61 protein-coding genes and 4 tRNA genes (1 of these 65 running past the window's edge) are annotated in these 54,041 nt (G+C 61.0%); 44 read left to right on the top strand and 21 right to left on the bottom strand.

The annotated features are described in order from the left end of the window. From fliI to P7A97_RS04720, 28 genes are all read left to right on the top strand, one after another. A protein-coding gene (fliI, locus tag P7A97_RS04855) for a flagellar protein export ATPase FliI (protein WP_277688819.1) crosses the window boundary here: on the top strand, window positions 1-1,158 show its 3' portion. 201 nt of this gene lie to the left of the window's left edge; 1,158 of the gene's 1,359 nt are visible here — the last part of the coding sequence; the start codon falls outside the window, past its left edge; its stop codon occupies window positions 1,156-1,158. A gap of 3 nt (window positions 1,159-1,161) precedes the next feature. After that, a complete protein-coding gene (gene fliJ / locus P7A97_RS04850) occupies window positions 1,162-1,611 on the top strand; it encodes a flagellar export protein FliJ (protein ID WP_277688818.1) in 450 nt (149 codons plus the stop codon). A 111-nt stretch (window positions 1,612-1,722) separates the two neighbouring features. Next, window positions 1,723-2,028: an STAS domain-containing protein gene (locus tag P7A97_RS04845; protein WP_277688817.1), complete on the top strand. Its 306-nt coding sequence runs from the start codon at window positions 1,723-1,725 to the stop codon at window positions 2,026-2,028. A gap of 5 nt (window positions 2,029-2,033) precedes the next feature. Then, a complete protein-coding gene (locus tag P7A97_RS04840) occupies window positions 2,034-3,728 on the top strand; it encodes a fused response regulator/phosphatase (RefSeq protein ID WP_277688816.1) in 1,695 nt (564 codons plus the stop codon). Window positions 3,729-3,757: 29 nt separating this feature from the next. Continuing rightward, window positions 3,758-4,108 (top strand): Hpt domain-containing protein, encoded by a 351-nt coding sequence (locus tag P7A97_RS04835; protein WP_277688815.1) that lies wholly within the window; start codon window positions 3,758-3,760, stop codon window positions 4,106-4,108. A 90-nt stretch (window positions 4,109-4,198) separates the two neighbouring features. Further along, window positions 4,199-5,479 carry a flagellar hook-length control protein FliK gene (locus P7A97_RS04830; protein ID WP_277688814.1) on the top strand — a complete coding sequence of 427 codons (1,281 nt, stop codon included), beginning with the start codon at window positions 4,199-4,201 and terminating at the stop codon, window positions 5,477-5,479. A gap of 204 nt (window positions 5,480-5,683) precedes the next feature. Then, a complete protein-coding gene (gene fliL, locus P7A97_RS04825; RefSeq protein WP_277688813.1) occupies window positions 5,684-6,220 on the top strand; it encodes a flagellar basal body-associated protein FliL in 537 nt (178 codons plus the stop codon). A 12-nt stretch (window positions 6,221-6,232) separates the two neighbouring features. After that, entirely contained in the window at window positions 6,233-7,204 is a 972-nt protein-coding gene (gene fliM, locus P7A97_RS04820) for a flagellar motor switch protein FliM (protein WP_277688812.1), read from the top strand. Between the two features lie 72 nt (window positions 7,205-7,276). Beyond that, on the top strand, window positions 7,277-7,753 hold the full coding sequence (fliN, locus tag P7A97_RS04815) for a flagellar motor switch protein FliN (protein WP_277688811.1): 477 nt from the start codon (window positions 7,277-7,279) through the stop codon (window positions 7,751-7,753). 4 nt (window positions 7,754-7,757) lie between these two features. After that, entirely contained in the window at window positions 7,758-8,192 is a 435-nt protein-coding gene (fliO, locus tag P7A97_RS04810) for a flagellar biosynthetic protein FliO (RefSeq protein ID WP_277688810.1), read from the top strand. Continuing rightward, window positions 8,192-8,977 (top strand): flagellar type III secretion system pore protein FliP, encoded by a 786-nt coding sequence (gene fliP, locus P7A97_RS04805; RefSeq protein WP_277688809.1) that lies wholly within the window; start codon window positions 8,192-8,194, stop codon window positions 8,975-8,977. The genes fliO and fliP overlap by 1 nt, the downstream gene beginning before the upstream one ends. An 11-nt stretch (window positions 8,978-8,988) precedes the next feature. After that, the gene (gene fliQ / locus P7A97_RS04800) at window positions 8,989-9,258 is read left to right on the top strand and encodes a flagellar biosynthesis protein FliQ (protein ID WP_277688808.1); all 270 of its coding nucleotides are present in this window, start codon (window positions 8,989-8,991) and stop codon (window positions 9,256-9,258) included. After that, on the top strand, window positions 9,258-10,034 hold the full coding sequence (fliR, locus tag P7A97_RS04795; protein WP_277688807.1) for a flagellar biosynthetic protein FliR: 777 nt from the start codon (window positions 9,258-9,260) through the stop codon (window positions 10,032-10,034). The genes fliQ and fliR overlap by 1 nt, the downstream gene beginning before the upstream one ends. Before the next feature lie 12 nt (window positions 10,035-10,046). After that, the gene (gene flhB, locus P7A97_RS04790) at window positions 10,047-11,183 is read left to right on the top strand and encodes a flagellar biosynthesis protein FlhB (RefSeq protein WP_277688806.1); all 1,137 of its coding nucleotides are present in this window, start codon (window positions 10,047-10,049) and stop codon (window positions 11,181-11,183) included. Window positions 11,184-11,371: 188 nt separating this feature from the next. Then, window positions 11,372-13,501, top strand: coding sequence for a flagellar biosynthesis protein FlhA (flhA, locus tag P7A97_RS04785; RefSeq protein ID WP_277688805.1), 2,130 nt, complete (start codon window positions 11,372-11,374; stop codon window positions 13,499-13,501). A gap of 12 nt (window positions 13,502-13,513) precedes the next feature. After that, window positions 13,514-14,836: a flagellar biosynthesis protein FlhF gene (gene flhF, locus P7A97_RS04780; protein ID WP_277688804.1), complete on the top strand. Its 1,323-nt coding sequence runs from the start codon at window positions 13,514-13,516 to the stop codon at window positions 14,834-14,836. 96 nt (window positions 14,837-14,932) lie between these two features. Then, window positions 14,933-15,766: a flagellar synthesis regulator FleN gene (fleN, locus tag P7A97_RS04775; protein WP_277688803.1), complete on the top strand. Its 834-nt coding sequence runs from the start codon at window positions 14,933-14,935 to the stop codon at window positions 15,764-15,766. Beyond that, the gene (gene fliA / locus P7A97_RS04770) at window positions 15,763-16,506 is read left to right on the top strand and encodes an RNA polymerase sigma factor FliA (RefSeq protein WP_277688802.1); all 744 of its coding nucleotides are present in this window, start codon (window positions 15,763-15,765) and stop codon (window positions 16,504-16,506) included. The genes fleN and fliA overlap by 4 nt, the downstream gene beginning before the upstream one ends. Window positions 16,507-16,586: 80 nt before the next feature. Next, complete coding sequence (locus P7A97_RS04765) at window positions 16,587-16,961, top strand: chemotaxis response regulator CheY (protein WP_178091816.1); 375 nt, start codon at window positions 16,587-16,589, stop codon at window positions 16,959-16,961. Window positions 16,962-16,980: 19 nt separating this feature from the next. Further along, complete coding sequence (locus P7A97_RS04760; RefSeq protein ID WP_277688801.1) at window positions 16,981-17,769, top strand: protein phosphatase CheZ; 789 nt, start codon at window positions 16,981-16,983, stop codon at window positions 17,767-17,769. A gap of 29 nt (window positions 17,770-17,798) precedes the next feature. Then, window positions 17,799-20,003 (top strand): chemotaxis protein CheA, encoded by a 2,205-nt coding sequence (locus P7A97_RS04755; protein WP_277688800.1) that lies wholly within the window; start codon window positions 17,799-17,801, stop codon window positions 20,001-20,003. A 40-nt stretch (window positions 20,004-20,043) separates the two neighbouring features. Then, complete coding sequence (locus P7A97_RS04750; RefSeq protein ID WP_277688799.1) at window positions 20,044-21,153, top strand: chemotaxis response regulator protein-glutamate methylesterase; 1,110 nt, start codon at window positions 20,044-20,046, stop codon at window positions 21,151-21,153. Continuing rightward, complete coding sequence (locus P7A97_RS04745; protein ID WP_277688798.1) at window positions 21,153-21,893, top strand: flagellar motor protein; 741 nt, start codon at window positions 21,153-21,155, stop codon at window positions 21,891-21,893. The genes P7A97_RS04750 and P7A97_RS04745 overlap by 1 nt, the downstream gene beginning before the upstream one ends. Window positions 21,894-21,897: 4 nt before the next feature. Then, the gene (gene motD, locus P7A97_RS04740; RefSeq protein ID WP_277688797.1) at window positions 21,898-22,779 is read left to right on the top strand and encodes a flagellar motor protein MotD; all 882 of its coding nucleotides are present in this window, start codon (window positions 21,898-21,900) and stop codon (window positions 22,777-22,779) included. A 52-nt stretch (window positions 22,780-22,831) separates the two neighbouring features. Beyond that, a complete protein-coding gene (locus P7A97_RS04735) occupies window positions 22,832-23,620 on the top strand; it encodes a ParA family protein (protein WP_277688796.1) in 789 nt (262 codons plus the stop codon). A gap of 86 nt (window positions 23,621-23,706) precedes the next feature. Beyond that, window positions 23,707-24,528 carry a CheW domain-containing protein gene (locus tag P7A97_RS04730; protein ID WP_277688795.1) on the top strand — a complete coding sequence of 274 codons (822 nt, stop codon included), beginning with the start codon at window positions 23,707-23,709 and terminating at the stop codon, window positions 24,526-24,528. 84 nt (window positions 24,529-24,612) lie between these two features. Beyond that, window positions 24,613-25,092 (top strand): chemotaxis protein CheW, encoded by a 480-nt coding sequence (locus tag P7A97_RS04725; protein ID WP_068830747.1) that lies wholly within the window; start codon window positions 24,613-24,615, stop codon window positions 25,090-25,092. A 3-nt stretch (window positions 25,093-25,095) separates the two neighbouring features. Next, complete coding sequence (locus tag P7A97_RS04720; protein WP_277688794.1) at window positions 25,096-25,500, top strand: DUF2802 domain-containing protein; 405 nt, start codon at window positions 25,096-25,098, stop codon at window positions 25,498-25,500. A 1-nt stretch (window position 25,501) separates the two neighbouring features. On the opposite strand, the gene P7A97_RS04715 is transcribed toward P7A97_RS04720, so the two are convergent. The 6 genes from P7A97_RS04715 to P7A97_RS04690 all read right to left on the bottom strand — a co-directional run bounded on the left by P7A97_RS04715 (window position 25,502) and on the right by P7A97_RS04690 (window position 28,637). Then, window positions 25,502-26,479, bottom strand: coding sequence for a glycosyl transferase family protein (locus tag P7A97_RS04715; RefSeq protein ID WP_277688793.1), 978 nt, complete (start codon window positions 26,477-26,479; stop codon window positions 25,502-25,504). A 7-nt stretch (window positions 26,480-26,486) separates the two neighbouring features. Continuing rightward, window positions 26,487-26,822 (bottom strand): TusE/DsrC/DsvC family sulfur relay protein, encoded by a 336-nt coding sequence (locus P7A97_RS04710; protein WP_277688792.1) that lies wholly within the window; start codon window positions 26,820-26,822, stop codon window positions 26,487-26,489. Beyond that, window positions 26,819-27,118 carry a sulfurtransferase complex subunit TusB gene (tusB, locus tag P7A97_RS04705; RefSeq protein ID WP_277688791.1) on the bottom strand — a complete coding sequence of 100 codons (300 nt, stop codon included), beginning with the start codon at window positions 27,116-27,118 and terminating at the stop codon, window positions 26,819-26,821. Before tusB ends, P7A97_RS04710 begins: the two co-directional genes overlap by 4 nt. Then, complete coding sequence (gene tusC / locus P7A97_RS04700; RefSeq protein WP_277688790.1) at window positions 27,118-27,477, bottom strand: sulfurtransferase complex subunit TusC; 360 nt, start codon at window positions 27,475-27,477, stop codon at window positions 27,118-27,120. Before tusC ends, tusB begins: the two co-directional genes overlap by 1 nt. Further along, window positions 27,477-27,869, bottom strand: a complete 393-nt coding sequence (gene tusD / locus P7A97_RS04695; RefSeq protein ID WP_277688789.1) for a sulfurtransferase complex subunit TusD — start codon at window positions 27,867-27,869, stop codon at window positions 27,477-27,479. The genes tusC and tusD overlap by 1 nt, the downstream gene beginning before the upstream one ends. A gap of 99 nt (window positions 27,870-27,968) precedes the next feature. Further along, on the bottom strand, window positions 27,969-28,637 hold the full coding sequence (locus P7A97_RS04690) for a Bax inhibitor-1/YccA family protein (protein ID WP_277688788.1): 669 nt from the start codon (window positions 28,635-28,637) through the stop codon (window positions 27,969-27,971). Between the two features lie 129 nt (window positions 28,638-28,766). Between P7A97_RS04690 and P7A97_RS04685 the strand changes: the two genes are divergently transcribed. From P7A97_RS04685 to P7A97_RS04645, 9 genes are all read left to right on the top strand, one after another. Further along, window positions 28,767-28,854, top strand: a tRNA-Ser gene (locus P7A97_RS04685). Window positions 28,855-28,973: 119 nt separating this feature from the next. Then, window positions 28,974-29,618, top strand: coding sequence for a UvrY/SirA/GacA family response regulator transcription factor (gene uvrY, locus P7A97_RS04680; protein ID WP_277688787.1), 645 nt, complete (start codon window positions 28,974-28,976; stop codon window positions 29,616-29,618). A gap of 51 nt (window positions 29,619-29,669) precedes the next feature. Beyond that, window positions 29,670-31,508 carry an excinuclease ABC subunit UvrC gene (gene uvrC, locus P7A97_RS04675; protein WP_277688786.1) on the top strand — a complete coding sequence of 613 codons (1,839 nt, stop codon included), beginning with the start codon at window positions 29,670-29,672 and terminating at the stop codon, window positions 31,506-31,508. A 33-nt stretch (window positions 31,509-31,541) separates the two neighbouring features. After that, complete coding sequence (pgsA, locus tag P7A97_RS04670; protein WP_277688785.1) at window positions 31,542-32,102, top strand: CDP-diacylglycerol--glycerol-3-phosphate 3-phosphatidyltransferase; 561 nt, start codon at window positions 31,542-31,544, stop codon at window positions 32,100-32,102. Between the two features lie 69 nt (window positions 32,103-32,171). Next, window positions 32,172-32,247: transfer RNA gene (locus P7A97_RS04665), tRNA-Gly, on the top strand. Window positions 32,248-32,285: 38 nt separating this feature from the next. Beyond that, window positions 32,286-32,359 (top strand) — tRNA-Cys (locus P7A97_RS04660). A gap of 120 nt (window positions 32,360-32,479) precedes the next feature. Further along, a tRNA-Leu gene (locus P7A97_RS04655) sits at window positions 32,480-32,566 on the top strand. Between the two features lie 174 nt (window positions 32,567-32,740). Beyond that, window positions 32,741-33,472: a DUF599 family protein gene (locus P7A97_RS04650; RefSeq protein ID WP_277688784.1), complete on the top strand. Its 732-nt coding sequence runs from the start codon at window positions 32,741-32,743 to the stop codon at window positions 33,470-33,472. Beyond that, window positions 33,469-33,864: an MAPEG family protein gene (locus P7A97_RS04645; protein ID WP_277688783.1), complete on the top strand. Its 396-nt coding sequence runs from the start codon at window positions 33,469-33,471 to the stop codon at window positions 33,862-33,864. The genes P7A97_RS04650 and P7A97_RS04645 overlap by 4 nt, the downstream gene beginning before the upstream one ends. 36 nt (window positions 33,865-33,900) lie before the next feature. Here the strand turns inward: P7A97_RS04645 and P7A97_RS04640 are convergent, their stop codons facing one another. Then, window positions 33,901-34,191, bottom strand: coding sequence for a hypothetical protein (locus P7A97_RS04640; RefSeq protein WP_277688782.1), 291 nt, complete (start codon window positions 34,189-34,191; stop codon window positions 33,901-33,903). A 185-nt stretch (window positions 34,192-34,376) separates the two neighbouring features. On the opposite strand from P7A97_RS04640, the gene P7A97_RS04635 reads away from it, so the two are divergent. The 4 genes from P7A97_RS04635 to htpG all read left to right on the top strand — a co-directional run bounded on the left by P7A97_RS04635 (window position 34,377) and on the right by htpG (window position 38,625). After that, on the top strand, window positions 34,377-34,850 hold the full coding sequence (locus P7A97_RS04635; protein ID WP_277688781.1) for a PaaI family thioesterase: 474 nt from the start codon (window positions 34,377-34,379) through the stop codon (window positions 34,848-34,850). Next, window positions 34,850-35,296, top strand: coding sequence for a PaaI family thioesterase (locus P7A97_RS04630; RefSeq protein WP_277688780.1), 447 nt, complete (start codon window positions 34,850-34,852; stop codon window positions 35,294-35,296). Before P7A97_RS04635 ends, P7A97_RS04630 begins: the two co-directional genes overlap by 1 nt. 36 nt (window positions 35,297-35,332) lie before the next feature. Continuing rightward, window positions 35,333-36,592: an MFS transporter gene (locus P7A97_RS04625; protein ID WP_277688779.1), complete on the top strand. Its 1,260-nt coding sequence runs from the start codon at window positions 35,333-35,335 to the stop codon at window positions 36,590-36,592. Window positions 36,593-36,720: 128 nt separating this feature from the next. Continuing rightward, window positions 36,721-38,625 (top strand): molecular chaperone HtpG, encoded by a 1,905-nt coding sequence (htpG, locus tag P7A97_RS04620; RefSeq protein ID WP_277688778.1) that lies wholly within the window; start codon window positions 36,721-36,723, stop codon window positions 38,623-38,625. A 100-nt stretch (window positions 38,626-38,725) separates the two neighbouring features. On the opposite strand, the gene P7A97_RS04615 is transcribed toward htpG, so the two are convergent. Next, window positions 38,726-40,312 (bottom strand): ABC-F family ATPase, encoded by a 1,587-nt coding sequence (locus P7A97_RS04615; RefSeq protein ID WP_277688777.1) that lies wholly within the window; start codon window positions 40,310-40,312, stop codon window positions 38,726-38,728. Window positions 40,313-40,592: 280 nt separating this feature from the next. Here P7A97_RS04615 and P7A97_RS04610 point away from each other — a divergent pair, with 280 nt between their 5' ends. Together P7A97_RS04610 and P7A97_RS04605 are read left to right on the top strand one after the other, a co-directional pair. Beyond that, complete coding sequence (locus P7A97_RS04610; protein ID WP_277688776.1) at window positions 40,593-40,751, top strand: hypothetical protein; 159 nt, start codon at window positions 40,593-40,595, stop codon at window positions 40,749-40,751. A 302-nt stretch (window positions 40,752-41,053) separates the two neighbouring features. Beyond that, window positions 41,054-41,491 carry a YqaA family protein gene (locus P7A97_RS04605; protein WP_277688775.1) on the top strand — a complete coding sequence of 146 codons (438 nt, stop codon included), beginning with the start codon at window positions 41,054-41,056 and terminating at the stop codon, window positions 41,489-41,491. Between the two features lie 5 nt (window positions 41,492-41,496). On the opposite strand, the gene P7A97_RS04600 is transcribed toward P7A97_RS04605, so the two are convergent. Further along, window positions 41,497-41,775 carry a peptidylprolyl isomerase gene (locus tag P7A97_RS04600; protein ID WP_277688774.1) on the bottom strand — a complete coding sequence of 93 codons (279 nt, stop codon included), beginning with the start codon at window positions 41,773-41,775 and terminating at the stop codon, window positions 41,497-41,499. Window positions 41,776-41,909: 134 nt separating this feature from the next. Between P7A97_RS04600 and P7A97_RS04595 the strand changes: the two genes are divergently transcribed. Next, window positions 41,910-43,115, top strand: coding sequence for a PilT/PilU family type 4a pilus ATPase (locus tag P7A97_RS04595; protein ID WP_277688773.1), 1,206 nt, complete (start codon window positions 41,910-41,912; stop codon window positions 43,113-43,115). A 26-nt stretch (window positions 43,116-43,141) separates the two neighbouring features. On the opposite strand, the gene P7A97_RS04590 is transcribed toward P7A97_RS04595, so the two are convergent. The 12 genes from P7A97_RS04590 to P7A97_RS04535 form a co-directional block, all read right to left on the bottom strand. Further along, window positions 43,142-43,690 carry an adenine phosphoribosyltransferase gene (locus P7A97_RS04590; protein WP_277688772.1) on the bottom strand — a complete coding sequence of 183 codons (549 nt, stop codon included), beginning with the start codon at window positions 43,688-43,690 and terminating at the stop codon, window positions 43,142-43,144. A gap of 37 nt (window positions 43,691-43,727) precedes the next feature. Further along, on the bottom strand, window positions 43,728-44,462 hold the full coding sequence (gene fnr, locus P7A97_RS04585) for a fumarate/nitrate reduction transcriptional regulator Fnr (RefSeq protein WP_277688771.1): 735 nt from the start codon (window positions 44,460-44,462) through the stop codon (window positions 43,728-43,730). A gap of 406 nt (window positions 44,463-44,868) precedes the next feature. Then, on the bottom strand, window positions 44,869-46,251 hold the full coding sequence (hemN, locus tag P7A97_RS04580; RefSeq protein ID WP_277688770.1) for an oxygen-independent coproporphyrinogen III oxidase: 1,383 nt from the start codon (window positions 46,249-46,251) through the stop codon (window positions 44,869-44,871). A 144-nt stretch (window positions 46,252-46,395) separates the two neighbouring features. Continuing rightward, window positions 46,396-47,079, bottom strand: coding sequence for a sulfite exporter TauE/SafE family protein (locus P7A97_RS04575; RefSeq protein WP_277688769.1), 684 nt, complete (start codon window positions 47,077-47,079; stop codon window positions 46,396-46,398). Further along, window positions 47,072-47,281: a cbb3-type cytochrome oxidase assembly protein CcoS gene (ccoS, locus tag P7A97_RS04570; protein ID WP_277688768.1), complete on the bottom strand. Its 210-nt coding sequence runs from the start codon at window positions 47,279-47,281 to the stop codon at window positions 47,072-47,074. The genes P7A97_RS04575 and ccoS overlap by 8 nt, the downstream gene beginning before the upstream one ends. A 49-nt stretch (window positions 47,282-47,330) precedes the next feature. Continuing rightward, a complete protein-coding gene (locus P7A97_RS04565; protein WP_277688767.1) occupies window positions 47,331-49,736 on the bottom strand; it encodes a heavy metal translocating P-type ATPase in 2,406 nt (801 codons plus the stop codon). Window positions 49,737-49,748: 12 nt separating this feature from the next. Further along, the gene (locus P7A97_RS04560) at window positions 49,749-50,252 is read right to left on the bottom strand and encodes a FixH family protein (protein WP_277688766.1); all 504 of its coding nucleotides are present in this window, start codon (window positions 50,250-50,252) and stop codon (window positions 49,749-49,751) included. Window positions 50,253-50,265: 13 nt separating this feature from the next. Further along, entirely contained in the window at window positions 50,266-51,681 is a 1,416-nt protein-coding gene (gene ccoG, locus P7A97_RS04555; protein ID WP_277688765.1) for a cytochrome c oxidase accessory protein CcoG, read from the bottom strand. Between the two features lie 134 nt (window positions 51,682-51,815). Continuing rightward, entirely contained in the window at window positions 51,816-52,793 is a 978-nt protein-coding gene (gene ccoP, locus P7A97_RS04550) for a cytochrome-c oxidase, cbb3-type subunit III (RefSeq protein WP_277688764.1), read from the bottom strand. After that, window positions 52,790-52,975, bottom strand: coding sequence for a cbb3-type cytochrome c oxidase subunit 3 (locus tag P7A97_RS04545; protein ID WP_277688763.1), 186 nt, complete (start codon window positions 52,973-52,975; stop codon window positions 52,790-52,792). Before P7A97_RS04545 ends, ccoP begins: the two co-directional genes overlap by 4 nt. A 6-nt stretch (window positions 52,976-52,981) precedes the next feature. Continuing rightward, the gene (gene ccoO / locus P7A97_RS04540) at window positions 52,982-53,599 is read right to left on the bottom strand and encodes a cytochrome-c oxidase, cbb3-type subunit II (protein ID WP_277688762.1); all 618 of its coding nucleotides are present in this window, start codon (window positions 53,597-53,599) and stop codon (window positions 52,982-52,984) included. Beyond that, the coding region (locus P7A97_RS04535; protein ID WP_277688761.1) for a cbb3-type cytochrome c oxidase subunit I at window positions 53,599-54,041 on the bottom strand (443 nt) is incomplete at its 5' end. The genes P7A97_RS04535 and ccoO, both read right to left, overlap by 1 nt.

Raw genomic sequence — 54,041 nt, 5'->3', positions numbered from 1 at the left:
GAGGTAATGGGTTTCTCGGCTGGCAAGATCTATCTGATGCCGGCCGGCAGCCTGGCCGGCATCGCGCCGGGTGCCCGAGTGGTACCGTTACCGGATACCGGACGTCTACCCATGGGCATGTCCATGCTCGGCCGCGTGCTGGATGGTGCCGGCCGCGCGCTGGATGGCAAGGGCGGGATGAAGGCCGAGGACTGGGTGCCCATGGATGGCCCTACCATCAACCCGCTCAACCGTGACCCGATCAGCGTCCCCTTGGATGTAGGCATTCGCTCCATCAACGGCCTGCTTACCGTTGGCCGAGGCCAGCGCCTGGGCCTGTTTGCTGGTACGGGGGTGGGCAAGTCGGTACTGCTGGGCATGATGACGCGATTCACCGAGGCCGACATTATCGTGGTCGGGCTGATCGGCGAGCGGGGCCGAGAGGTGAAGGAGTTCATCGACGAGATCCTCGGTGAGGAAGGCATCAAGCGCTCGGTGGTCGTCGCCTCGCCTGCGGATGATGCGCCGCTGATGCGTTTGCGTGCCGCTCAGTACTGCACGCGTATCGCCGAATATTTCCGTGACAAGGGCAAGAACGTCCTGCTGCTGATGGACTCGCTGACCCGATTCGCCCAGGCACAGCGTGAAATTGCCCTGGCAATCGGTGAGCCGCCTGCGACCAAGGGCTATCCGCCTTCCGTATTCGCCAAACTGCCCAGGCTGGTGGAGCGTGCCGGCAATGCGGAGGCTGGCGGCGGTTCGATTACTGCGTTCTACACCGTGCTGTCGGAAGGTGATGATCAGCAAGATCCGATTGCTGATGCCGCCCGGGGTGTGCTGGACGGCCACTTCGTGCTGTCGCGCCGGCTGGCCGAGGAAGGGCATTATCCGGCCATCGATATCGAGGCTTCGATCAGCCGGGTCATGCCGCAAGTGGTCAGCCCCGAGCATCTCAAGCAGGCGCAGCGCTTCAAGCAGCTGTGGTCGCGTTACCAGCAAAGCCGCGACCTGATCAGCGTCGGCGCCTATGTGCCGGGTGGCGATGCCGATACCGACCTGGCCATCGCCCGGCAGCCGAACATGATGCGCTATCTGCGTCAGGGACTGAGCGATAGTGAGCATCTGGCCGATAGCGTCAACCTGCTGGCGCAAGTGTTCAACCCACAGACGCAGGCCTGATAGATGGCCGATAGCCGTGCACAGCGCTTGGCTCCCGTCATCGAGATGGCCGAGCGTGCCGAGCGTGAGGCCGCGCGCCAAATGGCTCACATGCAAGGGCTGCTGGCCAAGGCCGAGGCTCAGCTGGGGGATTTGGAGCGTTATCGCGGCGACTACCAGCAGCAGTGGATCACTGAGGGTAGCAAGGGGGTTTCTGGTCAGTGGCTGATGAACTACCAGCGCTTCCTCAGTCAATTGGAAACCGCCATCGGCCAGCAACTGCAGACTGTCACCTGGCATCGGCTGAATCTGGAAAAGTCCAAGGCCACCTGGCAGCAGCGCTACGCCCGTGTCGAGGGGCTGCGCAAGCTGGTGCAGCGCTACCGCGACGAGGCCCGTGCCGCAGAGGACAGGCGTGAGCAGAAGTTACTGGACGAACTGGCACAACGCCCCGTCATGCGTGACCCGTACTAGGTTGTGCGGGCATTTTGCTGCGCGCATCGGCACTGCATCTGCAGGCGATGGTTGCTGCTACCACCCGTCGGTGCTACATCTTTCCCTGCACAAAAATACAAGGAGTGCCACATGGCTATCACCGCGCTGCCATCGAGCGACGGGCAGGAGCTGACCATCCATATTCAGGGACGCTTCGATTTTTCGGTGCATCAGGAGTTTCGCGATGCCTACGAACGGGTGACTGCCACACCCAAGCGCTATGTAGTAGACCTCAAGGGCGCTACTTATCTGGACAGCTCTGCACTGGGCATGCTCCTGCTGTTGCGTGACCATGCCGGTGGCGATCATGCGCGCATCAGCCTGATCAACTGCAACCCGGATGTGCGCAAGATCCTCGCCATTTCCAACTTCGAACAACTGTTCCAGATCGGCTGACTACCATGGCGGGCCGCCTGTCCATCCTGATCGCTGAGGACAGCGCGGCAGACCGCCTGCTGTTATCTACCATCGTCACGCGTCAGGGGCATCGCGTGCTCACGGCGGAGAATGGCCTGGAGGCCTTGCAGCAGTTCGAGCGGGAGCGCCCGCAGCTGGTGCTGATGGACGCCATGATGCCGGTGATGGACGGCTTCGAGGCGGCCCGTCGGATCAAGGCGGCGGCTGGCGAAACGCTCGTGCCGATCATCTTCCTCACCTCCCTGACCGAGAGTGAAGCGTTGGTACGCTGCCTGGAAGTGGGTGATGACTTTCTGGCCAAGCCTTACAACCAGGTCATCCTCGACGCCAAGATCCGCGCCATGGATCGGCTGCGGCGTCTGCAGGATACGGTGCGCCGCCAGCGCGATCTGATCGCCAAGCACAACGAGCATCTGGTCAACGAGCAGCGCGTAGCCAAGGCAGTGTTCGACAAGGTGGCTCACTCGGGCTGCCTGAGCGCGGCCAATATTCGCTACCTGCAGTCGCCCTTTGCCCTGTTCAACGGTGATTTATTGCTAGCCGCGTTCAAGCCAAACGGCGATATGCATGTGCTGCTCGGGGATTTCACCGGTCATGGCCTGCCTGCGGCGATAGGTGCGATGCCGCTGGCCGAGGTGTTCTATGGCATGAGCGCGAAAGGCTTCTCGCTGCCAGAGATCCTGCGCGAGATGAATGCCAAGCTCAAACGCATTCTGCCAGTAGGGGTGTTCTGTTGCGCGACCATGCTCAACCTGAGCTTCCAGCGCCGGATCGTGGAGGTGTGGAACGGTGGCCTGCCGGATGGCCACTTGTTGAGGATAGCCAGCGGCGAGCGCGTGCCTCTGGTGTCGCGCCATTTGCCGCTGGGTGTGCTGGATGCAGGGAGTTTCAACGAGTCATATGAAGTGCATGCTCTGGAACCAGGGGATCGTATCTTCCTGCTCTCCGATGGCGTGTTGGAAACCCGTGACGCAGCCGGCCAGTTGTTTGGCGAGGACCGTCTGCTGCAGGTGCTGGATGGCGGTGCGCCAGCCGAGATGCTGTTCGATGAAGTCAAACGCTCCCTGGCAACGTTTCGCGGTGAGGCCCAGGACGATGTCAGCATGATCGAACTGAGTCTGGTGGAGGATGGTGCCCTGCAGCGTCCGCCGCTGATCTTCACCGACAGCGGGCAGAGCAGTCCGCTGGACTGGTCGGCCAGCTTCGAGTTTCGTGCCGAAACGCTCAAGCGCTTCAACCCGCTGCCGTTTCTGCTGCAGCTGCTGATGGAAGTGCAGGGCCTGCGGCCCCAGGCTGGCGCGCTCTATACCGTGCTGACCGAGCTCTTTTCCAATGCCCTGGAGCATGGCGTGTTGGGCCTGGATTCGCGGCTAAAGGCCGATGCCGAGGGGTTTGCGCGTTATTACCAGGAACGTAGTCAGCGTCTGCAGGCGTTGCAGGACGGTTTTGTGCGCTTCGGGCTGGAACTGTTGCCGACGGTCGAGGGAGGCAGCCTGCGTATCGATATCCAGGACAGCGGCACTGGCTTCGATGTGGGGAGCATGCTGGCGTTGCAGCCGACGGCAGGTTGCCTGAGTGGTCGAGGCCTGCGCCTGATCCACCGGCTGGCCCACGAGTGCCACTGGGCGTCGGATGGTCGTGGCGTCAGCGTGGAGTTTCGCTGGACGGCTCAGGCATAATCGCCGCTCCCCGATCACGGAGTGAGCCGGTGTCTGAATCCCATCTCGATCAGCATGTATTAGCCTCCCTGCAGGATGTCATGGGTGAGGAATACCCCGTACTGCTGGATACCTTTATGCTCGATTCCGACGAGCGCCTGCGCAACATCAACGAGGCCCTGGTCGCCGCAGATGCCCAGGCTTTGCGTCTGGCGGCCCATAGTTTCAAGGGCAGTAGCAGCAATATGGGGGCGCCCCTGTTGGCCGGCTTGTGCAAGGAGTTGGAGGATGAGGCCCGTCGCGAGCGTCTGGAGGTGGCGCCTGAACTGGTCGAGCAGATCGAGCGTGAGTTTGCCATCGTACGCATCCTCCTCAAGTCCGAGCGTCAGCGCTATCGCTAGGGGCTGACTTCATTCCTTTCATGGATGCCGGCCAAGTTGGCCCGGCCCTTGCTCTAGCTTCGGTACGATCCCCCCTGACGGAGAGTACCCATGTCCGTTGCACCCGATTTCCTGCTTCAGTCCGCACCCGAAGTGCGGCCCAAGGCAGCCCCCACTAAGCCCGCCGCCAATGAGCCGGAGCCCAGTAAGAGCAGGGACTCCAGCTTTGCCGAGGTCTATGCCAAGGAGCGCCAGGTCAAGGCTGCCGAGCGCAGGGAGGCCAGTGCCAAGGCCAGCCAGGAGAAAACCGAAGACGCTCGCCCGGGCGACGCTGCGGTTGCCGATACTGCAGCCGAGGAGCCTGCTGTTGCCGATAGCGGCAATTCTTTGCCGGACGATGAGCCAGGTATGCCGGATGAGGCGATTGATCCACTGCTGCTGATGGGCTTGGGCAGCCAGCAGGCTGCAGACGATAGTGCGGCGCCGCTGGAGGCTGAGTCGGCCGTTGCGTCAGATGCCCTGGCCGAGTCTTTGGCGACGGCCCCGGCGGCGAGTGCTGCCCCTGCGATCCTGACCGAAGCCAGTCATGACCCCGAGTTGGACCTGCTCAACAGCCTGGCGGGGGTCAAGCTGGCGTTGGAGGTAGGTGAGCAGGCTCAGAAGGCGGCAGAGAAACTGAGCCCCGGCGCTGTGGCAGCGGAGCGTTCGAATACGCCGGGCTTTGCCAATGCCCTGGCAGCGCTCAGTGGTGAGGCCATGCCCAGTGATGAGCCGCAGACCGAGGGGCTAGAGCTTGAGCTGCTGGGCGACGGCATGGAAAGCCTGCCGGAAGTGCGTGAGAGCAAGTCCGAGGCGCGGGCGGAGGTGTTTGCCAGCAAGCTGAGTGCCCTCAGTCAGGCCATCGGACAGCAGAATTTGGCAGCCCAGCGCCTGCCTCTGGTGCCTGGTCAGCCGCTGCAGGTAGCCCATGCCGGCATGAGTGAGGGAGTGGTCGACCGGGTGATGTGGCTTTCCAGCCAGAACCTCAAATCGGCCGAGATCCAGCTCGATCCGGCCGAGCTGGGGCGTCTGGAGGTGCGTATTGAGCTGAACAAGGACCAGGCTGCCCAGGTCACCTTCGTCAGCCCCAACGCCCATGTGCGTGATCAGCTGGAAGGGCAGGCCCACCGCTTGCGTGAGATGCTCGCCCAGCAGGGCATGAATCAGGTCGACGTCAATGTGTCCGACCAATCCATGGCGCACAACTCTCGGGGAGAAGCCGAGGAGGGGCGGCGGCAGTCCGGCGGACGTGGATTGGCGGAGGCTGGCATTGACGAGGTGAGTGTGGGCACAAGCGAGATACGCAGTCCCTCAGCCTCGGCTCCGCGAGGGCTGGTTGACTACTACGCCTGATTTTCTTCGCTCAAACTGCACAACGCCCGGTGGCGACAATCACCGGGCGTTGTCGTTTTCGGGTGACAGGCGGTCATTGCCTTGGTATACGGGCTGCCTGTGTCGGGTGGCTCGGAAGCGACTACCTTGTTTACAAGGTGGCATAACACTTGCTCCTAAGCCCTTGACGGAAGAAAAAATACTGTTTGGTGACGGATTTTTGGCATGGCAAAGAAACAAGCTCCCAACCCAGCTGCTGCGGACGGGGCCGGCGATAAGCCTGGCAAGGGCAAGCTCAAACTCATCATCCTGATTGTGGTGGGCTTGTTGCTGGCGGTCGGTATTTCGATCGGTGCGACGCTGTTCTTTCTGGGCAAGGACAAGGGTTCGGAAGAAAAGCCTGAGGCTGAGGAACACGCCGAGGAGGCTGCGCCGGTCAAGCAGCCAGCCATCTACGAGAGCATTGCTCCGGCGTTCGTCGTCAACTTCAAGCAGCAGGGGCGTCAGCGCTACATGCAGGTCAGCGTCGCCCTGATGGCGCGTAGCGAGGCAGATCTCGAGGCGCTAAAAGTGCATATGCCGCTGCTGCGCAACCGCCTGGTCATGCTGTTTTCCGGTCAGGACTTCGAGGCCTTGATGACGCCGGTCGGCAAGGAACTGCTGCGCCAGCAGGCTACTACGGCCGTGCAAGAACTGGCGCAGAAGGAAACTGGTAAAACCGTGGTCGAACAGGTGCTGTTCACCAATATCGTGCTGCAGTAGGCAGGAGACACCATGGCCGTACAAGACCTGCTGTCACAGGATGAGATCGATGCGCTGCTGCATGGCGTCGACGATGGTCTGGTCGAAACCGACGACGATGCCGATCCCGGTAGTGTCAAAAGCTATGACCTGACCAGCCAGGACCGTATCGTCCGGGGGCGCATGCCGACCCTGGAGATGATCAACGAGCGTTTCGCCCGTTACACCCGTATCAGCATGTTCAACCTGTTGCGCCGCTCGGCTGATGTGGCGGTCGGTGGCGTGCAGGTGATGAAGTTCGGTGAGTACGTGCACTCGCTGTACGTACCGACCAGTCTCAATCTGGTGAAGATGAAGCCGCTGCGTGGCACGGCGCTGTTCATTCTCGATGCCAAGCTGGTGTTCAAGCTGGTCGACAACTTCTTCGGCGGTGACGGTCGCCACGCCAAGATCGAGGGGCGCGAGTTCACCCCGACCGAACTGCGCGTGGTGCGCATGGTCATCGACCAGGCTTTCGTTGACCTCAAGGAGGCCTGGCACGCCGTCATGGATGTCAACTTCGAGTACATCAACTCGGAAGTGAACCCGGCCCTGGCCAATATCGTCAGCCCTAGCGAGGTGGTGGTGGTGTCCACCTTCCATATCGAGCTGGATGGTGGTGGCGGCGACCTGCACGTGACCATGCCCTATTCGATGATCGAGCCGATCCGCGAAATGCTCGATGCCGGCTTCCAGTCCGATGTGGACGATCAGGACGAGCGCTGGATCAAGGCTCTGCGCGAAGACATCCTTGACGTCAATGTGCCGCTGGGCGCCACGCTGGCACGCCGTGAGCTCAAGTTGCGCGACATCCTGCACATGCAGCCCGGCGATGTGATTCCCGTCGAATTGCCTGAACAGATGATCATGCGTGCCAATGGCGTGCCGGCCTTCAAGGTCAAACTGGGGGCGCACAAGGGCAACCTGGCCCTGCAGATTCTCGAACCCGTGGAGCGCATGCGCTAACCGTGGGAATACATACGATCAGGCGGGCCAGACTGTCTGATCTGCATGCTGACAGCCAGCCGAGGTAGAGTGATGGCAGACGAAAACGAAGGCACCAGCCCAGAAGAACAGGCCCTGGCAGACGAGTGGGCGGCTGCCCTGGCCGAAGCTGGTGACGATGCGGCCGGGCAGGATGATATCGATGCGTTGATGAATCAGGGAGCACCGGCTGCCCCGGCCGCGCCGCGCATGGAAATGGAAGAGTTTGGCGCCGCACCCAAGCCCGGTAATGGCCCAGTGAGTCTGGACGGCCCGAACCTGGATGTGATCCTCGACATTCCGGTATCCATCTCCATGGAAGTGGGCAGCACCGAGATCAGCATTCGCAACCTGTTGCAGCTCAACCAGGGCTCGGTCGTGGAGCTTGATCGTCTGGCGGGCGAGCCGCTCGACGTGCTGGTCAACGGCACGTTGATTGCCCATGGCGAGGTAGTGGTGGTCAACGAGAAGTTCGGCATCCGCCTGACCGACGTGATCAGTCCCAGCGAACGTATCAAGAAGCTGCGCTGAAGCCATGAAGCGACTTTTGCCGGTGCTGTTTCTGGCGCCTTTGAGTCTGCTGGCCGCAGAGCAGTCGGTGCCACAGGCGACTACGCCCTTGGCGAGCACGGATGTCGGCAGTCAGCTGGTGCAGTTGATGCTCGGCCTGCTGGTGGTGGTGGCGCTGATTTTTGCGTTGGCTTGGTTACTGCGCCGGGTTCAGCAGATCGGCCCGCGTGGCAACCAGGCGATCAAGCTGGTGGCCAGCCAGGCACTAGGGCCGCGTGACCGTCTGTTGCTGGTACAGGTTGGCGGCGAGCAGATTCTGCTGGGTATCAGCGCCGGGCGCATCACGCCGCTGCATGTGCTCAGGGAGCCTGTGAGCCTGGGGGATGCTGAGCCGGCCACGCCTGAATTTGCCCAGCGCCTGATGGAGTTGCTCGGCAAGGACCAGAAGGACAAATCCTGATGCTGCGTTTGTTGTTGGTGCTGGTTCTTGGCCTGGGTGCTTCGCTGGCTTTCGCCGCTGACCCGCCGACGGGCAATTCTCTGATTCAGCAGGGCAGCAATCCTCTGTCGATTCCTGCCATCACCCTGAGCACCAACGCGCAAGGGCAGCAGGAGTACTCGGTCAGCCTGCAGATTCTGCTGATCATGACGGCGCTGAGCTTCATCCCGGCGTTCGTCATGCTGATGACCAGCTTCACCCGGATCATCATCGTGTTCTCCATTCTGCGTCAGGCCCTGGGGCTGCAGCAGACGCCTTCGAACCAGATCCTGATCGGCCTGGCGCTGTTCCTGACGCTGTTCATCATGGCGCCGGTGTTCGACAAGATTAACCAGGATGCTCTGCAGCCTTATCTGAACGAGCAGCTACCGGCGCAAGAGGCGATCAGCCGCGCCGAGGGGCCGATCAAGACGTTCATGCTGGCGCAGACCCGCGCCTCCGATCTGGAGCTGTTCGTGCGCCTGTCCAAGCGTACCGACATCCAGAGTCCTGAGGCGGCGCCGCTGACCATCCTGATTCCGGCGTTCGTCACTTCCGAGCTGAAGACCGCGTTCCAGATAGGCTTCATGATCTTCATCCCATTCCTGATCATCGACATGGTGGTGGCCAGCATCCTTATGGCCATGGGTATGATGATGCTGTCGCCGCTGATCATTTCCCTGCCGTTCAAGATCATGCTGTTCGTTCTGGTCGATGGCTGGGCCCTGATCATGGGCACGCTGGCTGGCAGTTTCGGGACGATATAGGAGCCGCCAAGATGACTCCGGAAGTCGCTGTTGACCTGTTTCGCGAAGCGCTCTGGCTGACGGCACTGATCGTCGGCCTCACGGTGTTGCCGAGCCTTCTGGTTGGCCTGTTGGTCGCCATGTTTCAGGCCGCCACGCAGATCAACGAACAGACGTTGAGTTTTATTCCGCGCCTGTTGGTCATGCTGCTCACCCTGATCTGGGCCGGCCCATGGCTGGTGCGCGAGCTGATGGAGTACACCCAAACGCTTGTGCAGAACATTCCGTTGTTGATCGGCTGATGCTGGAGCTGACCAACGCACAGATCGGCGGCTGGGTAGGCCAGTTCCTCCTGCCGCTGTTCCGTATCGCCGCCATGCTCATGGTCATGCCGGTGATTGGCACCCAGTTGGTGCCTGCGCGGGTGCGACTGTATCTGGCGCTGGCCATTTGTGTGGTGCTGGTGCCCACGCTGCCGCCCATGCCGCAGGTGGACTCGGTCAGCCTGCAGTCCATGCTGCTGATTGCCGAGCAGGTGCTGATCGGGGTGATGTTCGGCTTTCTACTGCAACTCTACTTTCATCTGTTCGCAGTGGCGGGGCAAATCATCGCCATGCAGATGGGGCTGGGTTTTGCGTCCATGGTCGACCCCAGCAACGGCGTGTCGGTGCCGGTGCTCGGGCAGTTTCTGCTGATGCTGGTGACCTTGCTGTTTCTGGCCATGAACGGTCATCTGGTCGTGTTCGAGGTGCTGGCTGAAAGCTTTGTGACTCTGCCGGTCGGAGGTGGGCTGCTGGTGGAGCACTATTGGGAGTTGGCCGGCAAGCTGGCTTGGGTGATTGCCGCGGGTCTGCTGCTGGCATTGCCGGTGATCACGGCGCTGCTGATCATCAACCTGGCCTTCGGCGTGATGACCCGTGCGGCGCCGCAGCTGAACATCTTCTCCATCGGTTTTCCGCTGACGCTGGTATTGGGGTTGGTGATCTTCTGGCTGGGCCTTTCCGATTTCCTCGCGCACTTTCAGGTGTTCACCAGCGAGGCCCTGCAACAACTGCGCGAACTCGCGCGCGTCCGCTGAGGAGGCCAAACGATGGCTGAGAGTGAAAGCGGCGCCGACAAGAGTGAGGAACCCACTAGTAAGCGCCTGGAAGAGGCGCGCAAGAAAGGGCAGATCGCCCGTTCCAAGGAGCTCAACACCCTGGCGGTGACCTTCGCCGGGGCCGCTGCGCTGCTGATCTTCGGGGCATATATGGGCGACGCCATGCTGGGCTTGATGCGCGGCAATTTCTCTCTGCCGCGCGAGGTGCTGCAGGACGAGGGCGCCATGGCGCGGCAGCTATTGGGCAGTGGCATGCATGCATTACTGGCGCTGCAGCCCTTCCTCATCGTCTTGCTGATTGCTTCCATCATCGGTCCGATTGCCTTGGGCGGCTGGCTGTTCTCGGGTGAGGCGTTGCTGCCCAAGTTCAGTCGCATGAACCCGTTGCAGGGGCTCAAGCGCATGTTTTCGGCTCATGCCCTGGTGGAGTTGCTCAAGGCGCTGGCCAAGTTTGTGATCATCCTCATGGTCGCGCTGCTGGTCCTCAAGTCAGATCAGGACGATCTGATGGCTATCGCCAACGAGCCGGTCGAATCTGCCATTCTGCACGCCATGTGGGTCACGGGATGGAGCCTGTTGTGGCTGGCTTGTGGCTTGATCCTGATCGCTGCGGTGGATGTGCCGTTTCAGCTCTGGGATACCAAGCAGAAGCTGATGATGACCAAGCAGGAAGTGCGCGACGAGTACAAGGACAGTGAGGGCAAGCCCGAGGTCAAGTCGAAGATTCGCCAGTTGCAGCGGCAGATGGCCGAGCGGCGAATGATGCAGCAGGTGCCTGAAGCCGATGTGGTGATCACCAACCCGACGCACTTTGCGGTGGCGCTCAAGTACGACCCGGCCAAGGGCAATGCCCCCGTACTGCTAGCCAAGGGTGGCGACTTCCTGGCACTGAAGATTCGCGAAATCGCCCAGGAGCATCAAGTGACATTGCTGGAGTCGCCGGGGCTGGCGCGGGCGGTGTACTACTCCACAGAGGTGGACCAGGAGATTCCTGCCGGCCTCTACCTGGCCGTGGCCCAGGTGCTGGCCTACGTCTATCAACTCAAGCAGTTCCGTGCCGGCAAGGGCAAACGTCCGGGGCCGCTGCCGGACCTGCCGATTCCCGCAGATCTGCGCCGCGACGAATAGAACGGCTACAACCGCATAGCGGACTCCAGGCGGCAGCAGAGTTGGCTCGCTTGAAGCGCTGGGCATCGGCGTAGCGCACCCTGATCTGGAGGTTGTCTGTCTGTTCTGGGCGTTCTGGAACGCTTCTTGCCATTACCCCGTTAGGGCGCAGCTTCGCGTCAAAAGATTGAATCGGCTGGGGTAGGGACGTGGCAGTAGATCGGGCGCAAATCATCGGAGATGTACGCAGCAATCTGGCGGGGCTGCGCCAGGGCAATCTGGGTATTCCGTTGCTGCTGCTGGTCATGCTGGCCATGGTCATGCTGCCGATCCCGCCGTTCCTGCTCGACGTGTTGTTCACCTTCAGCATTGCCTTGTCCATCGTCGTTCTGCTGGTGGCGATCTACGCCCTGCGCCCGCTGGACTTCGCCGTTTTCCCAACGGTTCTGCTGGCCGCCACCTTGCTGCGTCTGGCGCTTAACGTTGCCTCCACGCGCGTGGTGCTGCTCAATGGCCAGGATGGCCACGATGCTGCGGGCAAGGTGATCCAGGCGTTCGGCGAGGTGGTGATCGGCGGCAACTACGTGGTCGGTATCGTGGTGTTCGCCATCCTGATGATCATCAACTTCGTGGTGGTCACCAAGGGTGCCGGGCGGATTTCCGAGGTGAGCGCGCGTTTCACCCTGGATGCGATGCCGGGCAAGCAGATGGCCATCGACGCTGATCTAAACGCTGGCCTGATCGATCAGGCAGAGGCCAAGAAGCGGCGTAGCGAAGTGGCGCAGGAGGCCGATTTCTACGGCTCCATGGACGGTGCTTCGAAGTTCGTTCGTGGCGATGCAATCGCCGGCCTGCTGATTCTGTTCATCAACCTGATCGGCGGTATCGCCATCGGCGTTGCACAGCACGATCTGGCGTTTTCCGAGGCCGGGCGGATTTACACCCTGCTGACCATCGGTGACGGCCTGGTGGCGCAAATTCCCTCGCTGCTGCTGTCGACTGCTGCCGCCATCATGGTGACTCGCGTCTCGACCTCCGAGGACATGGGCCAGCAGGTAGGTCGGCAGATGTTTGCCTCGCCGCGAGCCTTGGCCGTGGCTGCGGCCATCATGATCGCCATGGGTCTGGTGCCGGGCATGCCGCATTTCTCCTTCATCAGCCTGGGCCTGGCGGCAGCCGGTGCGGCCTACTGGATTGCGCACAAGCAGCGCAAGACCAAGGAAGCCGAGGTGCGTGAAGTACAGCGCCAGCAGGAACTGCTGCCGGCGCAGAAGGCCCAGGAGGTCAAGGAGCTGGGCTGGGATGACGTGACGCCGGTGGATATGGTCGGTCTGGAGGTGGGCTATCGCCTGATCCCGCTGGTCGACCGCAATCAGGGTGGCCAGTTACTGGCGAGGATCAAGGGGGTGCGCAAGAAGCTGTCCCAGGAGATGGGCTTTCTGATGCCCTCGGTGCATATCCGCGACAACCTGGATCTGCTGCCCAATGCCTATCGCCTGACCCTGATGGGCGTCAGCGTGGCTGAGGCCGAGGTGTATCCGGAGCGTGAGCTGGCGATCAATCCTGGCCAGGTGTTCGGCACGCTCAACGGCATTGCCGCCAAGGATCCGGCGTTCGGCCTGGAGGCGGTGTGGATCGATCCAAGCCAGCGTGATCAGGCCCAGTCCCTCGGTTATACCGTGGTGGACGCCAGTACCGTGGTCGCCACGCACCTCAACCAGGTCTTGCACAAGCACGCGCATGAGCTGCTCGGTCACGAGGAAGTCCAACAGCTCCTGCAATTGCTGGCCAAGAGCTCGCCCAAGCTGGCCGAGGAGCTGGTGCCGGGCATGATCTCGCTGTCCACGCTGCTCAAGGTGTTGCAGACCCTGCTGCAGGAACAGGTGCCGGTACGTGATATCCGCAGCATTGCCGAGGCGATCTCCAACGTGGCCGGAAAGAGTCAAGATCCCGCCGCCATGGTGGCAGCGGTGCGCGTCGCACTGTCGCGCGCCATCGTGCAAAGCATTGTGGGACTAGAGGCGGAGCTGCCTGTGATCACCTTGGAGCCCAGGTTGGAACAGTTATTGCTGAATAGCTTGCAGAAGGCCGGTCAGGGCTCCGAGGACGGCATCCTCCTCGAACCCGGCATGGCCGAGAAGCTGCAGCGCTCCCTGGTGGATGCGGCGCAGCGCCAGGAAATGCTCGGCAAACCGGTGATTCTGCTGGTAGCCGGCCCGGTTCGAGCGATGATGTCGCGTTTTGCGCGCCTCGCGGTACCGAGCATGCATGTACTGGCTTACCAGGAAATACCGGACAACAAGCAGGTCACGATCGTCGCTACGGTCGGCCAGAACTGAGGGCGCTAAGCCATGCAAGTCAAACGCTTCTTCGCAGCCGATATGCGTACCGCCATGAAACTGGTGCGCGATGAACTGGGCGCCGATGCCTCGATCATCGGCAACCGCCGTGTGGCGGGTGGTGTGGAGCTGACCGCTGCACTGGACTACCAGCCGGTTGTACCTGCCCGCCAGCCCAACCCGGAGCTCGAAGCCGAGCTGCGCAAGACCCAGGCGAAGATCGCCCATGCCCAGGCCGAACTGGCCACCCGTGCAGTGGCTGATGAGCGAAAGGACCGCCAGCTGTTCGCCAACGAATCGTTGATTGCCCCTGAGCTGCCGGCTACTGCAGTCAAGGCGCAACGTCCGGTAACGGCGCAGTCGCCGGTCATGCCCGGCAGCGCTGCAGTCGACCAGCGCGCGCTGGATGCCATGCGCTTCGAGTTGCATGGCTTGCGTGAACTGATCGAGGTGCAGCTGGGCTCCATCGCCTGGGGGCAGATGCAGAATCGCAAGCCGCAGCAGGCCAACCTGTGGCGTCGCCTGCAGCGTATGGGGCTGCCGGCGGATCTGTCGAAGAGCCTGCTGGAGCGGGTGGCCAATGTTGCCGAGCCGCGCCAGGCCTGGCGCATGCTGCTGGCACACCTGGCCCATGCGGTCAAAACCCCGAAAGTGGAGCCGCTGGAGGAGGGTGGGGTGATTGCGCTGGTCGGCCCGGCCGGCATGGGCAAGACCACGACCCTGGCCAAGCTGGCTGCACGTTATGTGCTGAAATACGGCCCGCAGAGCATTGCCCTGGTCAGCATGGACAGCTTCCGCATTGGCGCCCAGGAGCAGATCAAGACTCTTGGCCGCATCCTCAATGTGCCGGTGACTCAGGTTGAGCCTGGTCAGTCGCTGTCTCAGGCCCTGGCTCCTCTGTCCCGCAAGCGCGTGGTACTGGTTGATACCGCAGGCCTGCCCGGCAATGACCCGGCCCTGCGCCTGCAGCTGGAAAGCCTGGCGGCCCGTGGCGTGCAGGCGAAGAACTATCTGGTGCTGGCTGCCACCAGCCAGGCACAGGTGCTCAAGGCGGCTTACCACAGCTACAAGCGCTGTGGTCTGGCCGGCTGCATCCTGAGCAAGGTGGACGAGACGGCCAGCCTCGGCGAAGCATTGGGGCTGGCTATCAGCCAGCATCTACCGGTAGCCTATCTGGCTGATGGGCCGAAAATTCCGGATGATCTTCAGGTGCCGCGTAGTCACCAGCTGGTGAGTCGTGCCGTTAGCCTGCAAACTGCGGAAGATCCGAGCGAGGAAGCCATGGCGGATATGTTCGCCGGCCTTTACCACCACCCAGAGCGGCGCGTGGGATAGGGCAGGCGATAGCGCTCAAGGCGTTCTAGTGTGTAGGAAAGGGTCGGTGTAGTTGCCCGACCAGCCCAGACCGGCAAGACAAGGTAAGAGAAGAACATGGGTAGTATGCATCCCGTACAGGTGATCGCGGTAACTGGCGGCAAGGGCGGCGTCGGCAAGACCAACGTGTCGGTGAATCTGTCGCTGGCCCTGGCTGACCTCGGGCGCCGGGTCATGCTGATGGACGCCGACCTGGGCCTGGCCAACGTCGATGTGCTGCTCGGCCTGACCCCGAAGCGCACCCTGGCCGACGTGATCAACGGTGAGTGCGATCTCAAGGACGTGCTGCTCCAAGGGCCCGGCGGCATCCGTATCGTGCCCGCCGCTTCCGGTACCCAGAGCATGGTGCAGTTGTCGCCTGTGCAGCATGCCGGTTTGATTCAGGCCTTCAGCGACATCAGCGACAACCTTGATGTGCTGGTGATTGATACCGCGGCCGGTATTGGCGATGGTGTGGTCAGTTTCGTGCGCGCCGCTCAGGAAGTGTTGGTGGTGGTGTGCGACGAACCGACGTCGATTACCGACGCCTATGCCCTGATCAAGCTGCTCAACCGCGACTTCGGCATGAACCGTTTCCGCGTGCTGGCCAATATGGCTCATAGCCCGCAGGAAGGTCGCAATCTCTTTGCTAAGCTGACCAAGGTAACCGACCGTTTCCTCGATGTGGCTTTGCAGTACGTAGGCGCCGTTCCCTACGACGAGTCCGTCCGCAAAGCCGTGCAGAAACAGCGCGCGGTATATGAAGCCTTCCCGCGCTCGAAATGCGCACTGGCGTTCAAGGCGATCGCCCAGAAAGTCGACACCTGGCCACTACCGGCCAATCCGCGCGGCCATCTGGAGTTTTTCGTTGAGCGTCTGGTGCAGCAGCCGATCGCGGGGACGACTGTATGACAGCAGCCAGTGGACTTCGCATGTACAACAAGGCGCAGGCCCAGGACTCTCAACATCAGCTGATCGAGCGCTATGCGCCTCTGGTCAAGCGAATCGCATATCACCTCTTGGCACGCTTGCCAGCTAGTGTGCAGGTGGATGACCTGATCCAGGCCGGCATGATCGGTCTGCTGGAAGCGTCAAAAAAATACGATGGCGGCAAAGGTGCCAGCTTCGAAACCTATGCCGGCATTCGCATCCGCGGCGCCATGCTTGACGAGGTGCGCAAGGGCGACTGGGCACCTCGTTCCGTACACCGCAATACCCGTATGGTCAGCGACGCCATCCGGGTAATTGAGGCTCGAACGGGAAGAGACGCTAAAGATCAAGAAGTTGCGGCCGAACTCCAATTGAGTCTCGAGGATTACTACGGCATTCTTGGCGACACTTTGGGCAGCCGCCTGTTCAGCTTCGACGACCTTGTTCAGGACGGCGAGCACGGTGGTCTGCACGAAGATGCCAGCAGCCACGGTGGGCCTCTGCACGGTCTGGAAGACGAGCGCTTTCAGGCAGCTTTGGCCGATGCCATTGCCAACCTGCCGGAGCGAGAGCGTCTGGTCCTGGCGCTTTATTACGATGAAGAACTGAACTTGAAGGAAATCGGTGAAGTACTGGGGGTCAGCGAATCCCGGGTCAGCCAGTTGCATAGCCAGTGCGCCGCGCGTCTGCGGGCTCGGCTTGGCGAGTGGCGTGCCAACTGAATCCACCGATTCCATGATTTGCGGCGCCTGTGTATACGCAGGCGTTTAGGACTGTACGGAGGTCTGACTTGGACAAGAACATGAAAATCCTCATCGTTGATGATTTTTCGACGATGCGACGGATCATCAAGAACCTCCTGCGCGATCTGGGGTTCACCAACACCGCCGAGGCTGATGATGGCGTAACGGCTCTGCCGATGCTGCAAAGCGGCAGCTTCGACTTCCTGGTGACCGACTGGAACATGCCCGGTATGACTGGGATCGATCTGCTGCGCGCGGTGCGTGCTGATGAGCGCCTGAAAACCCTGCCGGTGCTGATGGTGACCGCCGAAGCCAAGCGCGACCAGATCATCGAGGCGGCCCAGGCCGGTGTAAACGGCTATGTGGTCAAGCCGTTCACGGCCCAGGTACTGAAGGAGAAGATCGAGAAGATCTTCGAACGAGTTAACGGCTGATGTTCGCCGCGAGGGCGCTATGGCAAACGATGATTCCTCTCTGGGCGAACTCGAGTCGACCCTGAAAGTCCATGCCACTCAGCTCGTCGAAAGCCTGGAAAAGGGCCGGTTCGGCGAGGCGGTGCAGCTGATCCATGAGCTCAACAAAGCGCGCGATCATGGTCTGTACCAAGAGGTCGGCAAGCTCACCCGCGAGTTGCACAACGCAATAGTCAACTTCCAGATCGACCCGCGCATGCCAGAGGCCAAGGAGATCTCGCAGATCACCGATGCCACTGAGCGGTTGTCCTATGTCGTGCAGATGACGGAGAAAGCAGCCAATCGCACGATGGATCTGGTCGAACAGAGTGCACCGCTGGTCAACGATCTCGGCGACGAGGCCAGAGGCCTTTCTGCCGACTGGGGCAAGTTCATGCGCCGGGAAATGGGCGCCGATGCCTTCCGTGATCTAGCCAAGCGCATCGAGCTGTTCCTCGCTCGTAGCGAGCGCGACAGCCAGAAGCTGTCGGGCCAGCTCAACGATATTCTGCTGGCGCAGGACTATCAGGATCTGACCGGGCAGGTGATTAAGCGCGTGACGCAGCTGGTGACCGAGGTCGAGAGTAACCTGCTCAAACTGGTTCTGATGGCCAGCCACGTTGATCGTTTCGCCGGCATCCAGCATGACCATCAGCAGCTGCGTGCCGAGCAAGAACAACAAAAAGAGCCTTCCAAGGGTGAAGGTCCGCAGATTCATGCCGATAAGCGTGAAGACGTCGCCTCCAGCCAGGACGATGTTGACGATCTGCTATCCAGCCTTGGTTTTTAGGGCTCTAACAGAGCCTTTGGAGCGCACCGATGAGCTTCGACGCCGATGAAGAAATCCTCCAGGACTTCCTGGTAGAGGCCGGCGAAATTCTTGAGCAACTGTCCGAACAACTGGTCGAGCTGGAGAGCCGCCCGGATGACATGGATCTGCTCAATGCGATCTTCCGCGGCTTTCACACCGTCAAAGGTGGCGCCGGATTTCTCCAGCTCAACGAGCTGGTCGAGTGCTGTCATATCGCGGAGAACGTCTTCGACATCCTGCGCAAGGGCGAGCGCCGCGTAAATGCGGAGCTGATGGATGTAGTGCTCCAGGCCCTGGATGCGGTGAACGAGATGTTCAGTCAGGTACGTGAGCGCTCTGAACCCACGCCTGCATCTCCAGAGCTGCTTGCCGCTCTGTCGCGGCTGGCCGAGCCGGAGGGCGCCGAGGAACAGAGTGTCGAGCCTGTAGCGGAGCTCGAGGTAGAAGCGGAGCCACTGGCAGAGGGCGGTGATATTACCGACAGCGAATTCGAGCACTTGCTCGATGCCATCGGTGAGCAACCTGCAGCTGAGAGCGCCTCGGCTGCTACCGGCGATGAAATCACTGACGACGAGTTCGAGGCACTGCTCGACCAGTTGCATGGTAAGGGCAAGTTTGCTGAGCCGGTCGCCGTGGCTGCTGTAGCGGCACCAGCAGCCCCTGCAACAACTGCAGGTGGTGACGAGATCACTGATGACGAGTTTGAAGCGCTACTCGATCAGCTGCATGGCAAAGGCAAATTTTCCGAACCGGCAGCCGATGTGCCGGCTGCCAGCGTTCCCGCCGCACCTGTCCCGGGTGGTGGCGACAACATCACCGATGATGAATTCGAATCGCTGCTTGATGAGTTGCACGGTAAGGGCAAATTCTCTGCGCCGGCACAGGAACCGGTAGCCCCCTCGGCTCCGGTAGCCAAGCCTGCTGCCGCTGCCACTCCGGCTAAGAAGGTTGAGCCAGCTAAACCTGCTGCCAAGCCTGTTGCCAAGGCGGAGCCTGCCAAGTCGACTGCACCGGCTCCTGCTGCTGCCGCGCCTGCAGCCAGCGAAGCGGAAACCACAGTACGGGTCGATACCGCGCGCCTGGACGAGATCATGAATATGGTCGGCGAACTGGTGCTGGTGCGTAACCGCCTGGTGCGCCTTGGCCTGAACAGTGGTGACGAGGCCATGGCCAAGGCCGTGTCCAACCTCGATGTGGTTACCGCGGATCTGCAGACTTCAGTGATGAAGACCCGCATGCAGCCAATCAAGAAGGTATTCGGTCGCTTCCCGCGCCTGGTTCGCGACCTGGCACGCAACCTGAAGAAAGAGATCAACCTGGAGCTGATCGGCGAAGAGACCGACCTCGACAAGAACCTGGTTGAGGCCCTGGCCGATCCGCTGGTGCACTTGGTTCGTAACGCCGTCGACCACGGTATTGAAGGGCCGGACGAGCGCGAAGCGGCAGGCAAGGCCCGTGGTGGTAAGGTGGTTTTGTCTGCGGAGCAGGAGGGCGACCACATCCTGCTGTCGATTTCCGATGACGGTAAAGGCATGGACCCGGAAATCCTCCGTGCCAAAGCGGTGGAGAAGGGACTGCTGGACAAGGACGCCGCGGATCGCCTGAGCGAGAGCGAGTGCTACAACCTGATCTTCGCTCCCGGCTTCTCGACCAAGACCGAAATTTCCGATGTGTCCGGCCGTGGCGTCGGCATGGACGTGGTAAAAACCAAGATCTCCCAGCTCAACGGCATCATCAACGTGCATTCGGCCAAGGGCCAGGGCTCGAAGATCATCATCAAGGTGCCGCTGACCTTGGCGATCATGCCGACGCTGATGGTGATGCTGGGTACTCAGGCCTTTGCCTTCCCGCTGGTCAACGTCAACGAGATCTTCCATTTGGATCTGTCGCGCACCAATGTGGTCGATGGCCAGGAAGTGGTCATCGTGCGCGACAAGGCGTTGCCGCTGTTCTACCTCAAGCGTTGGCTGGTCAATGGTGCCTCCAACGAGGAGCAGCGTGAGGGGCATGTGGTGATCCTCACGGTTGGCAGCCAGCGCATCGGCTTTGTCGTCGATCAACTGGTTGGGCAGGAAGAGGTGGTAATTAAGCCACTCGGCAAGATGCTGCAGGGTACGCCCGGAATGTCCGGCGCTACCATCACCGGTGACGGTCGCATCGCCCTCATTCTCGACGTGCCCAGTATGCTCAAGCGCTACGCGCGTCGCCTCTGACCGAATTCCGACCGGCTGGGCCGGTCGCTCTGGAGTGTTTATGGCAGTCAAAGTCCTGGTGGTGGATGACTCCGGCTTCTTCCGCCGCCGGGTCTCGGAAATTCTTTCCGCCGACCCTGAAATCAAGGTGGTCGGTACCGCCACCAACGGCCGCGAAGCCATCGATCAGGCGCTGGCGCTCAAGCCGGACGTGATCACCATGGATTACGAGATGCCGATGATGGACGGCATCACTGCGGTGCGGAACATCATGCAGCGTTGTCCGACGCCGGTACTGATGTTCTCCTCGCTGACCCACGAGGGCGCTCGCGTCACCCTCGATGCGCTGGATGCCGGCGCGGTGGACTACCTGCCGAAGAATTTCGAAGACATCTCGCGCAATCCGGAGAAGGTCAAAGCCATGCTGTGCGAGAAGGTGCATACCATCGCACGTAGCAATCGCCGCTTCAGTACCTTCAGTCCGCCGCCTGCGGCCGCGCCAGCCTCGGCAACAGCTCGCCCGGCAAGCCCGGCGTCGCCGATGCCCACTACCCGTACCAGCACTGCCCCTGCCGCTCCGACTGGCAGCAGTGCTGCCCCAAAACGTAAAGCCTACCGGCTGGTCGCTATCGGTACCTCTACCGGTGGCCCGGTAGCGCTGCAGCGGGTGCTGACTCAGCTGCCGGCCAATTTTCCAGCGCCCATCCTGCTGATCCAGCACATGCCAGCCGCCTTTACCAAAGCCTTCGCCGAGCGGCTGGATAAGCTGTGCCGCATTTCCGTCAAGGAAGCTGAAGATGGTGATGTGCTGCGTCCTGGTTTGGCTCTGCTGGCACCGGGGGGCAAACAGATGATGGTCGACCCCCGCGGTGCGGTGCGCATTCTGCCGGGAGATGAGCGCCTGAATTACAAACCCTGTGTCGATATCACCTTCGGCTCGGCTGCCAAGTCGTTCGGCGACAAGGTATTGGCGGTTGTGCTGACCGGCATGGGTGCCGATGGTCGCGAGGGCGCGCGCCTGCTCAAGCAGGGGGGGGCTCAGGTCTGGGCACAGGATGAGGCCAGCTGTGTGATCTATGGCATGCCGATGGCGGTCGTGAAAGCCAATCTGGCCGATGCGGTGTATAGCCTGGACGACATTGGCCGGCATCTGGCCGAGGTCTGCGTCTGATGGATGTACTCAGCCTCATTGGCGTGATCCTGGCATTTGTCGCCATCATCGGTGGCAACTACCTGGAGGGCGGCCATGCGGGCGCCTTGCTCAATGGGCCTGCGGCGCTGATTGTGATTGGGGGCACCCTAGGGGCTGCTTTTCTCCAGGCGCCGATGAATGTGTTCAAGCGCTCGCTGGCGATTTTGCGCTGGATCCTTTTCCCCCCGCATATCGATCTGGCCGGCGGTATCAACCGCGTGGTCGGCTGGAGCATGAGTGCGCGCAAGGAGGGGCTGCTCGGGCTGGAGCCTGTGGCCGATGCAGAGCCCGACCCCTATGCGCGCAAGGGTTTGCAGCTGCTGGTCGACGGCACCGAGCCGGAGGCTATTCGCAGCATCCTCGAGGTCGATCTTTACACTCAGGAGGCGCGGGATATCCAGGCAGCCAAGGTCTACGAGAGCATGGGCGGTTATGCGCCGACCATCGGTATCATCGGCGCGGTGATGGGGCTGATTCACGTAATGGGCAACCTGGCCGACCCGAGCAAGTTGGGCAGCGGCATTGCTGTGGCCTTTGTCGCGACCATTTACGGCGTGGCTTTTGCCAACCTTTTGTTGCTGCCGGTGGGCAACAAGCTCAAGGCTATCGCCATGCGCCAGTCGCGTTATCGAGAAATGCTGCTGGAGGGCATTCTCTCCATCGCCGAGGGCGAGAACCCGCGCTCCATTGAGCTGAAGCTGCAAGGCTTCATGGATTGACCCCATGCCTCGGCGCCGTCATCACGAAGAGCATGAAAATCACGAGCGTTGGTTGGTTTCCTACGCGGACTTCATCACCCTGCTTTTCGCTTTCTTCGTGGTGATGTACTCGATCTCCTCGATTAACGAGGGCAAGTACAAAGTGCTCTCGGAAAGCCTGGTAGGCGTGTTCAGTGAGCCTGAGCGAGCGATAAAGCCCATACCTATTGGCGATGAGCGGCCTCGCACCACCGAGCCGGATCGCTTGATGATCGAGGACAACCCCAACAGCAGTAGTAGTGCGGAGCCGAGTGACCCGCTGCAAGAGATCGCTTCGAGCATGCGCGATGCCTTTGGCGATCTCATAGCCGCCGAGCAACTGACCGTGCGCGGCAATGAGTTGTGGGTGGAGATCGAGCTGAATTCGAGCCTGCTGTTTCCCAGCGGCGACGCTATTCCCAACGAGATGGCCTTTATCCTGATCGAGAAGGTGGCCAAGATCCTCGCGCCTTACGAAAACCCTGTGCATGTAGAGGGTTTTACCGACAATCTGCCGATCAACACGACGCAGTTCCCTAGCAACTGGGAGCTGTCGGCGGCGCGGGCCGCAAGCATTGTGCGCATGTTGGCAATGGATGGCGTCAAAGAAGGACGTCTGGCGGCTGTAGGGTATGGCGAATTTCAGCCGGTGGCGGACAATGCGACTGCCGAGGGTAGGGCACGCAATCGGCGGGTCGTGCTGGTGATCTCGCGCAACCTGGATGTGCGACGTAGCATCAGTGGTGTGGGGGCTGGCAATGCTCGGCCGGATGCCGCGCTGCAGCGCGCTGGCACGCAACCTGCACCGACTCCCTCTGTAGTGACACCTCCGACTGGTGGTGCCAATAATTCGACGCCTTCACCATGAGGCACCATCCCATTCTCGGTTGGGCGACGGCCATGCCGGGAGGACGAGAACGATGAAAGTCTGGGCAGTAGCCAATCAGAAAGGCGGGGTCGGCAAGACCACCACATCCATTGCTCTGGCGGGCCTGCTGGCGGATGCCGGCAAGCGAGTCGTAGTGGTCGATCTGGACCCCCATGGCTCGATGACCAGCTATTTCGGTCACGATCCGGATACGCTGGAGCACAGCACTTTCGACCTGTTTCTGCATCAGGGCAGTGTGCCGAGCGGGTTGCCGGCCACCCTGCTGCGCTCCACTAGCCATGAGAATATTTCCTTGCTGCCGTCCAGCACGGCTTTGGCTACGCTGGAGCGCCAATCGCCTGGGCAAAGTGGCCTGGGGTTGGTGATCGCCAAGACCTTGGCGCAGCTGTGGGACAAGTTTGACCACGCTATCATCGACAGCCCGCCGTTACTTGGCGTGCTGATGGTCAATGCGCTGGCCGCCAGCCAGCAGCTGGTTATCCCTGTGCAGACCGAGTTTCTGGCGGTCAAAGGCTTGGAGCGCATGGTCAGTACCCTGGCCATGATTAACCGCTCGCGCAAGCAGGCCTTGCCCTATGTGATAGTGCCCACGCTGTTTGACCGGCGTACCCAGGCTTCTTTGAGTACGCTGCGGGTGCTGCGTAACAGCTATCCGGATCATCTCTGGCAGGCCTATGTACCGGTGGACACGCGCCTGCGTGACGCCAGTCGTGCCGGGTTGACGCCATCCCAGTTCGATGCCAACAGTCGCGGTGTGATTGCTTACCGCGCGTTGCTCAAACACCTGCTGGCAGCACAGCCTGCCTCTCAGGTAGCCTGACGTGGCGACTATGCTGAACAAGGTGGGTTCAAGTCCGCGCGCCTAGCTGCCGATAGTCTGTACATGCCTTTATTCTGGATCACTCTATGAGTCGCATAGCTACTCCCTCAAACCGCTCCCAGCAGGCCCTGCAGTCCTATCTGGATGCCCTGTTGCAGGAGGCGGCTGTCGAGCTGGAGCAAAGCGAAGGCCTCGACGATTTCGAGGCTGCGGTGCTGGAGGAACAGATCCGCGATGCTCGCCGCGAGGAGCCCGGGCCCGTGCTGGCCAAGCCGTTTGCTGTGGCTGAGCCGCCGCCGCAGATACTGCCGACCATCGGGCTCAAGCTGGCCGAGTTGCGCATGCCGGAAGTACCGGTTGAGCCTATTGTCGAGCCGGTTCAGGAAGTCGCTCTGCAGGAAACTATCCGGCCTGCGGTTGCGGATCTGGACGGTCGACCAAGCTGGGCCGATGAGCCATTCGAGTGCTTGCTGTTCGATGTGGCGGGGTTGACCCTGGCAGTGCCGCTGGTTTGCCTGGGTTCGATCTATCCGCTGGATGGCGCCGAATTAACGCCTTTGTTTGGCCAGCCCGATTGGTTTCTGGGCATCCTGCCGTGCCAGGCTGGCAACCTCAAGGTGCTCGACACGGCGCGCTGGGTCATGCCTGAGCGCTACCGCGACGATTTCCGCGAAGGGCTGCAGTACGTGATCTCAGTTGAGGGTTTCGAGTGGGGCCTGGCCGTGCATCAGGTAAGCCGCTCCATTCGCCTGGATCCCAACGAAATCAAGTGGCGCAGCCAGCGCTCGCAGCGCCCTTGGCTTGCCGGTACGGTAATCGAACACATGTGCGCGTTGCTGGATGTTTCGGCCTTGGCCGGGATGATCGCCAGTGGCGCCACGCGCAACGGGAGCGCTGGCCCGCACTGATTGCTGGCAAGGGCTCTATAGTTAACGACAAGCGGGCCAACCCGCAAACGCCGCCAGAGCGGCCATCAGACCGAGGCTAGGGACATGAAGAAATCGTCAGCGCAAGGTTCCGAAGATCCAATTCTGCAGTGGGTGACCTTCCGCCTGGATAACGAAACCTATGGCATCAACGTGATGCAGGTGCAGGAAGTCCTGCGCTACACCGAGATCGCGCCGGTTCCCGGTGCGCCAGCCTATGTGCTCGGCATCATCAACCTGCGTGGCAATGTGGTGACGGTCATCGACACTCGCCAACGTTTCGGTTTGTCGCCGGCACCGGTGACCGACAATACCCGCATCGTCATCATCGAGGCGGACAAGCAGGTAGTTGGCATCCTGGTCGACAGCGTTGCCGAAGTGGTTTATCTGCGCCAGTCCGAAGTGGAAACCGCGCCGAACGTTGGTAATGACGAGTCTGCCAAGTTCATTCAAGGTGTCTGCAACAAGAATGGCGAGCTGCTGATTCTGGTCGAGCTGGACAAGATGATGACCGAGGAAGAGTGGTCTGAGCTGGAGAGCATCTGACTCATGCTGGAGATCGCGCTGGCCGTGCTGGCTCTGTTCTGCGTGCTGCTCGCAGTCGCCTGCTATCAGTTGTCACTGAAGCTACGACAGCAGGCTGAGATGCAGAAGGAGCGCGATGCCATGCGCGATCAGCGGCTGAAGGAGCTAAGCAAGCGCCTGGATGCCTACCTGACGGGTAGCATTCGCATGGGTGAGGAGCTGCATGAGTTGCGCAGGGTAGTGGCTCCGCTACCGGACAAGCTGACCCAGATCGAGCAGCGTGACCCTACCAGTCTGTCCTTCACACAGGCAGCGCGGCTAGTCGGAATGGGCGCCAGTGCCGACGATCTAACCCAGTCGTGTGGTCTCAGTCAGGCCGAGGCGGAGTTGGTCAGCCGCCTGCACAAGGCGCAGAAGCAGCGCTCCTGAATCAGCCAAGCCGCTGGCTCCAGGTTTCTTGCGCACGGCTGAAGGCGTTCTCACGGGGCTCGCCCAGTGCGCGAAAGGCCAGGGCCAGGGTGCTGATTACGGCCAGGCGGCCGTAGCTGTCTTCCACCTCTCCATTCCAGAAGGCCAGCAAGAATGCTGGCTCCAGGCTTTCCGGCTTGACGTGGCGCTGGCTGGAGAGTGCCGGCCATTCTTCATCCCAGTTGCTTCCATTCTCGCTGCCAAAGAGATGGCAGGCGCCGTCAGGGTTTACCTCGATCTCTCCGCCTTCCCCTTTGATCACCACGACGTGGTCACCCAGCAGCTGACTGGCTTCGCGATGCACTGCCTGATAGCCAGGGTGGAAGATGCTCTGCAGGCCGACAGCCGCGTTCAGCGGGTTGAGAATGCGCGCCAGCGAGTGGATGGGCGAGCGCAGGCCGAGGGTATTGCGCAGGTCGATCATGCGCTGCAGCTGCGGCGCCCAGGCGCCTAGCGGAGTAAAGGCCAGGTTGTGGGTGTCGAGCGCCTTGGCCACTGCCGGCCAGTTATGGCAGAGCGGAATTTCCAGGCTATCGAGCAGCTGTTCGCTATACAGGCGGCCAGCGGTATGGGCTCCACCGCCGTGAATCAGGATGCGCAGGCCGCTGCGTGCCAGCGCCTTGATGGCCAGCAGGAACCAGGGTAGATGTCGCTTCTTACCGGCGTAGGTCGGCCAATCGATGTCCACGGCGATGGCTGGGGCCTGCAGGCGCGCACGAATGGCTTCGGTGAAGCCGGCGAGTTCTTCGGCACTTTCTTCCTTGTGACGCAGCAGCATCAGGAAAGCCCCCAGCTGGGTGTCTTCGACCTTGCCGTCCAGCAGCATGCCCATGGCCTCGCGAGCTTCCTCTCGGGTCATGTTGCGGGCGCCGCGCTTGCCTTTACCGAGAATGCGCACGAACTGAGCGAAGGGGTGTTCCGGTGGGGCAACAAGGTTCATGGCGTGCTCAGAGGCAATTCGTGGGTTTGGGCAGGCCGGCGAGCTTGGCGGCCAGCTTGGCGGGCGTGCCGTTGAAGAGGCGATTCAGATGCAGGCTATTACCCGTCTCCGGGCCAAGCTTCAAGGCCGCGTACTTGATCAGCGGGCGGGTGGCGGGCGATAGCTGGAATTCGGCATAGAACTCGCGCAGCAACTCGATAATGGCCCAGTGCTCAGGGGTCAGCAGAAGCTCTTCGCGAGCAGCCAAGGCATTGGCCACGCTGGGCGACCAGTCTCTCAGCTCGACCAGATAGCCGTCCTTGTCCAGGGTAATGTCTTTTCCTTCGACTTGAAGCGTGTTCATAGCCAGCTGTTGACCTTGGCGTATTGGCCACAAAGCTCGACGAACCCGGGGTAGTCGATAGCCTGTGCACGCTCGGGCAGGAGGAGGGCGCGTGCTTCGAGGTCCTCCGCCAATGCATACAGGGTGATAGCGGTTGGCGCCGACTCAAGAGCTTGCAGTTGTGCAGTGCCGGGCTGCAGGGCATATACCGCGTCGCCGCACAGCAGTACGCCGTCTTCCGGGCCAAGTAGGCGTAGGCAGCTGCTCAGGCGGCTGTCGCTGAACGGGGAGTGGGAAAGCACGTGCAGAGTGGCCATCAGATGGTTACCAGCATGTCATAGCGTTCGAGAAGCAGGCTCACGGCGTTATCGTCCAGGCGTTCTACGGGGAGAGCGAGTTGCATATTGGCAAGGCCGCGCTCGCTCAGGCTACGTTCGGCGGCGTAGAGCGACTCGACGCCAAACAGGGGCAGCGCTTGCAGGTTGGCGCTCAGATCTTTCTGCTCTAGCGTCAGTGGCTGTTGATTGGGTGCCAGTTGGAATACGCCGTCGTCGAGAAACAGCAGGCCGAGGGGCAGATCGTAGGCCCCGCCTGCTAGAGCGATATCCAGGGCCTCGCGTGCCGCCGGTCCCGACCAAGGAGCCTGACGGGAGATGATTAGCATTGATTTGCTCATCATTGGCCTCCGAAGCTGATCAGGCGGTCGGCCATTTGTGCGGCTTCATGTAGCTGTCCCAAACCGGAGAGCTCCCACGGGGCCTCCAGATTGGCTGCCGATTTGCGATGGCGTTCAGCCTCGTCACGGTTAAGCACCCCCCGGCGCAGGGCGGCAGCGATGCACACTACGGCGTCGAGTTGATGGGTTTGCACAAACTCTCGCCATTCGCGCGGCAGATCGAGTTCGTCCTGGGGGCTGACCGGGTTGCTGGCCGCGCTATGCACGCCGTCCTGATAGAAAAACAACCGCGTGATCTGATGTCCTCCAGCCAGGGCGGCTTGTGCAAAGCGCAGGGCACGACGTGAGGAGGGGGAGTGGCCTGGGGCGAACAGAGCGATGGCGAATCTCATGGATCTTCCGGGTGTCGATACTCACGCCATGATAAACGCTGACAGTTGCGTAGACACGAAAAAGCCCGCCGAAGCGGGCTCTATCGTAGCGATTGGCAATTAGTCGTCGCTGCCCATGATGCCGAAGATCTGCAGCAGGCTGATGAACAGGTTGTAGATCGACACATACAGGCTGATGGTGGCCATTACGTAGTTGCGCTCGCCGCCATGGATGATGGCGCTGGTCTGGAACAGGATGCAGGCCGAGGAGAACAGTACGAAACCTGCGCTGATGGCCAGCTGCAGGCCACTGATTTCGAAGAACAGGCCAGCGATCATGGCACCCAGCAGTACGAAGAAGCCTGCGGTAATGAAGCCTGCAAGGAAGCTCATGTCCTTGCGGGTGGTCAATACGTAAGCGGACAGGCCGAAGAATACGAGGGCGGTCATGGCGAACGCGGAACTGATGATGTCGCCGCCGTTGGCCATGCCCAGGTAGCTATTGAGAATCGGGCCAAGGGTGTAGCCCATGAAGCCCGTCAGGGCGAACGTGGTCAGCAGGCCCCAGCCGGAGTTACGTAGCTTCATGGTTGCGAAGAAAAGGCCGTAGAAGCCGACCAGAGTGATGATGATGCCTGGGTGCGGCAGATTCAGTTGGGCGCTGAAAAAGGCGCAGATGGCACTGAATACCAAAGTCATTGCCAGCAGGCTGTAGGTGTTGCGCAGCACCTTGCTGATTTCCAGCTGATCCGCTTGCGCGTGGGCGAGGGCGTAGTCTTGCTCGTGCATGGTGGCGCTCCTGATTGACGAGATGAAATCCGTAATGCGTTGCCCGGATCATAACAGAGCCTTTTCACCTGCCAACGCCGAGAGTTTGACAGTGTGTTGCGTTCCGGTAGTATGGCGACCCGCGAATGCGGAGGTGTGGCCGAGTGGTTTAAGGCAACGGTCTTGAAAACCGTCGATGGGAAACTATCCGTGAGTTCGAATCTCACCGCCTCCGCCATATTTTGCGCCTGAGGGTCGCCGCCAAGTACGGTTTTCTGGCGTTTGCTTTCTGACGAATATGCGCCAAGCTTGGTTCGTTGAGGCAAGTTGCGGCAGTTTGGTTCAGCGAGGTGTCGCTTGATTAAGGTGCTGGTGGTCGACGACCACGATCTGGTTCGTACAGGCATTACCCGCATGCTGGCCGATATCGACGGTCTGCAGGTGATCGGGCAGGCTGACTCCGGCGAGGAGGCACTGCTGAAAGTCCGCGAGCTCAAGCCTGATGTCGTGCTGATGGATGTCAAAATGCCTGGCATCGGTGGCCTTGAAGCGACTCGCAAGCTGCTGCGTAGCCACCCGGATCTTAAAGTCGTCGCGGTCACCGCCTGTGATGATGACCTTTTCCCCACGCGATTGTTGCAGGCCGGTGCCGCTGGCTATTTGACCAAAGGCGCTGCGCTCGAGGAAATGGTGCAGGCCGTACGCATGGCTTTTGCCGGTCAGCGCTATCTCAGCCCGCAGATTGCCCAGCAATTGGCGCTCAAGTCCTTCCAGCCAAACGGTGGTGGCTCACCATTCGATCAGCTCTCGGAGCGGGAAATTCAGATCGCTTTGATGATTGCCAACTGCCAGAAGGTACAGGTCATCTCCGACAAGCTTTGCTTGTCTCCAAAAACGGTGAACACCTACCGTTATCGCATTTACGAGAAGCTCGCGATTACCAGTGATGTCGAGTTGGCTCTGCTGGCTGTGCGTCATGGCATGGTCGACGCTGCAGGCTAAACGCTGTCTTGGCAGTAGACTGTAGCCCTACCTCGTAACGATGCATTTCTGATGAGTTTCAGCGAAGAGTCTTCTTTATTCGATTCCAGCGCTTTCCTGGCTACCTGTAGTGGTAGGCCGGGCGTGTATCGGATGTTCGACGAGGTCGGCAAGCTGCTGTATGTGGGTAAGGCGTCCAATCTGAAAAAACGCCTTGCCAGCTATTTCCGTAAGACCGGCCTGGCGCCGAAGACGGCGGCTCTGGTAGCGCGGATTGCCCAGGTCGAGACCACCATCGTTGCCAACGAGACTGAGGCTTTGCTGCTTGAGCAGACCCTTATCAAGGAGTGGCGACCGCCTTACAACATCCTGCTGCGCGACGATAAGTCCTATCCCTATGTGCTGCTGTCCAGTGGCGAATATCCACGGTTAGGTATTCATCGTGGTGCGAAGAAGGAGAAGGGCCGCTATTTCGGGCCTTACCCCAGCGCCGGCGCCATCCGCGAGAGCTTGGCGCTGCTGCAGAAGACCTTTCTGGTGCGTCAGTGTGAGGACAGCTACTTCAAGAACCGTACGCGGCCTTGTCTGCAGTATCAGATCAAGCGCTGCAAGGCGCCCTGCGTCGGCCTGGTCGAGCCTGCCGAGTATGCCGAGGATGTGCGTCACTCAGTGATGTTCCTCGAGGGGCGCAGTAATGCACTTGCCGATGAGCTCTCAGCCGCAATGGAGAAGGCCTCCATGGCCTTGGAATTCGAGCGTGCCGCCGAGCTGCGCGACCAGGTTGCGTTGCTGCGGCGTGTGCAGGACCAGCAGAGCATGGAGGGCGGCAATGGCAACGTCGATGTCGTGGCAGCTATGGTCAACCCGGGGGGGGCCTGTGTGCATCTGATCAGCGTGCGCGGAGGACGTGTGCTGGGCAGCAAGAACTTCTTTCCGCAAGTCGGTATCGAGGAGGATGGCGGGAGTGTTCTGGCGGCCTTCCTGGCGCAGTACTACCTGGCCAATCAGGAGCGCGAGCTGCCGGGCGAGCTGATTGTCAATCACGCCCATGCAGATTTCTCGACGGTCGCGGCAGCCATTGCTGAGTTGCGTGGTTGCGATGTGACCATTACCCACCGGGTGCGAGGTACACGGGCGCGCTGGCAGCAACTGGCTGTCACCAATGCCGAGCAGGCGCTTGGCGCACGATTAGCCAATCGACAGCACGTGGCTGCTCGCTTTGAAGCGCTGGCCGAAGCACTGGATCTGGCTGAAGTGCCTCAGCGCCTGGAGTGCTATGACATCAGTCATTCCAGTGGTGAGGCTACTGTGGCCTCTTGTGTGGTCTTCGGTCCGGAGGGGCCGCTGAAGAGCGATTACCGCCGCTTCAATATCGAAGGCGTCACGGCGGGTGATGATTACGCGGCCATGCATCAGGCCTTGCTGCGGCGTTTCGGTCGGCTCAAGGAGGGCGAGGGCAAATTACCCGATATTCTCCTGGTAGACGGTGGCAAGGGGCAGATGGCTATGGCGCGTGATGTTTTGCAGGAGCTGGCGGTGCCTGATCTGATCCTTCTGGGAGTGGCCAAGGGCGTGACGCGTAAACCGGGCCTGGAAACTCTCTACCTGAACGACGCCGAGCACGAGTTCACACTGCCGGCTGACTCGCCAGCCCTACACCTTATCCAGCAGATTCGTGATGAAGCCCACCGTTTTGCCATCACCGGGCATCGCGCACGCCGCGGTAAGGCTCGGCGCACCTCCAGCCTGGAGGAGGTGGCAGGCGTGGGGCCGAAACGCCGACGCGATTTGCTCAAGCACTTCGGCGGGCTTCAGGAGCTCAATCGCGCCAGCGTCGATGAAATTGCCAAAGCACCGGGCATCAGTAAAAAGCTCGCGGAGTCGATTTATGCAGCACTGCACAGCGAGTAGAATGCGCGCTTATCTCGCTGGTCAGTGGTTCCGATGAACATCCCAAACCTGCTCACCGTTCTGCGCGTCGCTCTGATACCTGTTTTCATCCTCTTCTTCTATCTGCCGCTTTCCTGGAGTTATTGGGCGGCCAGCGGTGTGTTTGCTCTGGCTGCAGTCACGGACTGGTTCGATGGCTATCTGGCCCGCCGCTGGGAACAGAGCACCCCATTTGGCGCTTTCCTGGACCCGGTAGCGGATAAACTGATGGTCGCCGTGGCCCTGGTGCTGCTGGTGGAGGAACACGCCAATCTCTGGCTGACCTTGCCTGCGGTGATCATCATTGGTCGTGAAATCGTGGTTTCGGCGCTGCGGGAGTGGATGGCGGAGTTGGGGGCTCGAGCACAGGTGGCGGTTTCGAACCTGGGCAAATGGAAAACCGCTGCGCAAATGCTGGCGCTGATCATCCTGTTGGCCAACCCACCACAACTGACGCTGTGGGTCGGCATCGGTTATGCCCTTCTTCTGGTGTCGGCTGCGCTCACCCTGTGGTCGATGGTGCAGTACCTCCTGGCTGCCTGGCCGCACCTCAGCATCGATGCCCAAAAGAAATAAAGTATTTTCGAATCAAGGGGTTGACGCGGCGTTTTCAATCTATAGAATGGCGCCCGTCACCAAGACAACGCGGGAATAGCTCAGTTGGTAGAGCACGACCTTGCCAAGGTCGGGGTCGCGAGTTCGAGTCTCGTTTCCCGCTCCAGTTTTACGCAAGTCGCCAAGGCGGCTCGTTTGATTTAAGGCTGAGTTGCAGAGTGGTTATGCACCGGATTGCAAATCCGTGAACGCCGGTTCGATTCCGACCTCAGCCTCCAATAAAAAAGCCCTGTAAATTAATGATTTACAGGGCTTTTTTATTGCTACAGAAAAAGCGCCAATGACTTGCCGGGGCTTAGAGCGGCGTATATAGTCCAGCCCCTCAGCACAGCGCTACCGCCCGAATGGCGAAATCGGTAGACGCAGGAGACTTAAAATCTCTCGCTAGCAATAGCGTGCCGGTTCGAGTCCGGCTTCGGGCACCATCTACTCTATCTCGCAGGCCCCGCAACGACGGGGCGTGCCATGAAACCCAAACCTAACCGGCCTTTGTGCCGGTTTTTTTATGGGTTTTTTGGGGGGGATGGTTTGGGGTTGGTGCCTCCTCTCGGGCGGATTTTCCTCTGGCTATAATCGGCCCTCCGTGACAAGGAGTGTGTATGCCCATCGACAAGGCTTATTGGTCGCATATGACTGCGGTGGCGTGGTTCGTTATCTGTTGGTTGGGATATACCCGCTATGCCACCTGGAAAGCTCGTGATACGGCGTGCCTGGCTAGTGTGATGCATCTTTATCGTGAAGACTGGATGCGTCGTTTGCTGCTGCGTGATAACCGTATCGCTGATGCCAGTGTGATCGGCAATCTCGAGCGAAACGCTTCGTTTTTTGCTTCCAGTACCCTGATTATCCTCGCGGGTGTGTTGACCGTGCTGGGCTCATCGGATCGCGCCTTTTCTCTACTGCAGGATTTGCCCCTGGTGCAGGCGGCCAGTCGTGAGTTGTCCGAGCTGAAATTGATTTGTCTGGCGATGGTGTTCGTTTACGCCTTCTTCACGTTCAGTTGGTGCATGCGGCAATACAACTTTGCTGCGGTATTGGTGGGGTCTGCGCCATTGATTGGTGAGCGTGATGTGTCCGAGCTGGAGCGCAAAGCCTTCGCTACTCGTGCGGCGCGTGTGGTGTCGATGGCGGCCAATCAATTCAACCTGGGGCTGCGAGCTTATTACTTCGGGCTGGCGACTCTGGGCTGGTTCATCAATCCCTGGTTCTTCATGTTGTTGACGGCAGGAGTGGTGCTTGTGCTGTATCACCGCGAGTTCCATTCCGATGTGCTCAAGGTGATGGTGTATTCACAAACTGCCGCTGAGCCGGCTAAGGAGAAAAGTGAATGACTTTGCCGCTGTGGTGTTTGTTTTTCAGTGCGGTGCTGATTTTTCTAGCCAAGGCGCCGGTGGCCAAGGCAATGGCCGAGGAGGGCGGTGGGCGTTACGACAATCACCATCCGCGTGCTCAGCAGGCACGGCTGACGGGATTCGGTGCGCGTGCCTTAGCAGCGCACCAGAACAGTTTCGAGGCGTTTCCGCTATTCGCGGCCGGAGTATTGGTGGCACATGTGACACAGACTCAGGGCAGTTTGATCGATACCTTGGCTGTGCTGTTCGTGGTGGCGCGCGTGCTCTACTTGCTGTTGTATTGGGCGGACATGGCCTGGCAGCGCAGTGTCGTCTGGGTGATTGGGTTGGCGTGTAGTCTGTTACTGCTGCTTAGCCCTGCGCTGGGCTGAACGAAGAAGGCCCGCATTTGCGGGCCTTCTTTGTGGTTACTGACCGTCGATGGCGTCTTTGGCTTCGTCGCCAGCTTCTTCCATGGCATTGGCGGCGTCTTCTGCGGCGTCTTCGATTTTCTCACCGGTGGTCGGCTCACGACCCAGGACTTCATCGGTTTTCTGTTTGAGTGCTTCACCGGTGTCTCGGGCGGCATCACCCATCGACTCTACTGCCTCGGCAGCGCTTTCCTTGGCTGACTCCATCTTATCTTCCGGGGTTTCCTCGCACGCGGCCAGTGTCAGCATGGCAGCTAGCAGCGCGGCATAGGTAATGGGCTTGCGCATAGTCGAATCTCCTTTCGGTGGCTTTCGAGGGCTATCCTCAAACAGAAGATGAGAGGGTGCTGTTCCGGTCAAAGTTCCGTTGATTTTGGTCGTGATGCTGGTGTGCTGCAACCAGCCCTGTCTGGCAGGTCTTGTGGGCGGTTATGATGCGCGCCTTTTGTCCGATCGTTTTGGGGATGGCATCTATGAGTGATAACCCTGTTCTAGAGCGTGCGCAGCGCTTTCTGGCAGCGCTGCGCCATTGCCAAGTGCTGGGGCTTGGAGTGCATGAGGCGACGCCGCGGGGCCTAACTCTACGCCTGCCCTACAGTGCGCAGATTATCGGCAACCCGGAGACCGGAGTGATTCACGGCGGTGCCATTACCACGCTGATGGACACGACTTGCGGTATTTCCACGGTTTGCGTGCTGCCGGAGTTCGAGATCTGTCCGACCTTGGATTTGCGCATTGACTACATGCGGCCCGCCGAACCGCACAGGGATGTGTATGGCTTTGCTGAGTGCTTCCGGGTGACCGAGAACGTGATCTTCACCCGCGGCTACGCCTATCAGGATGACCCCGCAGAGCCTATTGCCCACGTGGTGGGTGCTTTCATGCGGATGGGCAAGGGTGCTCAGGGTGGCAGTGAGCTGAAAAGCAATATCCAGGGAGGTGTGTGATGACAGCGCTCAATCTGAACGCCCTGGTGCGGGAAGCCCATGAAAAGGACGATTACGACGCGCTGATCAGCCTGATCCCCTATGCCAAGCTGATTGGTATCGAGTGTCTGCGTCTGGGTGACGACATGGTGTTCCGTCTGCCGGCGAGCCAGGAGAACATCGGCAACCCGATTCTGCCGGCACTGCATGGTGGGGTGATTGCCGGCTTCATGGAGCATGCAGCCATGCTGCATCTGTTGATGTTTATGGGTATTCCACATTTGCCGAAAATCATCGACTTCTCGATAGATTACCTGCGTGCCGGTCATTATCGTGACACCTATGCCCAGTGCCAGGTTTGGCGTCAGGGGCGGCGCGTGGCCAATGTCGCCATTACGGCCTGGCAAACCAGCCAGACCGAACCCATTGCCACCGCGCGTGCCCATTTCAAGGTCGACGAACCCTGAGCGCAGGCGACTCGAATAATAATCAAGGAACCTTGAATGGATGCGTTGTTGATCCTCGGCGGCCTGTTGTTGATTTTGGCCGGGCTGGTCTGGCTGGTGATGCTGGCCTTTTCCACCAGTCTGCTGTGGGGCTGGGGTAGTCTGATTCCTCCCATTACCCTGGTTTATGTGCTGCGCCACTGGCGTACGGCGCGCAAGGCTCTGGTGGTGTCGGCGCTGGGTTGTATTCCTCTGGTGGTGGGGCTGGTGATGCTGGCCAGCCAGGATGCGGCTCGTCTGGAGGCCATTCTCAGCCTGCGCTGGCTTAAAGAGGCGCCTAAGCCGCCTGCCGAGCTGAATATTCGCCTTCATGGTGAATTGAATGGTCAGCCGTTTTCGCCGCAGTACGCCGAATTGATTGATAACGTGCTGATCCTGCGTGAAGGGGAAGACTTCTTTGCTCGTCGCGAGGTGAAGATTCGTCTGCCGCAAGGCAGCAGCAGTGCGGTGCAGCTGGATGTATTGCCGGCTGATAGTGGGACGTTGCCAGAGGTGGAGATCAACTGGCTGCTGCCTGAGCAGGATCTGCCCGAGGCGCGGCGGTTGGACAAAGGTTATACCCTGCATCTGTCCCTGCAGCCTCTGTTGCCTAACAAGCTGCAGGGGGACTTCCACCTGGTGCTGCCTCCCTCGTTCAAAACCAGCCTGAGCGGCAGCCTGGAGCTGTTCTCTGACCGCCTGCGCTATCGCGATGGACGGGTCGATACGCGCTTCGACTCACGCGAAACGCTTGCACATGTTGTCGACGACTACCTGCAGCGGCGCTTCTCCACGCGTCTGGTGCAGTTGACTGAGTTGCCGGAGATAGCCTTTCCAGCCAAGCGCGTTCCGCTCGAGGTCGAGGCGCGGATCAATGGCGAGCAGCAGCAGTTCGCGCTGGTGCTGGAGAAGGAAGAGCTCGGCTGGCGCGTGAGCGGTGATCGTTACCCGGCGCTGTCGCCGGCTGCGCAGAATGCCACGCCCCTTGCGACCACTCAGCCCAGGGACGTGGTACCGGCGGCGGTGGAAGTTGCCCGCCCTAGCCTTGATCGGCGAGTGCGTTTCTCCCTGCCACGCCTGCAGCGCAATCCTGGCCAGTATCGCAACTTGCTGATGCGCGTAACGCGGAGCAGCGGCAGTTCTGTCGAGGGGCGGTTTGTGGGTATCGACAATGATGACAGCATTCGCCTGGCGCAGCAGATGGGCGCTGGCGATGGTCAAGCGAGTTTCAGCTTCAAGCCTGAAGAAATCGGCAGTATCGAGCTGTTGGAACCCTGATCCAGCAACTTTCCTGGGGCGGAAGTGATCGGGCTGATCGCCCAAGCTCTTGAAATATTTCTGGAAGTCCCCACATGCAGAACATCCGCCGCTGATGCGGCCTGTCCTGCATGTGGAGTTTGATGACCATGAGTGTGGAAACTCAAAAAGAGACCCTGGGCTTCCAGACCGAAGTGAAGCAGCTGCTTCACCTCATGATTCATTCGCTGTATTCGAACAAGGAAATCTTCCTGCGTGAGCTGATTTCCAACGCCTCGGATGCCGCCGACAAACTGCGTTTCGAAGCGCTGGCCAAGCCGGAGCTGCTCGAAGGCGGCGCGGAGCTGAAGATCCGCCTGAGCTTCGACAAGGACGCCAAGACCGTTACCCTCGAAGACAACGGCATCGGCATGAGCCGCGAGGAAGTGATCGCGCACCTTGGCACCATCGCCAAGTCCGGTACCGCCGACTTCCTGAAGAACCTGTCCGGTGATCAGAAGAAGGACTCGCATCTGATCGGTCAGTTCGGCGTGGGCTTCTACTCGGCCTTCATCGTCGCCGACAAGGTCGACGTGTTCACCCGTCGTGCCGGCGCGGCTGCCAGCGAGGGTGTGCACTGGTCGAGCAAAGGCGAGGGTGACTTCGAGGTTGCCACCATTGAGAAGGCCGAGCGCGGCACCCGCATCGTTCTGCACCTGAAGAGCGGCGAAGACGAGTTCGCGGACGGTTGGCGCCTGCGCAACATCGTCAAGAAGTACTCGGACCACATTGCCCTGCCGATCGAACTGCCGAAAGAACACTATGGCGAGGAGAAAGACAAGCCGGCTGAGGTCGAGTGGGAAACCGTCAACCGCGCCAGCGCGCTCTGGACTCGCCCGCGCACCGAGGTGAAGGACGAGGAATATCAGGAGTTCTACAAGCACGTCGGCCATGACTTCGAAAACCCGTTGAGCTGGAGCCACAACAAGGTCGAGGGCAAGCTGGAGTACACCTCGCTGCTCTACGTGCCGGGCCGCGCGCCATTTGATCTGTACCACCGCGAAGCGCCCAAGGGCCTCAAGCTCTACGTGCAGCGCGTGTTCATCATGGATCAGGCCGACCAGTTCCTGCCGCTGTACCTGCGCTTCATCAAGGGCGTGGTCGACTCCAACGACCTGTCGCTGAACGTCTCTCGCGAGATCCTGCAGTCCGGTCCCGTGATCGATTCGATGAAGTCGGCGCTGACCAAGCGCGTACTGGACATGCTGGAGAAGCTGGCCAAAGACAAGCCGGATGACTACAAGACCTTCTGGAAGGCCTTCGGCCAGGTGCTCAAGGAAGGCCCGGCGGAAGACTTCGCCAACAAGGAGAAAATCGCCAGCCTGCTGCGCTTCGCCTCTACCCATGACGAGTCCGGCGAGCAGAGCGTTGCCCTGGCCGACTATCTCGGTCGCGTCAAAGAAGGTCAGGACAAGATCTACTTCCTCACCGGCGAAACCTACGCGCAGATCAAGAACAGCCCGCACCTGGAAGTCTTCCGCAAGAAGGGCATCGAGGTGCTGCTGTTGACCGACCGTATCGACGAGTGGCTGATGAGCTACCTGACCGAGTTCGACGGCAAGCAGTTTGTCGATGTGGCCCGTGGCGATCTGGACCTGGGCAAGCTGGACTCGGAAGAGGACAAGAAGGCCCAGGAGGAAGTGGCCAAGGCCAAGGAAGGACTGGTCGAGCGCCTCAAGGGTGCGCTGGGCGAGCAGGTCGCTGAAGTACGTGTGTCGCATCGTCTGACCGATTCGCCGGCGATTCTGGCCATCGGCGAGCAGGACCTGGGCCTGCAGATGCGCCAGATCCTCGAAGCCAGCGGGCAGAAGGTGCCGGAGTCCAAGCCGATCTTCGAGATCAACCCGGGTCATCCACTGATCGAGAAGCTGGATGCCGAGCCGGACGAGGATCGCTTCGCCGATCTGTCGCACATCCTCTTCGATCAGGCGGCCCTGGCGGCCGGCGACAGCCTGAAAGATCCAGCTGCCTACGTTCAGCGCCTGAACAAGCTGCTGGTCGAGCTTTCGGCCTGATCTGCAGTGGTGTGCAAGAAGCCCGCTTCGGCGGGCTTTTTCATGTATGTAGCAATAAAAAGGGCGTCCCCTGGGACGCCCTTTTTCGTACTGCGCGGCTTTAGACGATGACGCCCTGGCTGCGCAGGTAGTCGTCATAGCTGCCGCTGAAGTCGGTCACGCCGCTGTCGGACAGCTCGATGATGCGGGTAGCCAGCGAGGAGACGAACTCGCGATCGTGGCTGACGAAGATCAGCGTGCCTGGGTAGTTTTCCAGTGCCAGGTTGAGTGCTTCGATGGACTCCATGTCCAGGTGGTTGGTCGGCTCGTCCATCACCAGCACATTGGGTTTCTGGCAGGCCAGCTTGCCGAACAGCATGCGGCCTTGTTCACCACCGGAAAGTACCTTGACCGACTTCTGGATCTCATCGGAAGAGAACAGCATGCGGCCCAGAGCGGCGCGGATGTTCTGCTCACCGGTGGTCCACTGGCCCATCCATTCGAACAGGGTTTCGTCGGCCTCGAAGTCGTGGGCATGGTCCTGGGCGTAGTAGCCGACCTCGGCGCTGTCGGTCCATTTAACGGCGCCGCTGTCTGGCGTCATTTCGCCGACCAGGGTGCGCAGCAGGGTGGTCTTGCCGATACCGTTGGGACCGATAATGGCCACGCGCTCGCCGGCCTCGATCTGTACGCTGAAGTTCTTGAACAACACCTTGTCGTCGAAGGCCTTGGAGATTTTCTCCAGGGTCACGGCCTGGCGATGCAGCTTCTTGTTCTGGTCGAAGCGGATGAACGGGCTGACGCGGCTGGACGGCTTGACCTCTTCCAGCTGGATCTTGTCGATCTGCTTGGCGCGGCTGGTGGCCTGCTTGGCCTTTGAGGCGTTGGCCGAGAATCGGCTGACGAAGGTCTGCAGCTCGGCGATCTGTGCCTTCTTCTTGGCGTTATCGGCCAGCAGGCGCTCGCGGGCCTGGGTCGAGGCGGTCATGTACTCGTCGTAGTTGCCCGGGAACAGGCGCAGCTCGCCGTAGTCCAGGTCGGCCATGTGTGTGCAGACCGAGTTGAGGAAGTGACGGTCGTGGGAAATGATGATCATGGTGCTGTTGCGCTGCACCAGGATGTTTTCCAGCCAGCGGATGGTGTTGATATCCAGGTGGTTGGTCGGTTCGTCCAGCAGCAGCACTTCCGGGTCGGAGAACAGCGCCTGGGCCAGCAGGACGCGCAGCTTCCAGCCCGGGGCCACTTCGCTCATCGGGCCGAAGTGCTGTTCCAGCGGAATGCCCAAGCCGAGCAACAGCTCGCCAGCGCGGGATTCGGCGGTGTAGCCGTCCATTTCAGCGAACTCGCCCTCCAGTTCACCGACCTTCATGCCGTCCTCTTCGCTCATCTCCGGCAGCGAATAGATGCGGTCGCGTTCGGCCTTGACCTTCCACAATTCGACGTGGCCCATGATCACGGTGTCGATCACGCTGAACTCTTCGTAGGCGAACTGGTCCTGGCGCAGCTTGCCCAGGCGCACGTTGGGCTCGAGCATCACCTGACCCGCGGAGGGTTCCAGATCGCCACCGAGGATCTTCATGAACGTCGACTTGCCGCAGCCATTGGCGCCGATCAGACCGTAGCGATTGCCGTTGTTGAATTTGACGGAGACGTTCTCGAACAGCGGCTTGGCGCCGAACTGCATGGTGATGTTGGCGGTGGAGATCACGGCACGGTCCTGCAAGTAGAGAGGGTGAGGGCGGAGGGCACCCGAAAGGGGGCGCATTGTAGAGGGATTGGCATGGATTCGACAGGGCTGGCGGACGGTTTGCCTGTACTGCGGCGCGCTCTGGCGGTGAGATGGGGCGGTGAGAGGGGTTAATCTCTTTAAAATTACGATAATAATTCAATGATGATGGGCACTATTGATGGTGATGATTTTTTAATCAGAAGGCGGGTGGCGATAGTGAAGGCGTGGATTCAGTCACGCAGCTTCAGGAGCCCGAATCATGAAAGCCATTGCCTTCGCCATTTTCTACACCGCTGCCTTGAGCACTTATTTTTCAACCCTGTCATTCGCGGAGCATGCAGATCAGGTTGTGCCGTCACAGCGCGCCCAACCTGTCTTGCTCGACACCGGTGCTTTGCTTCTGGACCGTCAGGCCTGAGTTTGGGTCAGTTGAGGCTTCGGTATCGTACCCCTGAGCCAGTTTCAGTAGGTTGGCTAGCTGCTCTCGGAGAACGGAGGGTTGGGTTGAACAGGTGGTTCCGGGTGAGAAGCAGGTTGGTTTCGCCACGAGGTCGGACTGTTCAGGTGCGGGAATGGCGGATGTGCAGGTGGCCAGAGGGCATGGCGGTGCAGTGAAGGCCTTTGTGACCGCCTGCACCCTATGTACAGCTATCGCAAAGACTTCGTTTCTGTTCGTGGCTCGGCTATAAGGCATTCCGGTTTTGCCTACGCGAGGCGGTTTTGTTCGAACTATCCCTGTATCTCGGCCTGTTTCTGTCGGCTTTCGGTGCCGCGAGCCTGTTGCCCTTGCAATCAGAGGCGGTGCTGGTGGGGCTGCTGCTCCGGGGCGATCAGCCGGTGGCCGGCTTGTTGCTGGTTGCCAGCGTCGGCAATGTGCTGGGTTCCGTGCTGAACGCGGCGCTGGGGCGGGGTATCGAACGCTTTCATGACCGGCGCTGGTTTCCCGTGAGCGATCAGCGGCTGGCATGGGCCAAGACCCGGTATCGTCGCTATGGGCGCTGGACGCTACTGTTGAGCTGGGTGCCAATCATTGGTGACCCGCTGACCCTGGTGGCGGGTGTGATGCGTGAGCCCTGGTGGAGCTTCCTGCTGCTGGTGACACTGGCCAAGTTCGCGCGTTATCTGGTTCTGGCGGCGCTTACCCTGGCCTGGTTCTGACGGCTTCAGTCTCGATAGAACACCTGAATCAGGTGATAGCCGAACTGGGTCTTCACCGGCCCGTGAACCTCGCGCAGGGCTTTCTTGAAGATCACTTGATCGACTGCGCGGACCATCTGTCCGGGGCGAACTTCACCCAGATCGCCACCTTTCTTGCCAGAGGGGCAGGTGGAGTGCTTCTTTGCCAGCACATCGAAGGCTTCGCCGGCGGCGATGCGCCTCTTCAGGGCGGCTGCTTCTGCTTCGGTCTTGACCAGGATGTGGCGTGCCATGGCCTTGGGCATGATGGATTCCTCATTTTGCGAGGGCGCTATTGTGCCAGCATTCCAGGCGCCATCAGAATGGCGTCATTTTTCAGGCTTATAAGCTCGGTAAAGCTGGCCTACCTTGTTAACTCCACCTCGATGGAAGCGCGCCGATGGACCTCACTCATATGCTGAAAATTCTGGCCAGCCAGGACGGTTCCGACCTCTACCTGTCGACCGGGGCTCCGCCCTGCGCCAAGTTCAATGGGGTGCTCAAGCCGCTCAGTCAGGAGCCGCTCAAGCCGGGTGACGTGGCCGCCATTGCGGCCGGGGTGATGGATGCCGAGCAGCGCGTCGAGTTCGAGAAAGAACTGGAGATGAACCTGGCCATCTCGGTGCCCAACGTCGGTCGTTTCCGTATCAACATTTTCAAGCAGCGTAACGAGGTCTCCATCGTTGCGCGCAACATCAAGATGGAGATCCCCAAGTTCGAGGATCTCAAGTTGCCTGAAGTGCTGCTCAAAACGGTGATGGAAAAGCGTGGCCTGGTGTTGTTCGTCGGCGGCACCGGCTCGGGCAAGTCGACCTCCCTGGCGGCGCTGATCGATTACCGCAATCGCAACAGCGGCGGGCACATCATCACCATCGAGGACCCGGTGGAGTACGTGCACCGGCACAAGAAGTCGATCATCAATCAGCGTGAAGTCGGCGTGGATACCCGCAGCTTCCATGCGGCGTTGAAGAACACCCTGCGCCAGGCGCCGGATGTGATCCTGATCGGCGAGATCCGTGACCGCGAGACCATGGAGCACGCCCTGGCCTTCGCCGATACGGGCCACCTGGCCATTTCCACGCTGCATGCCAACAATGCCAACCAGGCGCTGGACCGCATCATCAACTTCTTCCCCGAGGAGCGCCGCCCGCAGTTGCTCAACGATCTGGGCAACAACCTGCGCGCCTTCGTTTCCCAGCGCCTGGTCAAAACCCTCGACGGCAAGCGCCGCGCCGCCGTGGAGGTGATGCTGGGTACTCCAACGGTGCGTGATCTGATCAAGCGCAACGAGTTCTCCGAGCTGAAAGAAATCATGGAGAAATCGAAGAACCTCGGTATGCAGACCTTTGACCAGGCGCTGATCGACCTGGTGCACGAAGGAGCTATCGATGAAGAAGAGGCAGTGAAGAACGCCGACTCGGCCAACAACGTGCGCCTCAAGCTCAAGCTGTACAAGGACAATCCGGCGGCTCAGGCCGCCCCGGCCGCGGTTGCTGCACCGCAGGCAGCGCCTGCAGCCTCACCCGCAAACTGGGCGATGGAGTTGAAACTGGAGGACATCGAGGAGGACGCCCCGCCGGAAGACCCTGGTCGGCCGGGGATCTGACTAGCGGGCCTTGGTGTTGTGAGCGCTTAACGCTCGTCGAGCGCGAAGGCTGTCAGGCTGAACGTGGGAATGCCCATGTCCTGCAGTTTTCGCGAGCCGCCCAGTTCGGGCAGGTCGATGATGGCGGCAGCCTCGTGCACCTGGGCTCCGAGGCGCTTGATCAGGCGGGCGGCGGCCAGCAGGGTGCCGCCGGTGGCGATCAAGTCATCGAAGATCAGCACCCGGTCGCCTTCGCATAGGCTGTCGGTGTGCACTTCCAGCAGGGCTTCGCCGTACTCGGTCTGGTAGCTCTCGGCAATCACTTCGGCTGGCAGTTTGCCTTGCTTGCGGAACAGGATCAGTGGCTTGTTCAGCTCGTAGGCGATCACCGAGCCGATCAGGAAGCCGCGTGCGTCCATGGCGGCAATATGGCTGAAGTCTGCCTCCACATAGCGCTGGATAAAGCTGTCCGCCACCATGCGCTGAGCCCGGGGAGACTGGAACAGCGGGGTGATATCGCGAAACACCACGCCGGGTTTGGGGAAGTCCGGAACAGGACGGATCAACGATTTGATAGTGAATTCATCGAAGATCATCGACGGCTCCTGGGTGGGGTGAGTGTGTGTCGTCAGGCTACTCTGGCATGCTACCGCCGGCCAGGGCGCATAGCTCGATGGGGTCGAGAATGTGCACTTCCTTGCCTTCGGCTTCGATCAGGCCGTTCTGCTGAAAACGGGTGAATACCCGTGACACGGTTTCCACCGCCAGGCCCAGGTAATTACCCACTTCATTGCGCGACATGGCCAGGCGGAACTGGTTGGCCGAGAAGCCGCGAGCGCGGAAACGGGCGGACAGGTTGACCAGGAAGGTGGCGATGCGCTCGTCGGCGGTCTTCTTGGAGAGCAGCAGCATCATCTGCTGGTCGTCGCGAATTTCACGGCTCATCACGCGCATCAGCTGGCGGCGCAGTTGTGGCAGCTGAACGGACAGATCATCCAGACGTTCGAAGGGAATCTCACAGATCGAGGTGGTTTCCAGGGCTTGGGCGGATACCGGGTAGAGTTCGGTATCGACGCCGGACAAGCCGACCAGTTCGCTGGGCAGGTGGAAGCCGGTGATCTGCTCTTCGCCACCGTCGCTCAGGGTGAAGGTTTTCAAGGCCCCAGCCCGTACGGCGAACACCGAGTCGAAGGCATCGCCCTGGCGGAATAGGTATTCGCCCTTTTTCAGCGGGCGACCGCGTTTGACGATGCTGTCCAGGGCATCCATGTCTTCCAGGTTCAGCGACAGCGGCAGGCATAGTGCGGCCAGGCTGCAGTCCTTGCAGTGTGCCTGGTGCGGGCTGTGCAGCTTGATGATTTCTGACATTGGAGATCCCTGAGTGACAATCACGCACAAAGTTAAAGGTTAACCCAGGGCTCACGCTCAGGCCAGAGCGACCATGGTGGAAAAGGCGCTGACTATTGGCTCAGGTTTTTTCTCTGCCACCGAGGTTGTCCGAGTCCGCTAGAGCGGCGCCCTCAGGCGCAAGAGCGAGGGCCTCGGAGAGGCCGGCCTGCCGGACGATATCAAGTAGGTCCTCAAGTGGATTCGCGTACTTCGCCAGCACATTGCCGGGAGGAAAGCCGAGTGGCAGGTGCTTGCCGTCGATGCCAGCATGGATCCACGCCTCATGCGGGCGCGCGGATCTGTGTTGGCGGCACTGGAGGAGGCAACTCAGCGCAGCCAGCCTATGCAGGTGGGCTGGCAGGCGCTGATACCGGCATCGCTGTGGTCATATCACCCGAGAAAAGCGCTGCAGATTCTGCTGCTCGAGGTAGTGATCGAACAGCATGCATAGCGAGCGCACCAGCAGGCGTCCACCAGGACGGACGTCGATGCCCTGTTCGCCGAGGTCGATCAGGCCATCGCGGGACAGTTGCTCCAGCTGTGGCCAGATGCTCGCGAAATAGGTGCGAAAGTCGATGGCGAAGCGCTGCTCTATGTCGCCGAAATCCAGTTCGAACTCACAGATCAGTGCCTGAATCACGGCACGACGGATACGGTCGTCATCGTTGCAGTGCAGGCCGCGCCGCGTAGCTAGCTGGCCGTTGGCCAGGCTTTGCTGGTAGTCGCTTAAATCGCTGCTGTTCTGGCAATAGAGGTCGCCAACCTGGCTGATGGCGGACACGCCGAGGCCGATCAGATCGCAGTGGCCGTGGGTGGTATAACCCTGGAAATTGCGCTGTAAGGTGCCGTCTTCCTGGGCCATGGCCAGCTCGTCGTCGGGCAGGGCGAAGTGATCCATGCCGATGTAGCGGTAGCCGGCGGCGGTTAGCTGCTCGATGCTGCGGTGCAACATCTCCAGTTTCTGCGCAGGGCTGGGCAAGTCGTTTTCGTTGATCCTGCGCTGGGGCATGAAGCGTTCGGGCAGGTGGGCGTAGTTGAATACCGACAGGCGATCCGGCTGCAGGGCGATGACTTCGGCCACGGTACGGGCGAAGCGCTCCGGTGTCTGCAGGGGCAGCCCGTAGATCAGGTCGATGTTTATCGAGCGAAACTGCAGGGTATGCGCCGCTTCGACGATGGCGCGTGTCTGCTCCAGTGATTGCAGGCGGTTGATGGCGCGCTGTACGTCCGGATCGAGGTCCTGCACGCCCAGGCTGACGCGGTTGAAGCCCAGCTCGCGGAGCAGACCCATGGTCGACCAGTCTGCCTCGCGCGGGTCGATCTCGATACCGTAGTCGCCGCTATCGTCGTCCAGCAGGTTGAAGCTCTGGCGCAGGTGCTCCAGCAGGCGGCGCAGTTCGTCATGGCTGAGAAAGGTCGGTGTGCCGCCACCGAAATGCAGCTGCTCGACCACCTGGCGCTGGTCCAGGTGGCGGGACATCAGGGTGATTTCCTGCATCAGCCGGTCCAGATAGGGCTGGGCACGGCCGCGGTCCTTGGTGATGACCTTGTTGCAGGCGCAGTAGTAGCAGATGTTGGCGCAGAAGGGCACGTGCACGTAGAGCGAGAGCGGCCGAAGCGCCTTGCGGCTGTCGCGCAGGGCGTGCAGCAGGTCGAAGGAGCCAATTTGCTCGTGAAATTGCACGGCGGTGGGGTAGGAGGTGTAGCGTGGGCCCGGCCGGTCGTGACGGCGGATCAGGTCGGCGTCCCAGTGGATGGCATCGAGCATTGGAAAACCCCTAGAGTGACAGTGTGGCCAGTCTAGGGAATGGGCTGCGGGCGGCTTTTGATCTGCGTCAGGCTGTCGTGGCTTTGCCGGTTAGGGCCGTCGGGTGGGGCTGAGCGCAGTGGCCGAGGCTGCTGGGGCGGTGGATCAGTGCCCCATCAGCCAATGTTGATGCGGGCCTGGTAGCGTCCAAATGCCGAAAAGAATCACCAGAAGGCCGCCTGCGATACGCACGCCGCGTTGACGCAACAGGGAGGTGATCCGTTCGGCGGCCATGCCGGTCGCCAGCAGGACCGGCCAGGTGCCGAAGCCGAAGGCCAGCATCAGCGCCGCACTGTCGGCCGGCGAGCCCTGGCTGGAGGCCCAAAGCAAGGTGCTGTAGACCAGGCCACAGGGCAGCCAGCCCCAGATGGCGCCGAGCAACAGTGCACGCGGCAGGCTGCTGACGGGCATCAGGCGGCTGGCGACGGGTTGCAGATGGCGCCACAGATGGCGACCGAGGGCCTCGATGCGGGTCAGGCCGCTCCACCAGCCCGCTAGGTACAGGCCCATGGCGATCAGTAGCAGGCCGGCAACTACCCGCAAGATCATGGCTGCCGGGCTGCTGGCCACTGCCCAGCCAGCGATACCAATCACTAGCCCAGCGGTTGCATAGCTGAGAATGCGACCGAGGTTATAGGCCAGCAGCAGGCGAAAACGGCGTGCACGCTGTTCCGGTGGAATGGCCAGGGTCAGGGCACCCATCAAACCACCGCACATGCCCAGACAATGGCCACCGCCAAGTACGCCGAGGATCAGCGCGGACAGCAGCTGCGGTAGCAGTTCAGGCACGTGGCTCGTCCTTCGACTCGTTCTGCTGGTCGGCTTCGACGATCCCCGCCTTGTGCTGTGGGTCTTCGTCGTCGAACAAGATGCTGTGGGCCGGGCCGTCCAGGTCATCGTACTGGCCGCTGTCCACCGCCCAGAAGAATATCCAGATGGCGATGCCAACCAGGACGACGGCGATGGGGATGAGGATGTAGATGGCGGACATGGGGGCTCCGGGATTTACACGGCGCAGGCGCGAGGTCGCAGCGGCGACATCAGCACTGCACGCGGGCCAGGCGCAGGGCGTTCAGTACTACCAGCAGCGAACTGACCGACATGCCGACCGCCGCCCACAGCGGGGTCACCCAGCCGATGGCGGCGAACGGCAGCACCAGGCCATTGTACAGAGTCGCCCAGCTGAGGTTCTCGACGATGATGCGACGGGTGCGCCTGGCCAGAGTGAAGGCCTGTACCAGGCTGCTCAGGCGATTCGACAGCAATACCGCATCGGCGCTGGTCTTGGCCAGGTCAGTGGCGCTGCCCATGGCCACGCTTATGTCGGCCCCGGCCAGCACCGGCACATCGTTGACCCCGTCACCGAGCATCAGTACACGATGGCCGCGCTCGTGCAGGTCCTTGAGCACGGCCAGTTTGGCGTCCGGTGTCAGTCCGCCGCGGGCATCGGCGATGCCGAGCTGGCGGGCGACTTCGCCGACCATGGGCGAGCTGTCGCCGGAGAGCAGGATGATGTCCCAGCCCTGCGCGCGACAGGCTGCGATCAGCTCCGGTGCATCGTCACGCAGTCGGTCGTTGAGAACGAACCAGGCCAGTGGACCGCGCTCATCGCCCAGCAGCAACCACTGGCCGCGCTCACCGGGAATGGTTGGTGCTTGGCGTTTGGCCAGGGCGGCGACGTAGCCCGGCTGGCCGATACGCATACGGCGGCCGTCGACCACGCCCTCCAGGCCCTGGCCGGGTTCGCTTGCCAGTTGCTCTGCACCGCGGTTGCTGTGGCCGAAGGCGCGGGCAATGGGGTGCTCGGAGCCGTGTTCCAGCGCGGCGGCCAGGGCCAGACAGCTATCGGAGTCCAGCTCGCGCAGGGTCTCGATGCGTTCCAGGGTCAGGCGGCCTTCGCTCAGGGTGCCGGTCTTGTCGAAGATCACCGTGTCGATCTGCTTCAGCCCCTCCAGTACGTGGCCGCGCGTGAGCAGCAGGCCGAGCTTGTGCAGGCTGCCGGTGGCGGTGGTCAGCGCCGTCGGCGTCGCCAACGACAGGGCGCAGGGGCAGGTGGCGACCAGCAGGGCGAGAACGATCCAGAACGCCCGCTCGTGGTCGATCTGCCACCAGACCAGGCCGATCACCGCGGCGAAAGCCAGGACGATCAGCAGAAACCACTGGGCCACGCGATCTGCCAGCTCGGCCATTCGCGGTTTGTCCGCCTGGGCGCGCTCCAGCAGGCGGACGATGGCGGAAAGGCGGGTGTCGCTACCCAGGGCCTGGACTTCGATGGTCAGCGGGCCTTCAACGTTGAGGGTGCCGGCAGTCACCGTGTCGCCCTCGCCACGCGGCAGTGGCAGGTATTCGCCGGTCAGCAGCGATTCGTCGACGCTGGATTGGCCCGTAACAATGCGGCCGTCTGCCGGCAGCTGCGCGCCTGGCGGTACCAGCACACGGTCACCGACGGCCAGCTCGCGCAGCAGCACACGCTGGCTCTGGCCGCTGGCGTCCAGGCGCAGGCAGGAGGGTGGCAGCAGGCTGACCAGCTGCGCCGTGGCCGCTGCGGTACGTTCGCGGGCACGGCGTTCCAGGTAGCGGCCGGCGAGGAGGAACAGGGCAAACATGCCGACCGCATCGAAATACAACTCGCCATCGCCGGTGACGGTGGACCAGATGCCGGCCACGTAGGCGCCGCCGATGGCCAGCGACACCGACACGTCCATGGTTAGGTGGCGGGTGCGCAAGTCGCGCAGGGCACCGCGGAAGAACTGGCCGCAGCAGTAGAAGACGATGGGCGTGGTAAGGAACAGGCTGGTCCAGCGCAGGATCATGTCCAGCTCGGGCGAGAGGTCGACGTTGACCTCCGGCCAGGTGGCCATGGTCGCCATCATCACCTGCAGCCACAGCAGACCGGCGACACCGATCTGGCGCATCGAACGGCGGTTCTCCTCGGCCAGGCGTGCGCTGGCCTCGTCTTCCTGCCAGGGGTGGCCGGCGTAGCCGATGCGGCGCAATTCGGCGAGCAGCTGACTGAGCGGGAGCTGGCTGTCGGCCCAGCGCACCTGCAGGCGCTGGTTGGACAGATTGAGATTGGCTTCCGCCACGCCCGGCAACGCGCGCAGGTGTTTCTCGATCAGCCAGCCACAGGCGGCACAGCTGATGCCCTCGATCAGCAGGCGGGTTTCACTCAGCTCTCCTTGATGCTGGACGAAATCCTGTTGCACCTCGTCGCGGTCATACAGCGCCAGTTCGTCCGGCAGGGCTTTGGGCAACGCCTGGGGATTGATCGCGTTATCGCTGCGCTGGCGGTAGTACGCATCCAGGCCACCGGCGACGATGGCTTCCGCCACCGCCTGGCAGCCTGGGCAGCAGAAGGCCCGAGGCGCACCGAGTACCTGGGCTTCGAAGCGGCTGTCGGCAGGTACCGGCAAACCGCAGTGGTAGCAGGGAAGGGGGCTGCTCATGCGTGCAGATGCTTACTCGCCGAGATGGAAGCGCTGGCCGCTAGCCAGTTGCTTCTCCTCAAACAGGCGCCAGTCCTTGCCACCTTCCTGGCCGATCAGCTCGACGAAACGGCGGCCCTCGACGGCGTCCAGCAGATTGCCAGTGTAGCTGCCGTCTGCCTGGGCCTGCAGCACCACACGGCGGTCGCGTTCGGGCTGGGTCGGCGAGATGAAGTTGAGTACCAGTTGCGGCGGGTTGCTGTAGCCCTGCAGCTGCAGGGCGACAGTGCCTCGCTCGTTGTCCAGCGTGAAGTCGGCCATGAGCTTGAGTCGCTCGGCCAGCTCTTCGCGCTCAAGCGAGGTATTGATGCCTTTGCCGACATCGTAATAGTTGTCTGACAGCAACCCCGGTGGGTTCTTGGTGGCAATCACCAGCATGCTGGTGCCAAGCACCACGGAAAGACCGAGGATGCCAAGAATGAACCAGGGCCAGACTTCTTTGTACCAGGGGTTGGCCTGAGGCTGTTGCGACGACATGGGATAACCTTGTTCAGCGCACGCTCGGGCCGATGAATCGGCTGTCGGCGTCGCTCTCTATGGATGGATCTTCCAGGGCCTTGACCCGGAACACGATTTCGTTGGCGCTGGAGGGCAATTTCTCCGGCTCGATGGACAGTTCCACTGGGATCGACAGCACTTCGCCGGCCATTGCCTTAATCTCGCGCTTGCCTTCGTACTCGAGGCCGTCGATGCCTTCGACGGAGATCAGGTAGGTCAGGTCGCGCTGGGCCTTGTTCATCAGCTTCACGGTGTAGACGTTCTCGACATGTCCCATTTCGTTCTCGCGATACAGCACGCGATCCTTGAGCACGTCGATCTCCACCAGCGAGCGGCTGGCGATGGCCCAGATGAAGAGCGAGATCATCGCCACCAGGGCGACGGCGTAGCCTATCAGGCGTGGGCGCAACAGGTGGGTCTTCTGCCCGGAAAGATTGTGTTCGGTTGTGTAGCTGATCAGGCCCTTGGGATAGCCCATCTTGTCCATGATGCTGTCGCAGGCGTCGATGCAGGCCGCGCAACCGATGCATTCGATCTGCAGGCCATCACGGATGTCGATGCCGGTAGGGCAGACCTGGACGCACATGGTGCAGTCGATGCAGTCGCCAAGGCCCTGGGCCTTGTAGTCGACAGTCTTCTTGCGCGGGCCACGATTTTCGCCGCGCCGTGGGTCGTAGGAGACGATCAGCGTGTCGGGGTCGAACATCACGCTTTGGAAGCGTGCGTAGGGGCACATGTAGATGCACACCTGTTCGCGTAGCCAGCCGGCGTTGCCATAGGTGGCCAGGGTGAAGAAACCGACCCAGAAATAGGCCCAGCCATCGGCATCGCCGGTCAGCAGGTTGGGAATCAGCTCGCGGATCGGCGAGAAGTAGCCGACGAAAGTCAGGCCGGTAACCAGGCCAATGAGAATCCACAGGCTGTGCTTGGCGGCCTTGCGAGCGAACTTGTTGGCGCTCATCGGGGCCTTGTCCAGCTTCATGCGCTGGTTGCGATCACCCTCGGTGACCTTTTCGCACCACATGAAGATCCAGGTCCACACGCTCTGCGGGCAGGTATAGCCGCACCAGACGCGGCCGGCGAACACGGTGATGAAGAACAGGCCAAAGGCGGCGATGATCAGCAGCGCTGAGAGCAGGATGAAATCCTGCGGCCAGAAGGTGGCGCCGAAGATAAAGAATTTACGTTCCGGCAGGTTCCACCAGACGGCCTGACGGTCGTTCCAGTTGAGCCAGACGGTACCGAAGTAGAGGAGGAACAGCAGGGCACCGCCACCGAGACGCAGGTTGCGAAACAGGCCGGTGAAGGCGCGGGTATAGATTTTTTCGCGGCTGGCGTAAAGGTCGAAACTTTCGTTGCCTTTGGCCGGAGGAGGGGTGATGTTTCGGACGGGGATCTGTTCGCTCATCAGGGTCGTACCACGGCTTGGGTGAGTGCTCCCTCGATACTTGCCGACGGAGTCAGAATTTCACGGCACTATGGTACGCCTGATCGAGCGTTGCCCGGGTGCGACCGGCGGTCGCGTCCGGGCGGATGCAGCATTTACTCGGCGCTGGCTTCGACGGTGTTGCCATGCGACAGGCTGTACACGTAAGCAGCCAGCAGGTGCACCTTGTCTTCGCTACCTACGTACGGCAGCTGTGCCGGCATGTTGCCGCTGCGGCCGTAACGGATGCTCTGCTGCAGCTGAGCGTAGCTGCTGCCGTAGATGAAGGCGCTCGGGTTGGTCAGGTTCGGCGCACCCATGCTCGGGGTGCCCTTGCCGTCCGCACCGTGGCAGGCGAAGCAGGTGGTGGAGAAGACCTGCTTGCCGGCTTCGATATCGGCAGTCACGCCTTCCGGCAACTTACGGCCTCCCAGCTCGGTGAGCACGTAGGCGGCAACGTTGCGCACGCCGTCTTCGCCGATGGCTGGGCCTTGCGGCGGCATCATGCCGTGGCGACCGTTGATGATGGTCTGCTTAATATCGGCCGGCGAGCCGCCCCAACGCCATTCGTTGTCGGTCAGGTTGGGGAAGCCATAGGCGCCCTTGGCGTCGGAGCCGTGGCATACCGAGCAGTTGGACGCGAACAGGCGGCCACCCATTTTCAGGGCTTGCTCGTCCTTGGCCACTTCCTCGATCGGCAGCTGGGCGTATTTGGCATAGATGGGCGCGTACTGTTTGTCGGCGCGGACCATTTCCTTTTCCCACTGGTGCACGCCAGTCCAGCCACGCTCGCCGCTGGCGAAGGGCTTGCCATCACCGGCTTCGTTGTAGCCCGGCAGCAGACCTTTCCAGTTGCCCAGGCCCGGGTAGAGAACCAGGTAGCCGAGGGCGAAGACAATGGTGGCCACGAACAGCATGAACCACCACTTCGGCAGTGGGTTGTCGAACTCCTCGATGCCATCGAAGGAGTGGCCGACGGTGTCTTCGGTGGTATCAGAGCGCTGGCCCTTGCGAATGCCGAAGAGCAGCGCGGTAAGAGCCACGATGGTGCCGAGGCTCAGTACGCTGATGTAGATACTCCAGAACAGAGTCATTCTTTATTGCTCCCAGAATCTTGCTCGTCACGCTTGCTGGCCGGGACGTCGTCGGCGAAGGGCAGGTTGGCTGCCTCGTCGAAGCTGCTCTTGCGCTTGCTGTTGTAGGCCCAGAGCACCACGCCGATGAAGGCGACGAAGACTATGACCGTACCGATGCCGCGAATCGTCCCAATATCCATCATGCGTTACCGTTTGTTCTTGATAGCGGTGCCCAGGCCTTGCAGGTAGGCGACCATGGCGTCCATCTCGGTCTTGCCCTTGACGGCTTCGCGAGCACCGGCGATGTCTTCGTCGGTATAGGGAACGCCAAGGCTACGCAGGGCTTCCATCTTGGCAGCGGTGTGCTTGCCGTCGAGCTTGTTTTCTACGAGCCACGGGTAGGCCGGCATCTTCGATTCCGGGACTACGTTGCGCGGGTTGTACAGGTGGGCGCGGTGCCAGTCGTCCGAGTAGCGACCGCCGACGCGGGCCAGGTCCGGGCCGGTACGCTTGGAACCCCACAGGAAGGGGTGATCCCAAACGCTTTCGCCAGCGACGGAGTAGTGGCCGTAGCGCTCGGTTTCGGCACGGAACGGACGGATCATCTGCGAGTGACAGCCAACGCAGCCTTCGCGGATGTAGATGTCACGACCTTCCAGCTCCAGCGCGGTGCGCGGCTTCATGCCTTCCACCGGGGTATTGGTGACGTCCTGGAAGAACAGCGGAACGATCTGGGTCAGACCGCCGATGCTCACGGCGATCACCATGAACAGGGCCAGCAGGCCGATGTTCTTTTCGAAAATTTCGTGTTTGCTACCGGCCATCAGTGAGCCACCTCAGCAGGAATCAGGGCAGCGGCGTCGTACTTGCTCTTGTCTGCGGCACGCACGGTACGCCAGGTGTTGTAAGCCATCAGCAGCATGCCGGTGACGAAGAACGCACCGCCGAGGGCGCGGACCATGTAACCGAGGTGGCTGGCTTCGAGGGCTTCGACGAAGGAGTAGGTGAGGGTGCCGTCTTCGTTGACTGCACGCCACATCAGGCCCTGGGTGATGCCGTTGACCCACATGGAGGCGATGTACAGCACGGTACCGATGGTGGCCAGCCAGAAGTGGGCGTTGATCAGGCCGATGCTGTGCATCTGCTCGCGACCGAACACCTTCGGAATCAGGTGGTACAGCGAGCCGATGGAGATCATCGCTACCCAGCCGAGGGCGCCGGCGTGTACGTGGCCGATGGTCCAGTCGGTGTAGTGGGACAGGGCGT

It is taken from the genome of Pseudomonas sp. GOM6, assembly GCF_029537485.1.
Lineage (GTDB): Bacteria > Pseudomonadota > Gammaproteobacteria > Pseudomonadales > Pseudomonadaceae > Aquipseudomonas.
The sequence above is the reverse complement of the archived record's forward strand: the minus strand, read 5'-3'. Positions and strand labels throughout refer to the sequence as shown.

What these genes read in the sequence shown, in the direction of transcription:
- fliJ (WP_277688818.1), top strand. Translation starts at nt 1,162, where the DNA reads ATGGCCGATAGCCGTGCACAGCGCTTGGCTCCCGTCATCGAGATGGCC.
- P7A97_RS04845 (WP_277688817.1), top strand. Translation starts at nt 1,723, where the DNA reads ATGGCTATCACCGCGCTGCCATCGAGCGACGGGCAGGAGCTGACCATC.
- P7A97_RS04840 (WP_277688816.1), top strand. Translation starts at nt 2,034, where the DNA reads ATGGCGGGCCGCCTGTCCATCCTGATCGCTGAGGACAGCGCGGCAGAC.
- P7A97_RS04830 (WP_277688814.1), top strand. Translation starts at nt 4,199, where the DNA reads ATGTCCGTTGCACCCGATTTCCTGCTTCAGTCCGCACCCGAAGTGCGG.
- fliL (WP_277688813.1), top strand. Translation starts at nt 5,684, where the DNA reads ATGGCAAAGAAACAAGCTCCCAACCCAGCTGCTGCGGACGGGGCCGGC.
- fliM (WP_277688812.1), top strand. Translation starts at nt 6,233, where the DNA reads ATGGCCGTACAAGACCTGCTGTCACAGGATGAGATCGATGCGCTGCTG.
- fliN (WP_277688811.1), top strand. Translation starts at nt 7,277, where the DNA reads ATGGCAGACGAAAACGAAGGCACCAGCCCAGAAGAACAGGCCCTGGCA.
- fliO (WP_277688810.1), top strand. Translation starts at nt 7,758, where the DNA reads ATGAAGCGACTTTTGCCGGTGCTGTTTCTGGCGCCTTTGAGTCTGCTG.
- fliP (WP_277688809.1), top strand. Translation starts at nt 8,192, where the DNA reads ATGCTGCGTTTGTTGTTGGTGCTGGTTCTTGGCCTGGGTGCTTCGCTG.
- fliQ (WP_277688808.1), top strand. Translation starts at nt 8,989, where the DNA reads ATGACTCCGGAAGTCGCTGTTGACCTGTTTCGCGAAGCGCTCTGGCTG.
- fliR (WP_277688807.1), top strand. Translation starts at nt 9,258, where the DNA reads ATGCTGGAGCTGACCAACGCACAGATCGGCGGCTGGGTAGGCCAGTTC.
- flhB (WP_277688806.1), top strand. Translation starts at nt 10,047, where the DNA reads ATGGCTGAGAGTGAAAGCGGCGCCGACAAGAGTGAGGAACCCACTAGT.
- flhF (WP_277688804.1), top strand. Translation starts at nt 13,514, where the DNA reads ATGCAAGTCAAACGCTTCTTCGCAGCCGATATGCGTACCGCCATGAAA.
- fleN (WP_277688803.1), top strand. Translation starts at nt 14,933, where the DNA reads ATGGGTAGTATGCATCCCGTACAGGTGATCGCGGTAACTGGCGGCAAG.
- fliA (WP_277688802.1), top strand. Translation starts at nt 15,763, where the DNA reads ATGACAGCAGCCAGTGGACTTCGCATGTACAACAAGGCGCAGGCCCAG.
- P7A97_RS04765 (WP_178091816.1), top strand. Translation starts at nt 16,587, where the DNA reads ATGAAAATCCTCATCGTTGATGATTTTTCGACGATGCGACGGATCATC.
- P7A97_RS04760 (WP_277688801.1), top strand. Translation starts at nt 16,981, where the DNA reads ATGGCAAACGATGATTCCTCTCTGGGCGAACTCGAGTCGACCCTGAAA.
- P7A97_RS04755 (WP_277688800.1), top strand. Translation starts at nt 17,799, where the DNA reads ATGAGCTTCGACGCCGATGAAGAAATCCTCCAGGACTTCCTGGTAGAG.
- P7A97_RS04750 (WP_277688799.1), top strand. Translation starts at nt 20,044, where the DNA reads ATGGCAGTCAAAGTCCTGGTGGTGGATGACTCCGGCTTCTTCCGCCGC.
- P7A97_RS04745 (WP_277688798.1), top strand. Translation starts at nt 21,153, where the DNA reads ATGGATGTACTCAGCCTCATTGGCGTGATCCTGGCATTTGTCGCCATC.
- motD (WP_277688797.1), top strand. Translation starts at nt 21,898, where the DNA reads ATGCCTCGGCGCCGTCATCACGAAGAGCATGAAAATCACGAGCGTTGG.
- P7A97_RS04735 (WP_277688796.1), top strand. Translation starts at nt 22,832, where the DNA reads ATGAAAGTCTGGGCAGTAGCCAATCAGAAAGGCGGGGTCGGCAAGACC.
- P7A97_RS04730 (WP_277688795.1), top strand. Translation starts at nt 23,707, where the DNA reads ATGAGTCGCATAGCTACTCCCTCAAACCGCTCCCAGCAGGCCCTGCAG.
- P7A97_RS04725 (WP_068830747.1), top strand. Translation starts at nt 24,613, where the DNA reads ATGAAGAAATCGTCAGCGCAAGGTTCCGAAGATCCAATTCTGCAGTGG.
- P7A97_RS04720 (WP_277688794.1), top strand. Translation starts at nt 25,096, where the DNA reads ATGCTGGAGATCGCGCTGGCCGTGCTGGCTCTGTTCTGCGTGCTGCTC.
- P7A97_RS04715 (WP_277688793.1), bottom strand. Translation starts at nt 26,479, where the DNA reads ATGAACCTTGTTGCCCCACCGGAACACCCCTTCGCTCAGTTCGTGCGC.
- P7A97_RS04710 (WP_277688792.1), bottom strand. Translation starts at nt 26,822, where the DNA reads ATGAACACGCTTCAAGTCGAAGGAAAAGACATTACCCTGGACAAGGAC.
- tusB (WP_277688791.1), bottom strand. Translation starts at nt 27,118, where the DNA reads ATGGCCACTCTGCACGTGCTTTCCCACTCCCCGTTCAGCGACAGCCGC.
- tusC (WP_277688790.1), bottom strand. Translation starts at nt 27,477, where the DNA reads ATGAGCAAATCAATGCTAATCATCTCCCGTCAGGCTCCTTGGTCGGGA.
- tusD (WP_277688789.1), bottom strand. Translation starts at nt 27,869, where the DNA reads ATGAGATTCGCCATCGCTCTGTTCGCCCCAGGCCACTCCCCCTCCTCA.
- P7A97_RS04690 (WP_277688788.1), bottom strand. Translation starts at nt 28,637, where the DNA reads ATGCACGAGCAAGACTACGCCCTCGCCCACGCGCAAGCGGATCAGCTG.
- uvrC (WP_277688786.1), top strand. Translation starts at nt 29,670, where the DNA reads ATGAGTTTCAGCGAAGAGTCTTCTTTATTCGATTCCAGCGCTTTCCTG.
- pgsA (WP_277688785.1), top strand. Translation starts at nt 31,542, where the DNA reads ATGAACATCCCAAACCTGCTCACCGTTCTGCGCGTCGCTCTGATACCT.
- P7A97_RS04650 (WP_277688784.1), top strand. Translation starts at nt 32,741, where the DNA reads ATGCCCATCGACAAGGCTTATTGGTCGCATATGACTGCGGTGGCGTGG.
- P7A97_RS04645 (WP_277688783.1), top strand. Translation starts at nt 33,469, where the DNA reads ATGACTTTGCCGCTGTGGTGTTTGTTTTTCAGTGCGGTGCTGATTTTT.
- P7A97_RS04640 (WP_277688782.1), bottom strand. Translation starts at nt 34,191, where the DNA reads ATGCGCAAGCCCATTACCTATGCCGCGCTGCTAGCTGCCATGCTGACA.
- P7A97_RS04635 (WP_277688781.1), top strand. Translation starts at nt 34,377, where the DNA reads ATGAGTGATAACCCTGTTCTAGAGCGTGCGCAGCGCTTTCTGGCAGCG.
- P7A97_RS04630 (WP_277688780.1), top strand. Translation starts at nt 34,850, where the DNA reads ATGACAGCGCTCAATCTGAACGCCCTGGTGCGGGAAGCCCATGAAAAG.
- P7A97_RS04625 (WP_277688779.1), top strand. Translation starts at nt 35,333, where the DNA reads ATGGATGCGTTGTTGATCCTCGGCGGCCTGTTGTTGATTTTGGCCGGG.
- htpG (WP_277688778.1), top strand. Translation starts at nt 36,721, where the DNA reads ATGAGTGTGGAAACTCAAAAAGAGACCCTGGGCTTCCAGACCGAAGTG.
- P7A97_RS04610 (WP_277688776.1), top strand. Translation starts at nt 40,593, where the DNA reads ATGAAAGCCATTGCCTTCGCCATTTTCTACACCGCTGCCTTGAGCACT.
- P7A97_RS04600 (WP_277688774.1), bottom strand. Translation starts at nt 41,775, where the DNA reads ATGCCCAAGGCCATGGCACGCCACATCCTGGTCAAGACCGAAGCAGAA.
- P7A97_RS04595 (WP_277688773.1), top strand. Translation starts at nt 41,910, where the DNA reads ATGGACCTCACTCATATGCTGAAAATTCTGGCCAGCCAGGACGGTTCC.
- P7A97_RS04590 (WP_277688772.1), bottom strand. Translation starts at nt 43,690, where the DNA reads ATGATCTTCGATGAATTCACTATCAAATCGTTGATCCGTCCTGTTCCG.
- fnr (WP_277688771.1), bottom strand. Translation starts at nt 44,462, where the DNA reads ATGTCAGAAATCATCAAGCTGCACAGCCCGCACCAGGCACACTGCAAG.
- hemN (WP_277688770.1), bottom strand. Translation starts at nt 46,251, where the DNA reads ATGCTCGATGCCATCCACTGGGACGCCGACCTGATCCGCCGTCACGAC.
- ccoS (WP_277688768.1), bottom strand. Translation starts at nt 47,281, where the DNA reads ATGTCCGCCATCTACATCCTCATCCCCATCGCCGTCGTCCTGGTTGGC.
- P7A97_RS04565 (WP_277688767.1), bottom strand. Translation starts at nt 49,736, where the DNA reads ATGAGCAGCCCCCTTCCCTGCTACCACTGCGGTTTGCCGGTACCTGCC.
- P7A97_RS04560 (WP_277688766.1), bottom strand. Translation starts at nt 50,252, where the DNA reads ATGTCGTCGCAACAGCCTCAGGCCAACCCCTGGTACAAAGAAGTCTGG.
- ccoG (WP_277688765.1), bottom strand. Translation starts at nt 51,681, where the DNA reads ATGAGCGAACAGATCCCCGTCCGAAACATCACCCCTCCTCCGGCCAAA.
- ccoP (WP_277688764.1), bottom strand. Translation starts at nt 52,793, where the DNA reads ATGACTCTGTTCTGGAGTATCTACATCAGCGTACTGAGCCTCGGCACC.
- P7A97_RS04545 (WP_277688763.1), bottom strand. Translation starts at nt 52,975, where the DNA reads ATGGATATTGGGACGATTCGCGGCATCGGTACGGTCATAGTCTTCGTC.
- ccoO (WP_277688762.1), bottom strand. Translation starts at nt 53,599, where the DNA reads ATGGCCGGTAGCAAACACGAAATTTTCGAAAAGAACATCGGCCTGCTG.